The organism is Oceanisphaera psychrotolerans (assembly GCF_001870485.1).
Classification (GTDB): domain Bacteria; phylum Pseudomonadota; class Gammaproteobacteria; order Enterobacterales; family Aeromonadaceae; genus Oceanimonas; species Oceanimonas psychrotolerans.
Map to the genome: position 1 here is coordinate 1 of NZ_MDKE01000070.1, position 57671 is coordinate 57671.

The following is a 57671-nucleotide window of genomic DNA, read 5'->3' on the forward strand; positions in this document are numbered from 1 at the left end:
TACGTCGCCCATTTTCCCCGCCTCAAGCCATGCACACGAAAGGGGAATGGCTTGGCATCACGCCTTCCCTTTTTCGTCCTCGGTCGACTCGCCGCTGCCGGCCTGCCGCATCAGCCAGCCGGCGCTGGCACTGAGCACCAGGATACGCAGCACATGGTGGAAGATGACCCAGGAAGGCTCCAGCCCGGTCACCAGCGCCAGATAGATCATGGCCTCCACCGCGCCCGGGGCATAGGCCAGCCACACCTGAAACACCGGTATCTCCAGCCACCAGGCTACCGCCCCCGCCCAGATCAATGACACCACCGAACTGGACAGGCTGATCAGGATGCCGATCAGCAGCAGATAGCCCATTTCCCGGGCCGGCAATGGCTTGAGCCGGCTGCCGACCAGCCCCCCCAGCAGTATCATGCTGATCGGAATAATGCCCGTTGCCGGTACCGAGGCGCCGCCCTGCCAGGCCGCATAACCGCACGCGGTCAGTACCCCGGACAGAATATAGCTGGCCGGCAGCCGCAGCCGGTCGCCCAGGTATCCCGCCCCGTATGCCATCAGGATCAGCAGTACGCTGACCGGCAGTGACAGCTCCCGTACCACCGGCGTATCGACCGCCGGCACCCATTCCAGCAGCATGGCGGCACTCACCGTGGCCACCAGGGCAATCACCCGTACCGTTTGCGACAGTATCACCCGAATCGGATTTTCCAGCCGGGTGGCCAGTGCCGCCATCACCGACAAGGCTCCAGGCGAGGCCGCCAGCATGGCCTCCTGCTGCGACCAGCCAATGCGGCGCAGCAGATACTGGGTCAGCGGGATCTGGGTAGCCAGACACAGCAAAAGCCCCGTGACGCTGAACAACAGCGAAACGGGGCCGGGGAAATCAAGCTCCAGGCGCAGGCCGACGGCCACGCCCAGAGCCGCCTGAATGGGAGACAGCAGGGCCTTGGGAAGGTGTACCTCCACCCCCAGCGCGGCTGACAGGGCCACCAGCAGCATGGCTCCCAGCAGCCAGTCGGACGGAAAACCGGCCCAGTGGGCCAGTCCTCCTCCCGCCGCACCCAGCGCACAGGTACGGAGCCAGGCCATCATGCCTGCGCCGCCTCCTGCTTCAGCAAGGCTTCACGGCGACGCTTGCGTCGGCCCATCACCCAGGGCAGTACCAGCACCAGGATGCTGAAGCCCCACAGGCTCAGGGTCACACCGTTGTTGAACAGTATGCTCCAGTCACCGGCACTGATTGACAGTGCCCGGCGCAGGTTGTCTTCCAGTACCTCACCCAGCACCAGACCGAGGATCACCGGCGCCAGCGAGAAATCCAGCTTGCGCAGGATAAAGCCGAATACGCCCAGCACTATCATGAAGAACAGATCGAAGCTGGCCCCGTGGATCGAGTAGATGCCCACGAAGGTCAGCATCACGATCACCGGCACCAGGTAGGCCTGACGCACGCTCAGCATGCGCACGAAGATACCGACCAGCGGCAGGTTCATCACCAGCAGGGCGATGTTACCCACGAACATGGAGGCGATCAGACCCCAGGCGATATCCGGCTTCTGGCTGAACAGCAAGGGACCCGGCGTTACATCAAACAGCAACAGGGCGCCGAGCAGAATGGCGGTGGTGCCGGAGCCCGGGATACCCAGGGTCAGCATCGGTACCATGGAACCCACAGCCGCCGAGTTGTTGGCCGCCTCGGGAGCGGCGAGGCCACGCACGTCGCCTTGCCCGAACTCATTGTTTTCACCGGCCATGCGCTTTTCGGTACCATAGGCCACGGCACTCGCCACCGAGGCACCGGTGCCGGGCAGCACGCCGATCACGAAGCCAATCAGGGTGGAACGCAGCACCGTCCAGCGCACCGCCACCAGATCTGCCGCCTTGACGAACGACTTGCTCACCTTGTCTATTTTGGTGTTACCGCTGTAGTGATGCTCCACCAGCAACAGAATTTCGCTGATGGCGAACATGCCGATCACCACCACCAGAAAGTCGACGCCATCAAACAGGCTGGTCAGACCGAAGGTGAAACGCAGTACACCGGTGCCCGAGTCGACACCGACGGTGGCCAGCGCCAGACCGATGACGGCACCAATCACGGTTTTTACCGGACGCGAGCCGACCATGGAGGCCAGACAGCACAGGGCGAACACCATCAACGCCACGAACTCGGCCGGGCCGAAGGTCACCGCCAGCTTGGTCAGCATGGGAGTAAAGATGACCAGCAGGATCAGCGCGCCGATGGAGCCGGCAAAAGACGACACCGCCGACAGCGCCAGCGCCCGGCCACCCTCGCCCCGTTTGGCCATGGGATAACCATCCAGCGTGGTCATGATGGCACCCGCATCTCCGGGCACGTTGAGCAGTATGCTCGAGATACGACCGCCGTATTCGGCGCCGTAATAGACTCCGGCCAGCAATATGATGGCCGACGCCGGCTCCAGACCCATCGAGTAGGCCAGCGGCAACAAGATGGCGATGCCGTTGATCGGCCCTATGCCCGGCAGGGCGCCCATCAGGGTACCGAAAAAACAGCCCGCCAGTACCAGCGCCAGGTTCATCGGCGTCAGGGCGACGGCAAAGCCTTCGGCCAGGCTAGAAAAGACATCCATACTATTAACCTCCAAACACGGCGCCAACCGGCACATTCAGTTCCAGCACCCGACTCAGCAGTACATAACCTACACCACCAAGGACGGAGGAATAAAGCGCGGCCTTACCCCAGCCCAGCCCGAAGAGCCGGGCAAAGACGGTACCGACCAGCACGGTGGATATCATGAAACCCAGTACTTCAAAGCTCCAGGCATACACCAGCAGCCCCAGTACCACCAGCAGGTGACGGCCGAACATGCTGCGGCCGTACTTCTCCTTCAGGCGATCGGGTTTGACCGCCAGCCAGGCCGTGCATCCAAACAGCAGCACCGCCAGGATCAGGGGAATGGCCTTGGGGCCCACGGGTTCATATTGAAAGGGTACCTCGAGTTGCCAGGCGGCAGCCCCCAGGGCCACCGCCGCCAACATCAGTACCAGAGAAAAAACACGATCTGCCATGCGGCCACCTCTTACTTGAGCAGTCCCATCTCGCGGGACAGGTTCTGGAATTTCTCGACCTCGGCCTTGATGTAGGCCTCAAACTCATCACCGGCCATCGACAGCGGGAACAGGCCCTGATTGTTGCGCACCTGGGTAAAGGCATCGGTCTGATACAGATCATTGAACTGCTCTACCCAGTAGTTGTAGGCATCGTCAGACGCCTCCGGCGCCATGTAGAAGCCGCGCATGATGGGCCATTCCATATCGAAGCCCTGTTCCGTTGCAGTGGGGATAGCCGCAAAGTCGCCCTCCAGCCGTTCCGGTGACAACACCGCCAGTACCCGCACTATGCCCGCGTCCAGCTGGCCCTTGATCTCGGACACATCGCCCGGGTACACCTGAATATGGTTACCCAGCACCGCCGCCAGCGCATCGCCACCGCCCTCGTAGGCCACATAACGCATGGTGCGCGGGTCCAGCCCCAGGCTGCGATAGAGGAAAGCCGCCTTCATCCAGTCCTGACTGCCCACGGTGCCGCCAGCACCGAATACCAGGCTGGGGTTGGACTTGATCTCGTCCGCCAGCTCCTGCAGGCTGTTCCAGGGCGCATCGGCCTTGACGATGATGGCGCCATAGTCGGTACCGACGGCACCAATCCAGCGGGCATCATCCACATCCAGATCCTTGCCAAACTTGCTCAGCGCCAGGTTGAGGGAAGAGCCGGAGCTGAACGCCACCACGGCGTTGTCGTCGGTACGACGGTTGCTGTTCATGTGGGTATAGGCCACGGCACCCACGCCGCCGGGCATGAAGGTGACCCGCATCGGCTCTTTCAGCAGGCCGGACTTGTCCAGGCTGGAGGTCAGGATGCGACAAGTCAGATCGAAACCGCCGCCCGGCTTGGCGGGAGCGATACATTCCGGTTTATTGGGAGTAAACTCGGCATGGGCAGAGCCGGCGCCCATTACCAGCAGACCAGCACCCAGAACAGCATGAACCAGAGGGGTTGATTTCATCTTGTTATCTCCTTGAGGACAATTCCATGTTTTTGTGTTCTTTGTGTGAACACGTTGTTAACGTCAAGCATGCTACCCCTCAAAGCTGTCACCAAGCTGTCACCGACCAACAGAGGAATAAATCGTGCGCATTCTTGTGATAGAAGACACCATGGTGCTGGGTGAAGCCATCGCCGACCGGTTGCAGAAGCTGGGTCACGGCACCGACCTTATCGGTAACGGCCGTCAGGCTGCCGACTGGCTGCGCCACCAGCGGGTCGATCTGATCATCCTGGATCTCAACCTGCCCGGCCTCGGCGGCGAAGGGGTGCTGGCCGAGCTGCGCCAGCGCAAGACCGATACTCCGGTGCTGATCCTCACCGCCCGGAATCAGATAAATGATCGCATCAAGCTGCTGGATCTGGGCGCCGACGATTACCTGACCAAGCCCTTCGACTTCGGCGAGCTGGAAGCCCGGGTGCGAGCCCTGTTGCGACGCAAGCAGGGCTATGCCTCCAATATCAGCGAACACGGCAACCTGGTGTTCAACCGCGACGCCAAAACGGTCACCATCGACGGACAGCCCTGCCCGCTGGTCAATCGGGAATTTCGTCTGCTGGAGATTTTTCTGAGCGGTCTGGAGCGGGTGATGAGCAAGGAAGAGCTGACCGAAAAACTGTTCAATGCCGATGAAACCCCGTCCGCCAATGCCATCGAACTTTATGTTGCCCGCCTGCGCAAGAAGCTGGCCGGCAGCTCGCTCCAGATACAGACGCTGCGCGGCCTCGGCTATGTCGCCCGGGTCATGCAGCCGTGAACAAGGCCCCGGGCCATCATCCGGCCCTGCGTCGGCGCCTGCTGCTGCTCAGCGGCACCGTGCTCGTCGGCCTGGCGTTATTGGCGATGGGGCTGATGATCTCCTACAGCCAGAAAACCGCCGATCGCAGCTACGACATCATGCTCAACAGCGCCACCCTGCAGATGGCCAATGCGGTGCGCCACACCGAGCAGGGGGTGGTCGTGGATATTCCGGTTTCCGCCTTCGCCACCCTGGCGCTGGCGCCACAGGACCGCGTCTTCTACCGGATCAGCATCAACGGGACTTTCCTGACCGGCTATCGGTCGTTGCCAGCGCCGCCGCCCCGCTCCCCCTCACAACGGCAACTGACCCTGCAACAGCCGGACTTCTTCGATGCCGAATTTGACGGCGAGCCCGTTCGGATCGCCCGACTGATCCGGCTGAATACCGAACGGCTGCCGCATGATGAAATCCAGATCGAGCTGGCCCAGACCCGGCTGGCCCGCCAGCAACTCGCCGACGAGATTCTGTATCCCGCCCTGGAGCTGATTTTCGGCTTGTTGCTGTGCGCCCTGCTGCTGCTGTGGCTCGGTATCTATTACGCCCTGCGCCCCTTTACCCTGATCGCCCGGGCGCTGGCCCGGCGACGACCCCGGGATCTGACACCCCTGTCACTGCCGGTGCCCAGCGAGACCCTGCCGCTGCTGAATACCATCAATCATTTCATTGCCCGTCAGCAGCAGATGCTGACCCGGCTGGAGGACAACACCTCGGTCGCCGCCCACCAGCTGCGCACGCCCCTCGCCAGCCTGCGCGCCCTGAGCGAGAACGCCCGGGACGAACAGGATGCCGGCAAACAACGTACACTGCTGCACGGTCTGATAGCGCAATGCGATCAACTGGCGCTCACCGTCGATCACCTGTTGAATCAGGCAATGCTGGACCATCGTTTTCACAGCCAGGAGCTGATACCGGTAGAGCTGAATGCCCTGGTCAGAGAGGTCTGCCTGCTGCTGGCGGTGCCGGCCCTGCAACGGCGGGTGGCGCTGTCCTTCGAGGCCGCGGATACGCCCTTGTGGATACAGGGAGACGAGGTTGCCCTGACCCAGATGCTGAACAACCTGATCGATAATGCCGTGGCCCACTCTCCTCCCGACAGCCAGGTGGAAATATTGCTGCGCCAGTCACCCGAGCCGACCATCCTTATCCGGGATCGGGGGCCGGGTATCCCCATGACCGAGAAGGAAAAGGTATTCGAGCGTTTCTACCGGGGCCACAGCGGCCGCTATCGGGGCAGTGGTCTGGGCATGGCCATCGCCCGGGATGTGGCGGAGCACCACGGCGCCCGCATCCTGCTGCAGGACAACGAGCCCGGCGGCTTGCAGGTCGAGATCCACTTTGAGTCCCACCGGAGCCGCTCATGATACTGCCACGTCTGCTCACACCTGTACTGAGCCTGTTGCTTCTGGTCCTGCCTGTGCAGGCGGCGCAGGAATTCCTGCTGCCGGCGCAGGCAAGCTCGCAGCGACAGCTGGTGATTTACAGTGCCACCGATTATCGCCATCTGGAACCGCTGCTGCTGCAGTTCCAGCAGGCGCATCCCCAGCTGAGCATCCGGCTGGTGGATCTGAATACCCGGGAATTGCATGACCGTTTTCTGACCGAAGGCCCCGACTCGCCGGCGGATCTGCTGATTAGCTCGGCCATGGATCTGCAGCTCAAGCTGGTCAACGACGGCCACGCCCGCCCCTATCGTTCGAGCCGTACCCTGGCGCTGCCCAGCCAGGTTCACTGGCGCCATGAACTGTTCGCCTTTACCTTCGAGCCGGTGCTGACGGTCTTCAACCGGACCCTGCTCGGCCCGCACTCCGTGCCCCGCAGCCGGCAGGAACTGCTCACACTGCTGCGCCGGGATCCCGCCCGCTTTGCCGGCCGCATCACCACCTACGATATCACCACCAGCGGCGTCGGCTATCTACTGGCCAGCCAGGACAGTCAGCAGGGGCTGATGTACGGCCGCCTGCTGGAGGCCTTCGGCAGCCTCGCCGTTCGCCTCGACGACACCAGCAACGGTATGCTGGACAGTCTGGCTCAGGGCCGGATGGCCATCGGCTATAACCTGCTCGGCTCCTATGTTTCCTCGGCACTGGCGCGTTACCCGCAGCTGGAGGCACTGGCGCCCGAAGACTATACCCTGATGCTGATGCGGCTGGCACTGATCCCCAACTCGGCGCCGCATCCCACCGCAGCCGGCGACCTGCTCGATTTCATGCTGTCGGCCCGCGGTCAGGCGCTGCTCGCCCAAAGCGGTCTGCATCCGCTGCTGGAGCCAGACTCGGGTGACGTCAGGCTGGCGGTGCAGGCTCAGGGCCCGATCACCCTCATTCCCCTGTCGCCGGCGTTGCTGCCGCTGCAGGATCGGCTCGCCAGCAAGCACTTCATCGAGACCTGGTCCCACTCCATTATGGCGCCGCCCGAGCGTGCCGCCCCACCTTGAACCACCACGGTCGGGGTTCCGTCTGCTTGCACCATCATGCCTCTTTATGCCTTATTATTGTGCAGGCGGCTGCCTCCGCATGAATATGAATAACTGATTAATAACAAAAAAACGCTAATGGCACAGGCCTTGCTTGATAGATGTAACGCATTTAATCACGGGGCCATTATGACAGCTTCAATCCACACTACCTGCCCTTACTGTGGCGTTGGCTGCGGCGTCAAGATCGACAGCAGGGTGCGGTCACCGGAGATACCCTGCACCCGGCCAACCAGGGTGCGCTCTGTGTCAAGGGCATGGCACTGGGAGAGAGTCAGACGTTGCCCAACCGCCTGCTCTATCCCCGGGTAGACGACAGGCAACTGGACTGGCCCGAGGCCATTGCTGCCGTCGCCGCCGGTTTCAGCAGGATTATCGAGCAGCATGGTCCCCAGGCCGTGGCCTTCTATGGTTCGGGTCAGATGCTGACCGAAGACTATTATGTAGCCAACAAGCTGATGAAGGGCTTTATCGGCTCCGCCAACATCGACACCAATTCCCGTCTGTGCATGTCCTCCGCCGTCGCCGCCCATCAAAGAGCCTTTGGCGAAGACGCCGTGCCCGCCTGTTATGAAGATATCGACGAGGCCGAGCTGGTGGTGCTGGTCGGTGCCAACAGTGCATGGACCCACCCGGTACTGTTTCGTCGACTGGAGCAGGCCAGAGCCGCCAATCCCCATCAGCAGTGGATAGTGATAGACCCCCGGGGCACCGCCACCAGCCAGCAGGCGGATCTGCATCTGCAGATAACCCCCGGCTCGGATCTGATGCTGTTCAACGGCCTCGCACGCCGCATCCTGGACAGCACCTGCCTGGACCACTCTTTTATAGCGCAGCGTGTCTCCGGCTTTGCCGAACTGAGTCTGGCGTTGAGTGGTCCCGAATATACGACCGACAAGGTCGCCGACGCCACCGGCCTGAGTGTCGCCGAGCTGGACCGTTTCTATCGGCTCTTCCTCGAACACCCGAAAACCCTGACCCTGTTCTGCATGGGTATCAACCAGTCGGAACGCGGCACCGACAACGCCAATGCCATCATCAACTGCCACCTGCTGACCGGGCGTATCGGCAAGCCGGGAGCGGCGCCCTTTTCCCTCACCGGCCAGCCCAACGCCATGGGCGGCCGGGAAGTCGGCGGCCTGGCCAACCAGCTGGCGGCCCACATGGACTTCGCCCCCGCCAACCGGGACAGGGTGGCCCGCTTCTGGCAAACCGACAACCTGGCCCCGGGTCCGGGCCTGAAGGCCATGGAGATGATAGACGCCCTCGAACGGGGTGAGATCAAGGCGCTGTGGGTCATGGGCTCCAACCCGGCGGTGTCCCTGCCCGACAGCGCCCGTGCCCGCCGCGCCCTGGAAAAGTGCGAATTGCTGGTGGTGTCGGATATCAGCCCGAACACCGATACCGCCCGGCTGGCCAGGGTCCTGCTGCCCGCCGCCGGCTGGGGTGAAAAAGACGGCACCGTTACCAACTCGGCCCGTACCCTCTCCCGTCAGCGTCCGTTCAAGCCGGCGCCCGGCGCCGCGAAGCCCGACTGGTGGGCCATCTGTCAGGTAGCCAGGGCCATGGGCTTTGAACAGGCATTCGATTTCGACTCGCCCGCCGCCATTTTCCGCGAGCACGCGGCCCTGTCCGGCTTCGAGAACGATGGCGAGCGACTGTTCGATATTTCGGCCCTGAGCCGCCTGAGCGACGAGCAATATCAACTGATGACACCACGCAGCTGGCCCCTGACGGGCCAGCTGTCGGGCCCGGCCCGGCTGTTTGTCGATGGCCGCTTCTCTACTCCGGACGGCAAGGCGCACCTGCACCCGGCTCATCCCCGGGAGTCAGCTGCACAGGCCACAACCCAGCTACTACTCAATACCGGCCGACTGCGGGATCAGTGGCATACCATGAGCCGCACCGGCCATGTAGCAAGGTTGATGGCCACAGCCAGTGAACCCCAGGCGCAGATACACCCGGATACCCTGACCCGGGCCGGCCTCGACAAGGCATTGCTGATCCAGCTGCATAACGAGCGTGGCCATACCCTGTTGCGGGTGGTCGCCGATGACAGCATCACCCCCGGCCAGGTATTCGTGCCCATGCACTGGAGTGGTGAGTTCAGCTCGGGCGGAAGGGTCAACGATCTGGTCGGCGCCCGTGGCTGCCCCACCTCGGGTCAGCCGGCCTTCAAGCAGAACCGGGTGCAGGTCGCCGCGGTACGTCATCAATGGCAGGCGAGCTGGATAGGCCTGGATGCTCCCCGTTGGCTGCCGGAATGGTGGAGTCGACGCCCGCTGGAGGCTGGTGAATGCTGGAGCCTGATCGATTCACAGACCTCGATGAACGAGGCCAGGACCGCCCTGACCAGCGAAGGCAGTTGGCTGGACTGGCCCCTGCCCCAGGGCCGGCTGCTGGTCGGACTGGATGCAGGCAAGATCGAGCACCTGTTGCTGCTCGGCCAGTCCCCCTGGCAGATTAACCCCGAACCACTGGCTTCCCTGCTGGGCAGCACCCTGCAACCCAGCCTGTTGCTCGGCCAATTGAGCCAGGCTCTGGCCGGCAACGGGCGACTGGTATGCAGCTGCTGGAGCGTAACCGAAGAGCGTATCCGCGAGGCCATCGCCGATGGCGTCGAGCAGCTTGACGAATTGCAGCAGCAACTGAAATGCGGCACCCGCTGCGGCTCCTGCGTACCCGAATTGAAGCAGTTGATGGCAGCCTGTCAGGAGCAGCCTCAAGGAGAAAAATCATGAATCAGAACATGCATGTCACCCTGGTGGGCGCCGGCCCCGGCGATCCCGAACTGTTGACTATCAAGGCCCTGCGGGCAATGGAACGAGCCGATGTGGTGTCTACGACAGCCTGGTAAGCCCGGAAATACTGGCGCTGATCCCCGGCGGGGTCAAGCGGCTGGAAATGGGCAAGCGTTGCGGCAAGGCCAGTGCACTGCAACAGGATATCTGCGCCGTATTGGTGCGCCTGGCCAGGAGCGGCAAACAGGTGGTGCGACTCAAGGGGGGCGATCCCTTTATCTTTGGCCGCGGTGGCGAAGAAGCCCTCTACCTGCAGCAACATCAGATCCCGTTCAGCGTGGTGCCCGGCATCACCGCCGCCCTGGGCTGTGCCGCCTCCAGCCTGATCCCGCTCACTCACAGAGGGCTGTCCCGGGCCGTGACCCTGGTGACCGGCCACCTGCAAAAAGGCGGCGAATTCAGGGGCTGGTCCGCCCTGGCCCAGGCCGGCCAGACCCTGGTGTTCTACATGGGCCTGGAGCAGGCCGACGTGATCCAGCAGCAGTTACTGGCAGAAGGCTGCCCTTCCCAACTGCCGGTGGCATTGATCGAATCGGGCACGACCCGGGCTCAACAGCTGTGCATCACCGCACTGGGACAACTGTCGGAAACCGCCGCCGGCCTGACGCCATCGGGCCCGGTACTGATGGTGATCGGCGAAGTGGTCGGCCTGCGAGCCGAACTGACCGCCACCCTGAATAGCCTGGACACTCTGGCTGTAGCCTAATCCCCTGTTTTACCGGCCTGAAGACAGGCCTTTCCTTCTGACGCGTCTCCATACTCTGCCATTTGGCTGACTCCCATGTACTGCATGGGAGTTTTTTTTTTTTGCTGGCGGGTACTGGTAAGTAATAGTGCAACCCTGCCTTATCTTGGTGAAACAGGAATATTTCCAGGGCCTTTAACGTTACAAAAAAAACAAAAATCACCAACAATCAATAACATAAAATTTGGCACGCATCTTGATACCCCTTAACAAGAAGTTCGCTCGGAGCGACTCAAAGTTCTCCAGCCGCGACACAGGATTTCAAATGACAGGGAGTATCAAGATGAAATTATGGCAAAAGACAGTCCTGGCCGGGGCGCTGAGCCTCGGCCTGACATCCCAGGCCACAGCCGAGAGCAATATCGGTCCGGCAGAAAAAGACGAGCTGACCCTCGGCTTTATCAAGCTCACCGATATGGCCCCGCTGGCCATCGCCTACGAGAAAGGATTTTTCGAGGATGAAGGCCTGTATGTCACCCTCGAAGCCCAGGCCAACTGGAAAGTACTGCTGGATCGGGTCATTTCCGGAGAACTGGACGGCGCCCATATGCTGGCCGGCCAGCCGATTGGCGCGGCCCTCGGTATCGGTACCCAGGCCGAGCTGGTCACCGCCTTCAGCATGGATTTGAACGGCAATGCCATCACCGTATCCAACACCTTGTGGGACAAGATGAAGCCCCACCTCGAGCTGGACGAGGCCGGCAAGCCGGTACACCCTATTTCCGCCTCGGCACTCAAACCGGCCCTGACGGAATATCAGCAGGCCGGCAAGCCGCTGCAAATGGGCACGGTATTCCCGGTATCCAGCCATAACTACGAACTGAGATACTGGCTCGCCGCCGGCGGCATCCACCCCGGTCTCTACGCCCCGCACAAGGGCGACAACAGCGGCCTGCTGCAGGCCGATGTACTGTTGTCGGTGACCCCGCCACCGCAGATGCCCGCCACCATGGAGGCAGGTACCATTGACGGTTACAGCGTGGGTGAGCCCTGGAACCAGCAGGCCGTGCTCAAGAAAATCGGCGTGCCGGTGATCACCAACCACGACATCTGGCCCTATAACCCGGAGAAGGTCTTTGCGGTCAGCAAGGACTGGAGTGACGCCAACCCCAACACCCATCTCCGCCTGGTCAAGGCGCTGTTGCGCGCCGCCCACTGGCTGGATGCGGACGACAACGGCAACCGCGAGGAAGCGGTCGGCATCCTGTCCCAGTCCTACTACGTGGGTGCCGACAAGAAGGTGATTGCCGCCAGCATGACCGGTTCCTTCGAGTACGAGCCGGGGGATGTGCGTCAGGCACCGGACTTCAACGTCTTCTTCCGTCATAACGCCACCTATCCCTACTACAGCGATGCCATCTGGTTCATGACCCAGATGCGCCGCTGGGGTCAGATCCCCCAGGCCCAGAGCGATGACTGGTATCTGGAGCAAGCCAAGCGGGTCTATCGCCCGGATATCTACACCCAGGCCGCCAAGGCGCTGATCGCCGAAGGCAAGTTGTCTGCCGACGACTTCCCCGGGCTGGACAGCCGCGACGCTTCCGCCCCGTCACCAGCGACTTTATCGATGGCAAGACCTATGACGGTCGCAGCCCCAACGCCTACATCGACCAGTTTGCCATCGGCCTGACCGGCGATAGCCAGCTCTAAGGAGGCATCATGATGAACAGTATCACCCTACCCCGACTGACCGCCTTGTTCTCACTGCGCCAGCTGTCCAGGACCCTGATCCCCCTGCTGGGCATCACCGGATTCCTGCTGATGTGGCACCTGCTGGCGGCGCAGGTCACCACTTCCCTCGGTACCCTGCCCGGCCCGGTGCAAACCGGGCAGCAATTTTCCAATCTGGTGCAGGAGCATCAGGCCGAGCGCGACCGTGAGCGGGCCTTCTACGACCGGCAGATCGCCCGTAACCTGGCCATCAAGGCCGAGAACCCCGACGCCAAGGTACGGGTGCGGAGCTTCACCGGTCGCCCCACCTTCTTCGATCAGATCGTTACCAGCCTGAAAACGGTCGCCGCCGGCTTTGTGCTGGCCATGGCCATCGCCATCCCGGCCGGTATCGCCCTGGGGCTGAACGGAAAGCTGTATCAGGCGATGAACCCGGTGGTGCAGTTGCTCAAGCCGGTATCCCCCCTGGCCTGGCTGCCACTGGTGACCATAGTGGTGAGCGCCCTCTATGTGTCCCCCGAGCCCTTGGTATCCAAGTCATTCCTGATCTCTCTGGTCACCGTCACCCTGTGCAGCCTGTGGCCGATGCTGATCAACACCGCCGTGGGAGTGGCCAACATGGACAAGGACCTGATCAACGTCAGCAAGATGCTGCGCCTGTCGAGCCTGACCCACGTGCGCCAGATTGTGCTGCCCAGCGCCATTCCGATGATCTTTACCGGCATGCGCCTGTCTCTGGGGGTGGCCTGGATGGTCCTGATCGCCGCCGAGATGCTGGCCCAGAACCCGGGCCTCGGCAAATTCGTATGGGATGAATTCCAGAACGGCAGCAGCGACTCCATGGCCCGCATCATGGTCGCGGTCGTGGTGATAGGCCTGATCGGCTACCTGCTCGACCGCCTGATGCTGGCATTGCAGCAACAACTGTCCTGGGACAAGAGCAGCGCCAGCCGCTAAGGAGACTGACATGAGCAAGCATTACCTGGAACTGAGCGGTGTGGACATGCGTTTTCGCACCGAAAAGGGTGAATTCGAAGCCCTGAAGAACATCAACCTCAAGCTGCAGAAAGGTGAATTCGTCTCGCTGATCGGCCACTCCGGCTGTGGCAAGAGCACCGTGCTCAACCTGGTGGCCGGACTCTACGCCCCCAGCACCGGCGGCGTCATCCTGGAAGGCAGGGAAGTGGACGGCCCCGGCCCCGAACGGGCCGTGGTGTTCCAGAATCATGCCCTGCTGCCCTGGCTGACGGTGGAGCAGAACATCGCCCTGGCGGTGGACAATACCTTTACCCGGCAAAGCAAGGCCGAACGCAAAGAGCGGGTGGCGCATTTTCTGGCGCTGGTGCACATGAACCATGCGGCGCACAAGCTGCCCGGCGAGATCTCCGGCGGCATGAAGCAACGGGTCGGTATCGCCCGGGCGCTGGCGGTGGATCCCAAGGTGCTGCTGATGGACGAGCCCTTCGGCGCCCTCGATGCCCTGACCCGGGCCCACCTGCAGGACTCGCTGATGGAAATCCAGGCCGAGCTGGGCAACACGGTGATCATGATCACCCACGATGTGGACGAAGCCGTGCTGCTGTCGGATCGCATCGTGATGATGACCAATGGCCCCTCGGCCACCATCGGCGAGATCCTGGACATCCCTCTGGATCGCCCGCGCAACCGGGTCCAGCTCAGTGACGATGCCCTGTATCACAAACTGCGCCGGCGGGTACTCAGCTTCCTGTACGAAGGCCACAACAAGGTCAGCCAAATCACCAGCAAGTCCAAGGTGGCTTAAGGATTAAAGATGATGAAACAACAACTTATCGTGATCGGCAACGGCATGGTTGGCCACCACCTGATACAGCAGCTGATCGACCAGCAGGGTCTGGAGCAGTACGAGATCACCGTGTTCGGTGCCGAGAAACATGCCGCCTACGACAGGGTGCACCTGTCGGAAGTGTTCGATGGCAAGACCCCGGAACAACTGTCCATGGCCGGCGCCGACTGGTACGCCAACCATGGCGTGACCCTGCGCCTGAACGAGGAAGTCACCGGCATCGACCGGGAGGCCAAAAGCCTGACCACCTCCCTCGGCCATACCCTGAACTACGACCGGCTGGTGCTGGCCACCGGCTCCACTCCCTTTGTACCGCCCATTCCGGGCAACGAGCGGGAAAACTGCTTTGTCTATCGTACCCTGGATGATCTGGCCGACATTCAGGCGGCCTGCAAACAGGCCCGAACCGGGGTGGTGATCGGCGGCGGCCTGCTCGGCCTGGAGGCGGCCAACGCCCTGCGCCTGCTCGGCTTGGAAACCCATGTGGTGGAATTCGCCCCGCGACTGATGCCGGTCCAGCTGGACGAGCAGGGCGGCACCCTGCTGAAGGAAAAAATCGTCCGTCTGGGCGTGCAGGTACATACCGAGAAAACCACCCGCCACATCATCGATGGCGAAAGCGCCCGTCATCGCCTGGAGTTCGCCGACGGGGCCGTGCTGGAAACCGATGTGCTGTTGTTCAGCGCCGGTATCCGCCCCCAGGATGCCCTGGCGCGCAGCACCGGCCTCACGCTGGGCGAACGCGGCGGCATCTGCATCGATGATCAGTGCCAGACCTCGGATCCGGCCATACTGGCCATCGGCGAATGTGCCCTGTGGGAAGGCAAGCTGTTCGGTCTGGTGGCCCCCGGCTACCAGATGGCCCGGGTAGCCGCAGCCCAGTTGCTGGGCACAAAAGCGGCTTTCCAGGGTGCCGACATGAGCACCAAACTCAAGCTGCTGGGAGTCGAAGTCGGCGCCATCGGCGATGCCCACGGCCAGACCCCGGGCAGTCAGGAAGTGCTGCTGCTCGACCGGAGCAAGGATCTGTACAAGAAGCTGGTGCTGAATGAAGCGGGTGATCGCCTGCTCGGCGCCGTACTGGTGGGAGACACCAGCGACTACGACAGCCTACTGCAAACCTACCTCAACGACATGCCGCTGCCGGACCATCCGCTGGCCCTGCTGGTGCCGGAAGGTGCCGAGGGCGGTGCAGCCAAGGCAGCCCTGCCGGCGACGGCCACCATCTGTTCCTGCCACAATGTCACCAAGGGGGCCATCGTCGACGCCGTTCAGGGCGGGGCCTGCGATGTATCTGCGGTCAAGGCCTGCACCAAGGCCGGCACTGGTTGTGGCGGTTGCAGCGGCCTGCTTGGCCAGGTGGTCAACCAGGCGCTGGAAGAACAGGGCATCACCGCCGACAAGAGTATCTGCGAGCACTTTGCCTACAGCCGTCAGGAGCTGTTCCATCTGATCAAGGTCGGCCGGATAAAGAGCTTCGAAGAACTGCGCACCAAACACGGTCAGGGCCTGGGCTGCGATATCTGCAAGCCGGCGGCCGCCTCCATCCTCGCCTCCCTGTGGAACGAGCATGTACTGGAACCCAAACATGCCAGCCTGCAAGACACAAACGACGCCTTTCTCGCCAATATACAGAAAAACGGCACCTATTCGGTGGTGCCCCGGGTGCGGCGGGGGAGATCACCCCGGATCAGCTGCTGACCATCGGCCGGGTGGCCAAGCGCTACGATCTTTACACCAAGATCACCGGCGGTCAGCGCATCGACCTGTTCGGCGCCCGCCTGGAGCAGTTGCCGTTGATCTGGCAGGAGCTGATCGACGCCGGCTTTGAAACCGGCCATGCCTACGGCAAGTCGCTGCGCACGGTGAAATCCTGTGTCGGCTCCAGCTGGTGCCGCTACGGCGTGCAGGACTCGCTGGACATGGCCGTGGCCCTGGAGCACAGATACAAGGGCCTGCGTTCCCCCCACAAGCTCAAGTTTGCCGTGTCCGGCTGTACCCGTGAATGCGCCGAGGCCCAGAGCAAGGACGTGGGCGTGATCGCCACCGAGAAGGGCTGGAACTTGTATTTCGGCGGCAATGGCGGCATGCGCCCCCGCCACGCGGATCTGTTCGCCACCGACCTGGATACCGATACCCTGCTCCGCTACATCGACCGGCTGCTGATGTTCTACGTGGCCACCGCCGATCGCCTGCAGCGCACCTCGGTATGGACCGAAAACCTGGAAGGCGGCCTGGATTACCTGAAGCAGGTCGTGATCGAAGACTCACTCGGCCTGGCGGAAGAGCTGGAAGGACGCATGACCCACGTTATCGGTAGCTATCAGTGCGAATGGAAGACCACCCTCGATGACCCGGAAAAGCTCAAGCGCTTCAGGAGCTTCGTCAACACCGACCAGGCCGACGACAGCATCGTCTTCGAGCGCAGACGCGGTCAGATCCGTCCCACCGAAATGATTGAAATCAAGGAGCTATCATGAGTCTCATGCGTCTTTGCCAACTGGATGAGCTGCCCGAGTACGGTGGTATGGCCGCTCTGGTAGAGGGGCGACAGCTGGCCCTGTTCAACCTGCCGGGCCTGGGCTATTTCGCCCTCGACAACTGGGATCCCCTGGGCCAGGCTCAGGTACTGTCCCGGGGCATACTGGGCGACATCAAGGGCGAGCCCTGTGTCGCTTCCCCGCTCTACAAGCACCACTACTCCCTGCGCAACGGCCGTTGCCTGGAGCAGGAAGATACCGCCGTACAGGTCTGGCCGGTCGTCGCCAAAGACGGACAGCTCTGGCTGGAACAGTAACCGGTGTTGGCTCCCCGGCCGTGCTGAAGGAGCCTGGCACCCCTGGCATTAAATAAAAAGGGCTTCCCTGTGCGGGGAAGCCCTTGTTGTTGCTGTTCAGCCTGTGGCTGCGCATTCATTACCGGGTGCGGATCGCCTCGATAATGGCGCTGGTGGAACAACCGTCCTCGAAGTTGAGTACCTTCACCTCGCCGCCGTTGGCGGTCACTTCCTCGAAGCCGGCAATCTCTTCCGGCTGGTAATCGCCGCCCTTGACCAGCACATCCGGCAGGGTCTCGGCAATCAGCCGGCGCGGGGTATCTTCACCGAAGGGCACCACCCAGTCCACAGCTCCCAGACCGGCCAGCACCGCCATCCGGCGGTCGACCGTGTTCACCGGGCGACCATCCCCCTTGAGGGCGCGCACCGAGGCGTCGGTATTCACCGCCACTATCAGCCGATCACCCAGCTGGCGGGCATGATTCAGGTAGGACACATGGCCGGCATGCAGTATGTCGAAGCAGCCGTTGGTCATCACGATCTTCTCGCCGCGACGACGGGCGGCATCCACCACGTATTTCAACTGCTGCTCACTCACCACCCCCATACCGGACTCGGGGGCGCCGTAGAGCACATTGGCCAGCTCGATGGCGGAAACGGTGGAGGTACCCAGCTTGCCTACCACTATGCTGGCGGCCACGTTGGCCAGGGCGCAGGCTTCGTCCAGCGGCAGTCCGGCGGCCAGACAGGTGGCCAGGGTGGCGATCACGGTATCGCCGGCGCCGGTGACATCGAACACCTCGTGGGCCTGGGCCGGCAGGTGCAACTCGTCCTGATCATCGTGGATCAGGGTCATGCCATGTTCGGACCGCGTGACCAGCAGCGCCTTGAGATCGAATTGTTTCACCAGTTCCCGCCCGCGGGCCACCAGCTCCTCTTCGTCTCTGACCTTGCCTACCACCGCTTCGAATTCACTCATGTTGGGGGTGAGCAGGGTGGCGCCACGATACTTTTCGAAGTCGGAACCCTTCGGGTCCACCAGCACCGGCACACCGGCCTGATTGGCGGCCTGGATCAGCGATTGCACCTGCGTCAGGGCGCCCTTGGCATAATCCGACAGCACCACCACCCCGGCCTGGCTCAGGGCGGCTCGGGTCTTGTCGGTCAGCGGCGCGGCATCTTCCGGTGCGAAGCTTTCTTCAAAGTCCAGCCGCAGCAACTGCTGGTTGCGGCTCATCACCCGCAACTTGGTGATGGTGGGGTGGCTGGTGAGACGCACGAAGTCACACTCCACTCCCACACCCTGCATCTTGTCCTGCAGCGAGGTTGCCGCCTCGTCGGCCCCGGTCAGCCCGAGCAACCGGGCCTTGGCACCCAGTGCGGCCACGTTCAGTGCCACGTTGGCCGCGCCGCCGGGACGCTCTTCGTTGTGCTCAACCTTGACCACAGGCACCGGAGCTTCGGGCGAGATACGTCCGGTGGGGCCAGACCAGTAACGATCCAGCATCACATCTCCTACCACCAACACCCTGGCACTATCGAATTCCGGCAACTTGATCTTCATGGTTCCGACTCTTTTGAACATGGGAAAGGGGAAATATTATCACAGCCACCCATAATCGCACCCGTCGACCGGCCTTTGGTGGCCATTCGCGGCCGAGTTAATTAGAATTCCGTCACATGTTGATAATGACGAACCTTGATAATGGCGATTGCGATGCACGACTCTCGGCTCCCCCCCTTTACCCTGGCGCTGCTGCACCCGCGCTATGCATTGAACTGGCTGGGCCTCGGCTTGCTGTGGCTGCTGGTGACACTGTTACCCTGGCGCGCCAGATGGCACTGGGCCGCGGCCTGGGCAGGCTGTCGATGAAACTGCTGAAATCCCGGGTCAGGGTCGCCCGCCGTAATCTGGAACTGGCGTTGCCGGAACTGGACGCGAGTGCGCGGGAACGCACTCTCGAGGCCAACTTCGAGAGCGTGGGCTGCGCCGTGTTCGAGACCGGCATGGCCTGGTTCTGGCCCCACTGGCGCATGGGTGCCATCACCCGCATGGAAGGCACCGAGCATGTGGACGCGGCCGTGGCCAGGGGCCAGGGCATGCTGCTGCTGTCGGCCCACTTTCTCACTCTGGAGCTCAACGCCCGCCAGTTCGGCCTCTATCGGCCCGGCGTCGGCGTTTACCGTCCCAACACCAACCCGGTGCTGGAATACGCCCAGGTGCAGGGCCGCTGCCGCTCCAACAAGTATCTGGTGGACCGGCTCGACATCAAGGGCATGCTCAAGGCCCTGCGCCAGGGCGATGCGCTCTGGTATGCGCCGGACCACGACTACGGTCGCCATGCCAGCGTGTTCGTGCCCTTCTTCGCGGTCGAAGAAGCCGCGACCATCACCGGCACCGCTACCCTGGCCCGGGTCAAGAAAACCGTTACCCTGCCCTGCTTCACCCTGCGCGAAAAAGACGGTTACCGGTTGTTGATCCAGCCCCCCATGGCCGACTTTCCGGTCGGTGACGACGTGCAGGATGCCATCGCCAGCAACCGGGTGCTGGAAGCCGCCATCCGCCTCGCCCCGGAGCAGTACATGTGGCTGCACCGCCGCTTCAAGACCACGCCGAAAGGCGTGCCGTATCGGTACTGAAAGAAGGAACAGACAGGATGAGGCTTCAAGCTTTCGGCTTCAAGCCCATTTATAGTTCACAATAAATCGCCTGATAAGTGAAATATCAACAGGTGTGTCTCTTCAACATACTTAATCAATGGGATTGGAAGCCTGCTATGCACATATTAAAAAAGATGGCATGCGGTCATTGATTTCAACAGCCTCGATGTCATTTCATTGACGCCTAATATCTACATGATAACTTTATCACCTGAAATTCAGCGTTCGACAAGGCAATATTCCGTACTATCATTCGTTGAATGCCAGCTACCACTAAACCCATGCATCACCTCATGAGTAATGCAAAGGGGATATACATCCCGCCGTATCTGTATCTGACATACATTGTGTGTGCAGCGTGAAAGACCCAATGCGTCCTTGCGCTCTTTTATTTCATCAACCAGCCTGATTTCGGCAAAGATAACATCAACCTTGGGTGATGGAGATGAAGCCATCGTGGAGCACCCAGACACCAGAACCGCAAGCAGAAATATCATTTCTTTTGTGAAAACAGCCAGCATAACAACCTGCCTATTGTTTAATCCAGAATCAGACTTTTAATACAACGATTAAAATAGCTACCTCTAAAAGAGCCAAATCAGTCAGATCCAAAAACAAACAACGAGGACAAGGTTAAATAAATCTTCGCCCATCCCTGACTCCGACTTATAATGCAGCAATGCAGTCACCAAGCAAATCCATGCCTATGTATTAATTTTATGTGCACAGCCTGCAACATCAAGTCGATATATAGCTTATTAATAGAAAGATAAACGCCAAATCCTGGTAATAACTTTCGATTTAATGATGTGAGTTTCGAAATAAAACACTATCAATTGATGAGAAACGACTCTGCCATCAGGGCCGCATTACTTATACAAAGAGTGAACCGGGCAGTAGCACCGTCAGGGATGCCGGACGCCTCAAGCCCTGCCGAAAAAGCATACCGACCAGATGCAAAGCCGGAAGCTGGTCTTAAACTTCCGGCTTACTTCTTACGACAACCCTCTTTCCGCTCCCAGCCACTTATTCCAGCTGGTGATCACCCAGTCCCGCTCCTGAGTGAGTTCGGTGTCCGGTAGCAGGCCCGGCTGGTCCGACAGACTCAGGCGGTGGCCTCTGTCGCGAATGGCGCAATAGGCTGTCCTCAGCCGCCGGGCTTCGTCATCCTCCAGCAACCCGACTTCCACCGCCGACTCCAGAATACGGATATTGTCCGACCAGCGAGTCAGAGCCTTCGGATACTCACGCCCATGAGCCAGCACCAGATACTGGGTCAGAAACTCGATATCCACCAGCCCGCCTGCCGACTGCTTGAGATGAAACTCGCCGGGGCCGGCCTTGATCAGGTGACTGCGCATCTTCTCGCGCATCTTGATCACCTCTTCCGCCAGGGCCACATGATCGCGGGTGAGACTCAGGGCCTCCCGCCGGATCCGCTCGAACTCCTGATGCAGGGCCACATCGCCCACGATCAGCCGGCTGCGCACCAATGCCTGATGCTCCCAGGTCCAGGCTTCGTTCTGCAGATAATGCTGATAGGCATCCAGCGGGCTCACCATCAGCCCCGCGTTGCCGCTGGGCCGCAGCCGCATGTCCAGCTCGTACAGCACCCCGCTGGGGGTGCGGGTGCTGAACAGATGGATGATGCGCTGGGCCAGACGCAGATAGAACTGGCGCACATCCAGCGGCTTGCTGCCATTGGTCTGGCCCTTGAGCCCGGCCTCCTGCACGAACACCAGATCGAGATCCGAGCTGTAGGCCAGCTCGATGCCGCCCAGCTTGCCGTACGCCACCACCCCAAAGCCCCGGCGCGGACTGTCCGCCAGCACCTCGGGTACCCCGTGGCGCTCGCTTATCTGGGTCCAGGCTGATTGACCACCTCCTCGACGATGGCTTCCGCCAGCCAGGTCAGGTGATCGCTCACCTTCATCAACGGCAGGGCGCCGGCGATATCGGCGGCGGCGATACGCAACAGATGGATCTGCTTGAACTGGCGCAGCGCCTCCATCTGCTGCTCCACATCCTCTTCCGGCACCCGCAGCAGGAACTGACGCAATTCGCCCCGGTAGGCATCGAGCGGCATCGGGTTGTACAGCGCCTGGGGTACCAGCAGCTCATCCAGCAGTATCGGATAACGGGCCAGCTGTTCAGACACCAGCGAGCTGGCTTCGCACAGCCGGATCAGCTGGGTCAGGGCGCCGGCATTTTCCACCAGCAATTGCAGATAGGCGGTGCGGGTGACGATTTGCAGCAGCAGCTTCTGTAGCCGGGAAAACAGGATGCCGGGGGTATCCGACTGGCTGACTTTATCCAGCAACACCGGCATCAATTTTTCCAGCGCCTGTCGCCCCTGGGGCCCCATGGCCCGCCGCGGACATTCCTCCTTGAAGGTGTTGAGCGCCCGCGCCAGGCGCGTCGCCTTGTCCTCGGCCATGCCCTGCTCCTGCAGCACCGGGATCAGCTCCTGCTCTTCCCAGTCGGTCTGCCAGAGATCGAACCAGATCTGGGCCACCCCTTCTTCTTCGGCCTCGGTGCTGTCCCCGATCAGTCCCTCGAACTGCCGGTGTACGGCCGCCATGGCCTGGCGCAGCTCCTGATAACACGCCTCCCAGCTTGCATGCCCCATCAGCCAGGCCAGTCGGCAACGATTGAGGTCGTCCTGCGGCAGAGTCTGGGTCTGCTGATCGGCGAAGGCCTGCAGGAAGTTCTCGACCCGGCGCAGCAGACGATAACTCTGGTGCAGCAGCTCGCTTTCTTCCACCGTCAGCGCGCCGGATTCACAGGCCGCCGACAACGCGTGGGGCAGGTGGCGCACCTGCAGCGCCGGCTCACGACCGCCACGGATCAGCTGAAATACCTGGGCGATAAATTCCACCTCGCGGATGCCGCCGGCCCCCAGCTTGATGTTGTCCTGCAACCCCTTGCGCCGCACTTCGGCGGCGATCATCGCCTTCATCTGGCGCAGGGAGTCGATCACCCCGAAGTCGATATAACGACGAAACACGAAGGGCTTGAGCATGGCGCGCAGCTCGGCGGTATATTCGCCCTCGTCGTTGAGTATGCGCGCCTTGACCATGGCGTAACGCTCCCAGGTGCGGCCATGATGCTGGTAATAGTCTTCCATGGCGGCGAAGCTGACCGCCAGCGGCCCCGACTCACCGAAGGGCCGCAGTCGCATATCGACCCGGTACACCTGACCGTCGACGGTCGTCTGGTGCAGGGCATTGACCAGCTTCTGTCCCAGCCGGATAAAAAACTGCTGGTTGGACAGCTCGCGGCGACCGCCCCGGGTCACTCCGTTATGAGGAAAGGTAAAAATCAGATCGATATCGGAGGAAAAATTCAGCTCACGCCCTCCCAACTTGCCCATGCCCAGGATCAGCAGGGGCACGGCGTTACCCTCGGCATCGGTCGGCGTGCCCAGTTCGGCGCACTGCCGCCGGTACCACCAGCGATAGGCGGCCACAATCAGCGCATCGGCCAGCGCCGAAATGTGTTCGAAGCTTTCTTCCACCTCGGCACCCAGCAGCATTTCCCGCCAGGCGATCAGCAACAGTTCGCGCCGGCGAAAGCGGCGCAGGGTGCGCTGCAGGCCCGGCTCGTCGTTCACCTCGGCCAGCAGATTTGCCAGCTCCGGTTGATAACGACCAGAACGACTGGCGTTGTGCAGATCCTGCTCGTCGTCCAGCTCCAGCGCCAGCTCGGGCTGCTGGCACAGGCTGTCGGCGGCAAAATCGCTGCAGGCAAAAAGGGTGCGCAACTGGGAACAACGTTGCTCGCTCAGGCCGGCTATCAGCCCGGCGGCGCGATCTTCAAAACGGGACCAGTGCTTGTCGGCCTGGGTCTTCAGCAGGGAGGGCATATCAACCATGTACATATCCTTGTCGGCAGCGTCTGACTGCAGATTATCATTGTTGTGGTCGTTGCACAGTGCGCCGGTGCAGATTGTCACAGGTCGCAGGTATCGAAGCGCGCGCTTGCACTGAGGGTAATGGCTGATTTAGTCTGTAGCGGACTTATTATGTCAGGACCTGTTGATGGATCTTTCAGTTATCGGCCACCACCTCGAACGGCTCGACGAGCAATCGACCACCGGCTTCCGCTTTCAGTGTTTTCCCATCTCCGGCGATGTCGAGGTGCTCAAGGTCACCGTCGAGGGACGAGAAGAACTGCCGTTGTTTATTTCCGTCTCCGACGATCAGATTCTCTGTATCAGCTATCTGTGGGACGAGCGTCAGGTCGCCCCGGATCGCCGCCAGGCCATGCTCGAGGCCATGCTCGACATGAATATTCCCATGCCACTGTCGGCCTTTGCCCGGCTCGATGACTGGTACGTGGTGTTCGGCGCCCTGTCACTCAACTCCGCGCTGGACGATATCGAGCACGAGCTGGCGGTGTTGAGCGACAACTGCCTGGAGGTGATCGAGGACATGGCGGAGTTTTTATTATGAGGGCCGGCCGATGAGCACTCTGGGCCAGGTACTGCGCAGTCTGCAGAACTCGGAAAATGGCAGCCTGGACCCGGACCGGGTCTGTGTGCAGCTATTGCGCGATTGCCGCCATGCCGAGCAACACCTGCAGGGGCTGGCGCGTCAGTGTCGCCAGCTCGACCTCGATATCGAGCAGTTGCGTCGGCAACAATCCATATTGCAGCAACTGCACGCCGAGCGGGAACAGGCGACACTGGCCGCCCTGTCGCAAGGGCGGCAGGAACAGGCTCGGCAACGAGCCGCCGAGGTAGCCTGCCTGGAAGACCGGCAGTATAGCGGTCAGGCCGAACTGGCCGACCTGCTAAAACGGCAGAGCTACTATCATGGACGCTGGCTGAGCGCCGAGCGTCATTATCACGATCTCTGCCGCCAGCTGGCCATGGCCAAAACCACCGCCTGCGTGCGCAAGACCATGAGCGCCATTCGCCGGCACCCGGCGGTGACCCTGGTCAACGCCAAGCAGGCGCTGGCCGACATACGGGCACGCGAGCAGCAGCAGGCGGCTGACTCGGAGCCCGAAGCCACGCCGCACGCCGCCGAAGCACATAGTGCCGACCAGGTTCTGGCACGACTACAGCAACGGCTGGGGGGGCAATCATGAGCCAACGCAAGCTGCCGCAGAAATGGCAAAGCTCGGTGCGCGCCGCCAAGGCGGTGCAGGTCGCCTTCGATATGGATGAAACCCTGCAGTATCAGATCCGGCGCGAGGCGCTGGATAACGGCCTGAGTCCTTCGGATCAGATCCGCCATATTCTGACCTTGCCCACCGCCGACAAGCCCAAGCGCCCGCGCTTGACGGTGTCACTCAGCCCGGAAGATTATTTCTATCTGGCTGAACGCTACGGCCTGCAGCCCGAACAGCAACTGGAAATCAAACACCGGGTGATGGATGAGCTGCTGGCCTACAGCCAGCAGATGCTGAAGCCCTGAGTGGCCTGCCTCAAGGTCAACCATCGCGATAAGCAATATTCTATCGCTAATGTCGATTCTGGGGCTGATTTACCTTTATCTTCATCCCCGCGAAGTATCGTCACCCCCGCGAAGGCGGGGGGCCAGTGCCGTTGCAGACGCCCCTCAGTCTGACCGTTCTGCGCCACAAGTTCTGGATTCCCGCCTTCGCGGGAATGACAAGAATAATTCGGTGTTCAGCAAGAGCCGTTTCAGCGCCAGTAAGGCTCCAGCAACAATGCCTGGGCCCGGGACTGCTCCAGCGCCTCCAGCAGAAAACGCTGCTTGCGTTCCAGCCATTCATCGAGCTCGGCACTGTCCTGCCCATCCAGCTCGTCGCGCAGGTCCCGCAGGGGCGACAGCATATCCAGGTCTTCGATGCCACGCAGTATGTCGAGCCAGGGCATGCGAAACGCCATCCGCTCCGTTTCCGGGTACAGCTCGCTGAAACAAAGTCCGACCATCAGGTTCCGTCTAAGCTTGCCCTTTTGCTGGATATATTGCTCACCATTCAATTCCGGTTTACCCAGCGCGCTGTGACACAGCGTATGCCAGCTGTCATCCAGCCGTTGCCGGGCAAGGCTGGCCACCGGGGCGGCCAGCCGGGCGGTCTGTTCGGCGGCCAGTCCCGCCCGCCAGTCTTGCCGGTACAGCCAATGGGTCAGACGCAACATCAGCCGTCCGTAACGAGGGCTGTAAAACAGCGCCCGCAACTGATCTTCTCCGGGTAACTGCGCCTGCTCAGTCGTCAAGGTGCTGAGCAGTGTTTTCTGACAGTCCAGCCGACGCAGGTAATGGCCCTTGTCGGCGGTGAGGTGCGCCAGCATCTGGGCCCGGTCCAGCCAGGAGAGCTGCTGCTGCAACCACAGCAGGTCATCGATCCAGCCACTGTTGACCCGGTGCGACACCAGCTCGCCGAACAGCAGCAGGGTCTGGTGGACCAGAGAAACCCCTTCTCTCAGCTGAACCAGCCATTCGAGATCCGGTTCGGCCAGCCAGCCTTCCTCATGCTGCTGCCAGTGGCGCAGCCCCTTGTGCAGCAGGGCGACCATGGTGGGCTCACAGGCATCCTCGGGCTGCAATGCCAGCGGCTCCAGCATCCGCAGCCGGGGCCTGGGGCTCAGCCCCGCCAAGCGGTAACCGCGCTGGGCCTTGGAAACCGCCCCCAGCCGCAGCCCCCCCTCTTTGATCAGGGTTTCGGCCAGATCGAACAGCTGGGAGGCATCGCCCTTGACCAGCTCCAGCTCCAGTTCGTGAATCGGCTCACGCCACTCCCCCGCCTGCACCTCGCCCTCATCCAGCGCCAACTCGATTTCGGTGCCGTCGATGGCCAGCACCCAGCGCCGGCGCAGAAAGTTGGTGCTGAACAGCGGTTGCAGAGAGTGCTGAAGCCGTTCCAGATCCATTCCTTCGGGCCAGATCCGGGCCGGGAACAGCAACAAATCCGGACTATGCACCGTCAGGGGCACATTGTATTCCGGCCGTTGATGCAAGCCGCCCACCTGGCTGCCCGCCAGCTTGACGGTTTGCTCCATTTCGCCGTTCTGACTGCGAATGCGCAGACCGGCATCCATACGGCGCAGCGCCAGATCGACGGTATCGAAATAGGTATTGGCCAGATGTTGCTGGTCTTGCTTGAGGATTTGGTAAGATTGCAACAGCGTTGGCAGGCGGCTGCCGACCTCGGGTGAGACAAGAAACTTGAGCTCGATTTCTGTATCCATAAGGGCGTCCGGAAATACCAACCTTCTGATTTGATGGTGGAAAAGGAAAACAGCCATCAGAGTAGCATGACAGTTTTATGAAAATGCTGTTTTCTTGCCTTTGTAGTTAAGTTACCATTCGCGCCACTTTAATGTATCGAGTGTTTTTTCACCGACACAGGGTTGGCCATGCCAGTAAATACTATTTTAGGACTCTTTGCCAAGTCTCCAATCAAGCCTCTGCAGAAGCATGTGATGAAAGTCCATGAGGCTGCGCAGCAATTGGTGCCTTTTTTCGACTCCATGTGGGAGCAGGACTGGGAACAGGCCGAGCTGATTCAGCGACGCATTTCCCAGCTTGAACGGGAAGCCGATGCGCTGAAGCGGGAAATCCGCCTCAAGCTCCCCCGCGGTCTCTTCATGCCGGTTGAACGTACCGACATGCTGGAACTGCTCACCCAGCAGGACAAGATTGCCAACAAGGCAAAAGACATCTCCGGCCGTATCGTCGGCCGCCGGATGAGTATTCCGCCGCAACTCAAGACGGCCTTCATGGATTACCTCAACCGGTGTATCGAGCTACCGCACAGGCTGCCAAGGCCATCGACGAGCTCGACGAACTGCTGGAAACCGGTTTCAAGGGGCGGGAAATGGATCTGGTCACCGACATGATCCACCAGCTCGATCTGATCGAGGATGATACCGATGTGATGCAGGCCAAGCTGCGCAAGCAGTTGCAGGCCATCGAAGACGGTTATAACCCCATCGACATCATGTTCCTGTACAAGATCCTCGAGTGGGTTGGCGACCTGGCAGATCAGGCCGAACGGGTTGGTTCCCGTTTAGAACTGATGCTGTCCCGTTCCTGAGCGAAATAAACAAGGTATAACAATGGATATCATCGCTAACTACGGCACCACGCTGATTCTGGTGGCGGCGCTCTTCGGCTTTTTTATGGCCTGGGGTATCGGCGCCAACGATGTGGCCAACGCCATGGGGACCTCGGTTGGTACCCGCTCACTGACTATCAAGCAGGCGATCATCATCGCCATGATCTTCGAGTTCGCCGGCGCCTACCTGGCCGGCGGCGAAGTCACCTCCACCATCCGTAGCGGTATCATCGACTCCAGCGCCTTTGAAGGCCACCCGGACCTGCTGGTGTTTGGCATGATTGCCTCACTGCTGGCTGCGGGCACCTGGCTGCTGCTGGCGTCCTACTTTGGCTGGCCGGTCTCCACCACCCATTCCATTATCGGCGCCATCATCGGTTTCGCCTGGTGGCTCTGGGCTCGGAAGCGGTACACTGGGACAAGGTCGCCGGTGTGGTCGGCTCCTGGATTGTCACCCCGGCCCTGTCCGGCGTGCTCGCCTACTTCACCTTCATCAGTGTGCAACGGTTGATCTTCAACGCCGACAACCCGCTGGCCGCCGCCAAGAAATACGTTCCCATCTACATCTTCATGACGGTGATGGTGATCTGCCTGGTGACCCTGAAGAAGGGCCTCAAGCATGTCGGTCTCGAGATGACCGACGTCCAGAGCTGGGGGCTGTCGGTCATCGTTTCGTTGATCAGCGCCGTGCTCTGCGGCTTCTATATCCAGCGTCAGCAATACAACCCTCTGGACGACAAGGACATGCACTTCTCCAACGTGGAGAAGGTGTTCGGTATCCTGATGGTGGTTACCGCCTGTGCCATGGCCTTTGCCCACGGCTCCAACGATGTGGCCAATGCCATTGGCCCGCTGTCTGCCGTGGTCAGCATCGTCGAAAGCTCGGGACAGATTGCGTCCCAGTCCAGTATCGCCTGGTGGATATTGCCCCTGGGCGGTATCGGTATCGTGATCGGCCTGGCTTCGCTTGGCCACAAGGTGATGGCCACCGTCGGTACCGGCATTACTCACCTGACGCCCAGCCGTGGCTTTGCCGCCCAGCTGGCCACCGCTGCGACAGTGGTGATCGCATCAGGCACCGGCCTGCCGATTTCCACCACGCAAACCCTGGTGGGTGCGGTGATGGGGGTGGGTCTGGCCCGGGGGATCGCGGCGCTCAATCTTAACGTATTGCGCAACATAGTGGTTTCCTGGATAGTCACGCTGCCTGCCGGTGCCATTCTGGCCATCGTCTTTTTCTATATCATTCGGTCACTGTTCAGCTAAGCACCGACATCGGGGGGACAAAGCGTCCCCCTGTTCTTGTCCTCCCCTCTCTTGCCGATTACCATGACTCCATCGTTGAGAGTGAAGGAATTCCAGGTGAAATCGAAACTTCTTGTGGCACTGCTGTGCTACCTGCCATGGCTCGGTATGGCCACGGCCGCCCCCCGTTATATTTCAGATAACGTCTATGCCTATCTGCATGCCGGACCCAGCAATAAGTACCGTATTATCGGCTCCATCAATGCGGGCGAACCGGTGGTACAGCTGGATCAGGATAAAACCACCGAGTATGTGCAGGTTCGCGACGGCGAAGGGCGTACCGGTTGGGTAGACGGCCAGTTTATACAGCGCGAAGAAAGCTTTCGTTCCCGGCTGCCGTCGCTGGAAGAGGAGCTGACCAACACCAAACAGCTGCTCGGCTCCGTCGACGAACGCCATGAACAGGACATGCTGGATAAAACCACCCGCCTGCAGCAGCAGGAGCAGGAACTGAGTCAGGTGCACGAACAGCTCAACGAGCTGCGCCGGCAGCATGCAAAGCTGGAACGTGAAAACCAGCGCCTGAGCAGCCTGATGGATGACAAGGAACACAAAATGCGTCTGGACTGGCTGCTGAACGGCGGCCTGGTGGCCGGTGCCGGTGTGCTGTTCGGGATACTACTGCCGATGATCCCGCTGCGTCGCAGGCGCAATCAGGGCCGCTGGATGAACTGAGGTAGAGTGAAGCCACAATAGTGAAGCAACAATAAGGCGCCCTGGGGCGCCTTTATTGTGGCTCGTTAAACGAGCGATGTCGTTAGTTTAATCGACCTGCTGGCTCAGGGCGAAGTGCCGGTTGGGCTTGCGGTAGACGATGCCGTCTTGCTGCAGCCAGTGAAAGATATCTTCCACCTCATCCAGCGGTTTCTCCAGCACCCGGGCCACGGCCCCCTTGGCGCAGCGCAATTCACCGGCCTGTAACCTGGCCACCAGCTCCCGGTAATAATCGGGCCGGGCCGGCACAGGTGACGCCTCAGGCTCTTCAGCCTGACTGGCTGGCTCTGTTGCCGTTACCGCTTTCAGGCTGCGCCGGAAACGCGTTTCTTCACCCAGCAGGGCAATAAAAAAGGCGGCAAAGAAATCCAGCAGGACAGACAGGGCGGCAACCACCCCAAACTGAACCCGGGCCAGCGGCCAGCCCAGACCATCGGCCAAGCTGGTCATCAGGCCCATCAATGAACTCTGACTAGTCACCGCGACCCGGTCGCGGGCCCGGCGCAGCTCATCCTGCCGGGCCCGCAGGCCCTGATTACGGGCCAGCATCTCGGTCATGCCGTTGGCAATCCGCTTCATGTCGATATAAGCCTGCGCCGCCTGCTCGTTGATCTCGATTTCCCGCTCCAGGGCCACTATCTTGTCGTTATAACTCTGCACCTCGGCCGCCTTGGCTTCATCCCCTTTCAGCAGGGTATTGGTGGCCGCGTTGATACCGCCAACACTGCCGGCAATGGAAAGACCGGCCAGCACCGCGTAGAAGCAGAGCGCCTTAAGGGAACCTATCGAGTCGCCACGGCTGACTCGCTCCCCCATTTCATACCAGATATAAAATTTACCTACCTCGAACACCAGCGCCAGCCCGCCAAACATCAGTTTCATCAGCAGGCCCTGCTCCAGTGACAGGAACAGCAACAGGGAAAACACCATGGAGGCGGCAATGGAGGCGCCGGTGATCAGATAGACCACAGACAGGGCAAAGCGGCCCTTGGGAAGACGTTGATAGTGCACTTGGTTTGCTTACCACAGACAGGAACGAGCGGGCATTATAGGGAGGCCTGATCTGCTGACAAGACCACGGTGTGCACCTGCTGGATCTTGCAGCGATATCCGGCCCCCCTCACCCGGCAAGTGAGGAACCACCTCCGAGACACGGCAATAATGGCACCGGCGCCCGCTGGTCAATACTTCGTCTATATTCATAGAATGATCACATCGGCCAGATTGTATACAAAAACAGCCCTTTAAATGGATCTTCATCATTTTAAATAGATGTTCAGACCATAGATAGCGAGTGACCCGGCGTCGGCTCCGGGACAACGTTTCTCAACAGGTCAATTGTATACATCAACCAACATTGAGCGGTCGCCCGCCGGGCTGCCATCGTCCCAAGCAACATCAGGAAGCATCGTCATGTTTACTGCCGCCACCGTCTTTGCCCCCGGCTATGCCCCCAGAGATCTCCAGGCCCTGCGCCAGGACATCACCCATAACTATGTCGTCGACGAAAACACCTACCTGGCCACCCTGCTGGAGCAGGTGCCCGCCAGCAGCCAGACCCTGGCGCAAATCAATGAAAAGGCCCGCAAGCTGGTGACCAAGGTCCGGGAAGAGAGTGACGGCGGTGACGGTATCGATGCCTTCCTGCAGCAGTACAGTCTGGATACCCAGGAAGGCATCATCCTGATGTGTCTGGCCGAAGCTCTGCTGCGTATTCCCGACAGCCATACCGCCGATGAACTGATCAAGGACAAGCTGTCCGGCGCCGACTGGGCCAGGCATTTTCGCCAGAGCGACTCCACCTTCGTCAATGCTTCCACCTGGGGGCTGATGCTGACCGGTAAAATCGTGCGCATGGACAAGAAACTGGACGGTAATCCGGCCAATGTGCTCAACCGGATGATCAACCGCATGGGTGAACCCATGGTGCGCTCGGCCATGTACGCCGCGATGAAGATAATGGGCAAGCAGTTCGTGCTGGGCCGGGATATCAAGGAAGCCCTCAAGGCCAGTCGCAAGTCCCGGGATCTCGGTTATACCCATTCCTACGACATGCTCGGCGAAGCAGCCATGACCGCCGACGATGCCGAGAAATACCGCCGCGATTACGCCAACGCCATCAGTACCGTCGGGGCCGAAAAGCTGAACAACCCCAAGGTGCCCAGACCCTCCATCTCCATCAAGTTGTCGGCCCTGCACCCCCGCTATGAAGAAGCCAACAGGGAGCGGGTACTGACCGAGCTGTACAGCACCGTGCTTGGGCTGTTGGAGCAGGCCCGCAAACTGGATGTGTTCATCACCATCGACGCGGAAGAAATGGACCGGCTGGAATTATCACTCGATCTTTTCGAATCCCTCTACCGCTCGGAGGTTAACCAGGGTGGGGCGGCCTGGGCCTGGTAGTACAGGCTTACTCCAAGCGCGCCCTGCCGGTGCTGTGCTGGCTGACGGCACTGTCCCGCAGCCAGGGAGACGAAATTCCGGTGCGGCTGGTCAAAGGCGCCTATTGGGACAGCGAAATCAAACACTGCCAGCAAGCCGGCATCGACGGTTATCCCGTCTATACCCGCAAGGCCTCGACCGATGTTTCCTACCTGGCCTGTGCCCGCTACCTGCTGAGCGATGCGACCAAAGGCGCCATCTATCCCCAGTTTGCCACCCACAACGCCCATACGGTGGTGTCGATAATGGCCATGTCCGGGGAGCGCAACTTCGAATTTCAACGACTGCACGGTATGGGCGAAGAGTTGTACAACACGGTGCTGAACGAGAAACCGGGACTGGTGTGCCGCATCTATGCGCCGGTTGGAGCCCACAAGGATCTGCTGCCGTATCTGGTGCGCCGCCTGCTGGAAAACGGCGCCAATACCTCCTTCGTGCATAAACTGGTGGATCCCAACACCCCCATCGACACCTTGATCACCCATCCGCTGACCAGCCTAGCGGAATACAAGAGTCTGGCCAACGACAGGATACCGCTGCCGCTGGATATCTTCCCCGACAGAGCCAACTCCCGGGGCCTGAACATGAATATCGAGGGCATTCGTGCGCCTTTCTTCAAGGCGCTGGATGAACTCAGTATCAAATCCTGGCAGGGCGGCCCCATCGTCGGCGGCAAGACTCTGACCACGGGCTCCGCCAATGCGGTACTGAGCCCTCAGGATCTCGGCCAACAGGTCGGTCAGATCTATTTTGCCGACAAGGCCATGGTAGACCTGGCCATCGGCAAGGCACAGGCCGCCTTCAAGGGCTGGCGCGACACCCCGGTGGACGTGCGCGCCCAGGCGCTGGACAAGCTGGCAGACCTGCTGGAAGAACATCATATCCAGCTTATCTCCCTCTGTACCCGGGAAGCCGGCAAGCTGCTGCAGGACGGCATCGACGAGGTACGGGAAGCGGTGGACTTCTGCCGCTACTATGCCATTGAGGCCCGCAAACTGATGGCGCCCCGGAAGCTGCCCGGCTATACCGGCGAGCTGAACCTGCTGCTCGCCCAGGGACGAGGCCCCTTCGTCTGTATCAGCCCCTGGAACTTTCCGCTGGCCATTTTCCTCGGCCAGGTTAGTGCCGCCCTGGCCACCGGCAACACCGTGCTGGCCAAACCCGCCGAGCAGACCAGCCTGATCGCCCATCTGGCGGTTACCCTGGCCCACAAGGCCGGTATTCCCGCCGATGTACTGCAGCTGTTGCCCGGCGATGGTGCCACCGTGGGGGCCACGCTGACCGCAGATCCGCGCATCGGTGGTGTCTGCTTCACCGGTTCAACCGAAACCGCCATGCTGATCAACCAGACCCTGGCCAAGCGAAAGGGCGCCATCATCCCGCTGATCGCCGAAACCGGCGGTCAGAATGCCATGATCGTCGACTCCACCGCCCTGCCCGAGCAGGTCGTGCAGGACGTTGTGCGCGCCGCCTTCCAGAGTGCCGGCCAGCGCTGCTCCGCCCTGCGGGTACTCTATCTGCAGGAAGACATCGCCGAGCGGGTGCTGGACATACTGAAAGGCGCCATGCACGAGCTGAGCGTCGCCGATCCGGCGCTGTGGTCGACCGACGTCGGCCCGGTGATCGACAAGGACGCCCAGGCCGGCCTGGCAGCCCACCTGGCCAGCATGAGCGCCGCCGGCAAGAAGGTTATCGCCCAGACCAGATTGAGCGACGGCTGTGAAAAAGGCTTTTATATTCAGCCCACGGCACTGGAAATCGGCTCCATCGGCGAACTGGAGAAAGAGCAGTTCGGCCCCATACTGCATGTGGTGCGTTTCAAGGCCAAGGAAATAGACAAGGTCATTGCCGAGATCAACGGGACCGGCTACGGCCTGACGCTGGGTATCCACAGCCGTAACGAGTCCTTTGCCGACTATGTGGCCCAAAGCATCGATGCGGGTAACGCCTATATCAACCGGGATCAGATCGGTGCCATGGTCGGTGTACAGCCGTTCGGTGGTCAGGGCCTCTCCGGCACCGGCCCCAAGGCCGGTGGTCCGCACTACCTGACCCGTTTCATCACCGAGAAGACCATCACCAACAACACCACGGCCATCGGCGGTAACGCCACCCTGCTGTCGCTGGGTGAAGGCTGACCGGGAGCGGCAACAGGTAACAAGAAAAGACGCTGCGGCGTCTTTTTTCATCTTCAGTCGTTATAATGACCTTTTTCGAGAGGAGGACTGAATTCGTGGAAGTCTATCTGGTGGGGGGCGCGGTACGCGATGAGCTGCTGGGGCTGGAGGTCAGGGAGCGCGATTACATGGTGGTGGGGGCGACCCCCGAGCAATTGATCACGCTTGGCTACCATCAGGTAGGCAAGGATTTTCCGGTTTTCCTGCACCCGCAAAGCAAAGAAGAATATGCACTGGCCCGTACCGAACGCAAATCGGGGCAAGGCTATACCGGCTTTATCTGCGAATTCGGCCCCGAAGTGACGCTGGAAGAAGACCTGATGCGTCGGGACCTGACCATCAATGCCATCGCCCGGGACGAACAGGGCAAGCTGCATGATCCCTATGGCGGCGTGGCCGATATCGAGCACAGAATATTACGCCACGTCTCCTCAGCCTTCGGTGAAGATCCGTTACGAGTGTTACGGGTCGCCCGCTTTGCCGCCCGCTTTCATGGCCTGGGCTTTACCCTGGCCGATGAGACCCTGCTCCTGCTGCAACAGATGGCCGCCAGCGGTGAGCTCGGTGCCCTGACCCCGGAGCGGGTCTGGAAAGAAACGGAAAAAGCCCTGGCGTGCGAGCACCCCCAGGTATTTTTCGAGGTATTGCGTCGGTGCGGTGCACTCAAGGAGCTGTTTCCGGAAGTGGAGGCGCTGTTCGGCGTGCCCGGTCCGAAACAGTGGCATCCGGAAATCGACACCGGCCTGCACACCATGATGGTACTCAAACGCAGCGCCGAACTGGGGGCTGATATTCCCTGTCGATTTGCCGCGCTCTGCCATGACTTCGGCAAGGCGCTGACCCCGTCGGACCGGTGGCCCAGCCACCATGATCATGGCGAGCTGGGGCTGACTCCTATCGAGGCACTCTGTGCTCGCATCAAGGCGCCTGCTGCGCACAAGGAGCTGGCCATCCTCATGAGCCGCTGGCATATCTGCCTGCATCGGCTGGCCAACCCGGCGCCGGAACAGGCCGAGGCCATACTGGCGTTGTTCCAGCATACCGACGCCTGGCGCAAGCCAGAACGCTTTGCCCAGTTGCTGCTGTGTGCCCAGGCAGACTTGCAGGGCAGAACCGGTTTCGAGCAACGCCCTTACCCGCAGCGGGAACAGCTGTGGCAATGGCTGTGCGAGCTGAGAACCATTACCGCCGCGCCTTTTGTTGCCCGGGGACTCAAAGGGCCGGCCATCGGCGAGGCCATTGCTGCCGCCCGCCTGCAGCAACTCAGGCTGTGGCTGACCGCCTAGAGCTGCCCGGCCATCACCCAGAACAGCACCGCGCCCAGCCCCAGCCGATACCACACGAAAGGCATGACACCAATACGGTTGAGCAGGGCGAGAAACAGATGAATACAGGCCAGGGCGCTGGCAAAAGAGACCACCACGCCCAGGCCGATGGTCGACCAGGGCATCAGGGTCCCGGATTCGATCAAGCCGGTCGCCTGATGGCTGCCGGCCAGAAAAATGATGGGAATGGACATCAGAAACGAGAACCGGGCGGCGGCCTGCCGGGTCATGCCCAGCATCAGCCCGGCGGTCAGGGTAATGCCGCTGCGCGAGGTGCCCGGGATCAGGGCCAGTGCCTGGGCGCACCCCAACAGCAGGGCGCCCCGCCAGCCGGTCTGATATTCATCTTTACGCAGCTGCGCCATTTTGTCCGCGGCCCACAGCAGCAAACCAAACACCACGGTGGCCGACGCAATGACCCAGCCGGAACGCAGATACTCGGCGATCACGCCGCCGAACAGCACCCCTACCACACAGGCAGGCACCGTCGCCAGCACGATGCTCCAGGCCAGCCGCGATTCGGCATTATGTTCTTTTCCACGTAGAGAGCGAGACCAGGCAAGGGCCAGGGTGGCCACTTCCTTGCGGAAGTAATACAGCACCGCCAGCAGGCTGCCCAGATGGACCGCCACGTCGAAGGCCATGCCCTGATCGCGCCAGCCCAGCAACACCGATGGCAAAATAAGATGAGCCGAGCTGGAGATGGGAAGAAATTCGGTAAAACCCTGGATCAGGGCAAGCAGTATGACGTGCGCTTCCATGTTGTTATTGTTCCTTTCACCGGATACATCAAGAGGCTAGCCGGGTCCGATGACACACTGATGACATTTCAGCTCATGCTGCTGTCGTCGGCAAAACGCTCTATTTCCACGCCAACCCCGGCGGCATTGGCCACCGCGCCCGGTTTGGTCAGTCTGACCTTTACCGAGTGGACCGGAAACTCCGCCAGGATCAACTGGGCGATCTGTTCGGCCATGGTTTCGACCAGTTCCACATGATTTTGTTCCGCGTGACGCGTCACTTTTTGGGACAGGGCCGCATAATCGAGCGCCTTGGTAAGATCATCGCCCAATGCCGCCGGCCGGTTGTCATGTCTCATCTCAAGATCGAAGCGGATCTTCTGTTTTATGCTCTTTTCCCACTCATAGGCGCCGATGGTCGTCAGCACTTCCAGGGCTTGTACAAACACTTTATCCATCGTTTATATCTTCTGTTAAGCTGTGATTATCTTCGGCGACCGGGCCGCTCAGGCTTGGTTAACCAGTTGCGCGATTTCAAGCCCGCAATAGTAACGGATCGACCTCGAGGTATAAACCGAGAATGACGGCCCTCACCCTGTTTATGATCATGCTTGCCTACCTGGGGGGCTCCATCTCCAGTGCCGTGCTGATCTCTCGTCTTTACCGCCTGCCGGATCCCCGTAAGTATGGCTCGGGTAACCCCGGTGCCACCAATGTGTTGCGTACCGGTAACCGCAGTGCCGCGGTCTGGGTACTGCTGCTCGATATCCTCAAGGGCACACTACCGGTGTATCTGGGCTGGTTTCTGCATATCAGTCCACTGTATCTGGCCTTGATTGGCATGGCCGCCTGCCTGGGGCACATGTTCCCGCTGTTTTTTCACTTTCGCGGCGGCAAGGCGGTGGCCACCGCCCTCGGCACCCTGCTGCCGCTGGGCATGGACATGACCGGGCTGCTGCTGCTGACCTGGCTGGTCAGTCTGGGACTGTTTGGCTATTCCTCACTGGCCTCACTCATTACCGCGCTGCTGGCACCACTGTATGTCTACTTCATCAAACCGGAATATACCCTGGCGGTGGCCCTGCTTTCCTGCCTGATCATCCTCCGCCATCACCGCAATATCAGCCGGCTCTATCATCATCAGGAAACGCCGATTCTGGACAAGTTCAAGCGCAATCGTGAGGAGTGACACGGCTCCTCCTCACGCTTCACCATCTGTTCAGTTCACCGCTTCCAGCTCGTCCAGCGGCCAGCGCGGCCGGGCTCGTACCGCCAGCGGCTCGGTCTCGCCGGCTTTCAGTCGTTGCAGGCCGGCGAAGGCAATCATGGCCCCGTTGTCGGTACAGTATTCGTTACGCGGATAAAACACCTCACCCTTCAGCCCGGTCATCAGTGTTTCCAGTTGCTGGCGCAACGACACATTGGCACTGACGCCGCCGGCCACCACCAGACGATTGAGCCCGGTCTGCTGCAAGGCGCGCTTGCACTTGATGGCCAGGGTATCCACTACCGCCTGCTGAAAGGCATGGGCGATGTCGGCCCGGGTCTGGTCGTCGTTGCCTTCGGCGGCGATGGTGGTGGCGGTGGCGGTCTTGAGACCGGAAAAGCTGAAATCCAGCCCGGGCCGGTCGGTCATGGGACGCGGAAACTTGAAGCGGTCGGGCTGACCCAGCTCTGCGAGCCTGGCCAGACGGGGGCCGCCAGGATAATCCAGCCCCATCAGCTTGGCGGTTTTATCGAAGGCCTCACCGGCCGCATCGTCAACCGACTCGCCCAGGATCTGGTAGCGACCGATGCCGTCTACCCGTACCAGCAGGGTATGACCGCCGGAGACCAGCAGGGCAACAAAGGGAAAGGCCGGCACCCGCTCTTCCAGCATCGGCGCCAGCAGGTGACCTTCCATGTGATGCACCGCCACCGCCGGTTTGTTCCAGGCAAAGGCGAGGCTGCGCCCGATGGTGGCACCGACCAGCAAGGCACCCATCAGCCCCGGGCCGGCGGTATAGGCCACGCCGTCGATATCGTCCCGGCTGCAACCCGCCTCGGCCAGGGCCGCCTCGATCAGTGGAATGGTCTTGCGGATATGGTCCCGGCTGGCCAGTTCGGGCACCACGCCACCGTAGTCCGCATGCAGAGCCACCTGGCTGTATAACTGGTGAGCCATGATACCGAGTTGGTCGTCATAGATGGCGATGCCGGTTTCATCACAGGAGGTTTCTATTCCTAATACACGCATGTCGGTCTAATCATTCAAGGCTGTCGAAAAAGAGAGGTCTATGTTAACCTCCCCGCGATTTTTTAACCAGCGAAGGGCTGCCGGACTTTACTTTAGGTTCCGGTTCAGAGTAGAATTTCGCACCATTTTTATTAGACATACTGGTCGGTGACAGGCCAGTTAACCGAGGTGAGAGGCACATGCCAGTAATTAAAGTACGTGAAAACGAGCCCTTCGACGTAGCCCTGCGTCGTTTCAAGCGTTCCTGCGAAAAGGCCGGTATCCTGTCTGAAGTGCGTCGTCGCGAGCACTACGAGAAGCCGACTACCGAACGCAAGCGCGCCAAGGCTGCTGCTGTTAAGCGTCATGCCAAGAAACTGGCTCGTGAAAACGCACGTCGTACCCGTCTGTACTAAGTTGTATCTGATCTCATGTCTTTAAAAGACCAGCTGTCAGAGCAGCAAAAGAATGCCATGCGTGCCAAAGACAAGGCGCGCCTCGGCACCTTGCGTATGCTGCTGGCAGAGATCAAGCAAAAAGAGATAGACAGCCGCGAAATTCTGGATGATAACGCCATCATCGCCATCGTCACCAAAATGGTGAAACAGCGTAAAGACGCCGCCAGCCAGTTTGAGCAGGCAGGGCGTCAGGAACTGGCCGATGGTGAACTCCAGGAAATCGTGGTGCTGCAGGAATTCCTGCCGCAACCTCTGACAGCGGACGAACTGAACGCTTTGCTGACGCAAGCCATCGCCGACACCGGCGCAAGCGGCATGCAGGATATGGGCAAAGTGATGGCGGTGCTCAAACCGCAGATCCAGGGACGTGCAGATATGGGTAAGGTCAGCGCCAGCATCAAAGCCAGACTGGCTTAATCGCTCACGCTGTTCCCTGCCGACGGGCCGTGCCTCATCATGAAGCACGGCTTTGTTTTTTTCGCTTTCCGGTGAATGATGACAGGCAGAATCCCCCAATCTTTTATTGACGATCTGTTGGCCAGAACCGACATCGTCGATCTTATCGATCAGCGGGTAAAGCTGAAAAAAGCCGGCAAGAACTATCAGGCCTGCTGCCCCTTTCACAACGAAAAGTCCCCCTCCTTTACCGTCAGTCCCGATAAACAGTTCTATCATTGCTTCGGCTGCGGCGCCCACGGCACCGTACTGGGCTTTTTGATGGAATATGACGGACTGGAATTTCTCGATGCCATCGACGAACTCGCCGGCATGCACGGGGTCACTGTGCCGCGGGAAAACGGCGGCTCATCCCTATCCCCTGCCCAGCAGGCGGCGGCAAAGGCGGTACGTCAGGATCTCTACGGTCAGCTCAACGACATCAGCCGCTTCTATCAAGGGCAGCTACGGCAGTCCAGGGATGCCATCAACTACCTCAAGGGCCGGGGCCTGAGCGGCGAGGTCGTCAAACACTTCGGCATCGGCTACGTGCCGGATCAGTGGGACAGCGTCAAACGCCAGTTTGCCCGTACTTCCGAGGCCGAACAGCAGTTGATCGAAGGCGGCATGCTGCTGCAAAGCGACAATGGCCGGGTCTACGACCGTTTTCGTGACCGTATCATGTTCCCCATTCACGACAGACGCGGCCGGGTGATCGGTTTTGGCGGCCGGGTGCTGGGTGACGGCACCCCCAAGTATCTGAACTCACCGGAAACCCCGGTGTTTCACAAGGGGCGAGAGCTGTACGGGCTCTATGAAGTTCGCCAGACCCACCGCAATCCGGAGCGTATCCTGGTGGTCGAAGGCTACATGGATGTGGTGGCCCTGGCCCAGTTCGGCATCGACTATGCGGTAGCCAGCCTAGGCACCTCCACCACCTCCGAACACCTGCAGTTGCTGTTCCGCACCACCCGGGAGGTGATCTGCTGCTACGACGGTGACAGGGCCGGCCGTGAGGCCGCCTGGCGTGCGCTGGAAAATGCGCTGCCACTGCTGCAGGATGGCCGCAGTCTGAAGTTCGTGTTTCTGCCCGATGGCGAAGATCCCGACACCCTGGTGCGCAAACTGGGGGCAACCGCCTTCGAGCAGCAGCTGAGCCGGGCTCAGGATTTCGGCGATTTTCTGTTTGAACGTCTGGCGCAGGACAGCATGAGCGGTAATGCCGGCCAGCACGAGCTGGCCAACAAGGCTGCGGAAGCCATTGTTAAAGTGCCGGAGGGCTTTACCCGCGAAGATCTGATCACCCGCCTGTCTCATCAGCTGAACTGGGGTGAAAACGAACGCCGGGTCCGGGAACTGTTCAGCCGCCTGCAACAGGGCAATGGCCCGCAACCGGCCCCCAGACGGGAAAGCCAAAAAAAGATAAAGCTGACCCCCCTTCGCCGGGCCATCGCCCTTGTGCTACAATATCCGGCTGCCGCGGCGAAACTGCCCGTCATGCCCGAACTGGCAGAGCTGCCGTTACCCGGCATGGAACTGCTGCAGGAGCTGTTAGCCCTTGTGCAGCGCCAGCCCGATATGACGACCGCCCAATTACTCGAACACTGGCGCGGCCACGGCTCCGAATCGGCACTGGCAAGGCTGGCAATGGCCGAAAGCCTGTTTGCAGGAGACAACATCGAGCAGGAGCTGCAGGATATTTTCGTGGTATTGATCAACGATTATCTGGCCAGCCGCATCGAAACCCTGCAGCAGAAAAGCCGCCAGCATGGGCTGACCCCGGCAGAAAAACAGGAATTACTGCTGCTGCTCAGCGAAAGCAAAGGCAGCAACGGCTGAACATTGAAAAGTGGGCACGATGCCCCAATATCGTAAGACAGGCCCGGATACGGGTAATGATGAACCATTGAACGCTGCAACACCCCCACGTTATATGAAGACGAGGCGTGTTGGCATGCACAGCCAGCATAGCGATGCTGGTCAAATTTTGTTATAATCGGCTACTTGCGCGCCATAAAAGAGTGCCTGATGCCTACACCCTCTTGCAACATCTAACCGGACGAGTTCTATGGAGCAAACCCCGCAGTCACAGCTTAAGCTTCTCGTTGCCAAAGGTAAAGAACAGGGTTACCTGACCTATGCCGAGGTAAATGATCATCTTCCTCAAGAGATCGTCGACTCCGATCAAATCGAAGATATCATCCAGATGATCAACGACATGGGCATTCAGGTGGTCGAAAGTGCCCCCGATGCCGATGACCTGATGATGTCGGAAACCACCGCCGACGAAGATGCCGCCGAAGCCGCCGCCCAGGCGCTGGCTTCTGTTGAATCCGAAATTGGACGCACCACCGACCCGGTACGCATGTACATGCGTGAAATGGGTACCGTTGAACTGCTGACCCGTGAAGGCGAAATCGACATCGCCAAGCGGATCGAAGACGGTATCAACCAGGTGCAGAGCTCGGTGGCCGAATACCCCGAGACCATTACTTCCCTGCTCGATCAGTTCGACCGTTTTGAAGCCGGCGACATCAAGCTGAGCGATATCATCTCCGGCTTTCTCGATCTTGACGAAGCCGACGCCGTCGCCCCCACCGCTACTCACATCGGCTCCGAGCTGAGTGAAGAAGAGCTGGACGACGAAGACGACGATGATGACAAAGAAGATGATGACGACGAGTCCGAAGCCGACACCGGCCCGGATCCGGAACTAGCGCGTGAAAAATTCGGCGACCTGCGCGAACAGTACGAAATAACCCGCGCCACCATTGCCGCAAAAGGGCGTAATTCTGCCGATGCCGACGAGCAGATTACTGCTCTGGCCGATGTATTCCGTCAGTTCCGCCTGGTACCCAAGCAGTTCGATCGCCTGGTCAACAACATGCGCAACATGATGGAACGCGTCCGTATCCAGGAACGCCTGATCCTGAAGCTGTGTGTTGAACAGTGCAAAATGCCGAAGAAGACCTTCGTGCAGGCCTTCGCTCACCACGAAAGCGAGCAGGAATGGTTTAACAAGCAGCTGGCCACCGGCAAGACCTGGGCCGTGAAGATGGAAGAAGTGGCCGAGGACGTGCGTCGTTCCATCGGCAAGCTCAAGCTGGTAGAAGAAGAAACCGGCCTGACCATCTCGCAGATCAAGGACATCAACCGCCGCATGAGCATCGGCGAGGCCAAGGCTCGTCGTGCCAAGAAGGAAATGGTTGAAGCCAACCTGCGTCTGGTTATCTCCATCGCCAAGAAGTACACCAACCGTGGTCTGCAGTTCCTGGATCTGATCCAGGAAGGCAACATCGGTCTGATGAAGGCGGTCGACAAGTTCGAATATCGTCGCGGCTACAAGTTCTCGACCTACGCTACCTGGTGGATCCGTCAGGCCATTACCCGCTCCATCGCGGATCAGGCCCGTACCATCCGTATTCCGGTACACATGATCGAGACCATCAACAAGCTCAATCGCATTTCCCGCCAGATGCTGCAGGAAATGGGTCGTGAGCCGACGCCGGAAGAACTGGCCCATCGCATGGCGATGCCAGAAGACAAGATCCGCAAGGTGCTGAAAATAGCCAAAGAGCCGATCTCGATGGAAACGCCCATCGGTGACGATGAAGACTCCCATCTGGGTGACTTTATCGAGGACACTACCCTGTCCCTGCCGGCCGACTCCGCCACCAGCGAAAGCTTGCGCAATGCGACCAAGGACGTGCTCTCCGGTCTGACCGCGCGGGAAGCCAAGGTATTGCGTATGCGCTTCGGTATCGACATGAACACCGACCATACGCTGGAAGAAGTGGGCAAACAGTTCGACGTTACCCGCGAGCGTATCCGCCAGATCGAAGCCAAGGCATTGCGCAAACTGCGCCATCCCAGCCGCTCCGAAGTGCTGCGCAGCTTCCTCGACGAATAACGGCCAGTGAACCGGCAATAAAGACAATCAAAGGGCGCTTCGGCGCCCTTTCTCTTGCGCCGCTCACAATATCAACCGTTTAAAAATCAAGCGGATATAGAGCCCCCCGACTGGACAGTCAAGAGCGCTTTCCCTATAATCAGCTCCACTTCCGGCCCCTTAGCTCAGTTGGTTAGAGCACACGACTCATAATCGTTAGGTCCCCAGTTCAAGTCTGGGAGGGGCCACCAAATACCAAGGGTTAGCAGGTTAACAGCCGCTAACCCTTTTTTGTGTCTGATGGTTTTACCTGTAATAACGATGGCACTACCTGTAGTTAGCAGCCAGGAGACTGCCCGGCGCCGGCATCAGGTTAAACTCTATCGGGTTGGAGATGAGCGGACTCAGCGACTGGAGCCCGCTTTTCTGAACGAAGTAGTGAATCATGTCGACCCGGACCACTATCATATACCGCTGATGGTGTCGCCCTACGGCTACTCTACCTACAGGGGCAGCTGATACCTTGCCGGTATTACGCCTCCTGCAATGCCTGCCGCACATTTTCGGCCGTCACACTGCTCACCCGCACATTCGACTCTTCGGTCACACCGGCAATATGAGGCGTCAATACCAGATTTGGCACGCCATGAAAGGGGTTATCGGCGGTCATGGGTTCGGTTTCAAACACATCCAGCATGGCACCGGCCAAACGCTGTTCTTTCAAGGCTTCGGCCAGGGCGCTGTCATCGACAACACCACCACGGGCGGTATTGATCAGTACCGCACCCGGTTTCATAACGGAAAGCGAGTCGGCATTGATCAGGTGCCGGGTACTCTCGACCAGGGGCACATGCAGGCTGAGCCCATCTACCTGTCTCAACAGCTGGTCCAGGGACAGAGGGGTAACCTCTTCCTGCTCCCATACCGCATCATTGTCCTGGATATAAGGATCGAAGGCCGACACTCGCATCCCCAGCGCCCTGGCTTTGCGGGCCACCAAACGGGATATACCACCAAACCCCACCAGTCCAAGGTGACGTTGATTGATCTCCCGGCCAGCCAACTGGGTACGTGGCCAGTCTCCGGCGAGCATGGCCGCATTGGAGTGATAAGCGCCGCGCAACAGCATCAGCAGGCCGGTAATCACATATTCGGCTACCGACTCGCTATTGGCGCCGGTGGCGGGGAACACGTGAATATCCGCCTCTTTACAGGCTGGCATATCGATATTGTCCAGGCCCACACCCAGTCGGCCGACAACCCGCAGGCTGGGTGATGCCGCCAGCAGATCCCCCCTCACCTGGGTACGATTACGTACGATCAGGGCGCGTGCCGACGCCGACAGGGACATTAACTCTTGCGGACGATCCACCAGGGTCGGATCATAATGCACCGAGAAATCGTTTCTCAATGCATCGACCGCGGCTTCGTCCATAAATTCCGAAATAACAATATCAACCATCTTCTAATCCTAAGTTTTATCTTGGTCAGTTCCAATTTGATGCAGCGATCCGGTTTGTTCAGGGGAACTGGCACCACTCTCCTTCTGACAAAGGCACATTCAACCAAAGCACCAGACCGAAACAGCCCGGTGCTCCCATGGGTTGAAACGGGTATTAAACAATCACACCGCTTTCTTGTAGTAGACGTCCTTATCCAGTTCGCCTTCGCTGTGGGCGATCAGCACGGATACCGCCGCATCACCGGTCACATTGACCGTGGTACGCGCCATGTCCAGGATCCGGTCGATACCGGCCACCAGGCAATGCCTTCGAGCGGCAGGCCGACCGAACTCAGCACCAGCGACAGCACAATCAGGCCGCCACCGGGTACGGATGCAGTTCCGATGGACGCCAGGATGGCGGTCAGCAGTATCATGCCGTATTCGGCCATCCCCAGATCGATGCCGTAGGCCTGAGCGATAAATACCGCGGTCAGGGCCTGATAGAGGGCGGTACCGTCCAGATTGATGGTGGTGCCCACCGGCAGCACGAAGCTGGACACGTCTTTGGAAACGCCCAGGTTTTCACGGGCACAGGCCATGGTCACGGGCAGGGTACCGGCGGCGGTGGTGGTGCTGAAGGCAACCAGCTGGGCCTCGAAAATTCCCTTGAAAAACTGGATGGGGTTCAGGCGCGTCAACAAGGCCAAACCGCCACCCAGGGTAACGACCGCATGGATGATGCAGCCCAGGTAAACACCAATGATCACCTTGCCCAGGGGCAATAACACGTCCAGACCGTATTGACCGGTGGTGGTGGCAATCAAGGCGAAAACACCATAGGGGGCGAAGGCAATCACCAGATCGGTGAGCTTGTACATCACATCGGCAAAGGAGTCGAACACCTTCCTCACCGGATCCGCTTTTTCACCGACCAGGTTGATGGCAATACCGAGGAAAATCGCAAACAGGATGATCTGCAACACATTGCCGGTGGCGAAGGAGTTAAAGGGGTTGGTCGGGATAATACCCAGCAGGGTATCGATGATACTGGGTGCGGACGCCACCTCAATACCTGCGGCACCACCCAGATCCATGCCAACACCAGGCTCCAGCCAGATAGCCAGGGCCAGACCAATGGGGATGGCAATGGCGGTGGTCACGATATAGGTCACAAAGGTCTTGATGCCGATCCGTCCCATGCGGGTCACATCCTTGATGGCGGTAACCCCACACACCAGAGAGATAAAAATCAGCGGGACCACCAGCATCTTGATGGCGGCGATAAAGGCCTTGCCGATAGGATGCAGAACGGCGGCATCCTCACCCAACAGGAAGCCGGTGGCCGCCCCCAGAACCAGTCCGATTAACACCTTCTGCCAGACCTGTAGCCGTTTCCACCAGCTGGCATTGCTTATGTTGGCCTTGGCCGTTGCTGTATTCATGATTGAACTCCTTCTCAGTTATCTTTCAAGACGAACATGCTGACTGTATTTGCCCATGCCCTTGGTCTCAGGTTTCTGAAAGAAAATAACTTTCACCACCTCGAGACTTAAGCATTTTGTGTGCCAACTTTAAAAACAACCGAAAAACAGAAACAGACAACGATAAGTCATTGTTTTAATAGCAATTACCATGGGTGAGATCAGACTATTACGGGGGAAAGATTGCAGGGGGATACGTCCTCCCGGACGTATCCCCCTGCAGATTCCTTACTGCATCATTTCAGTGCATTGGCCGCACCATTTCTGCACCCCGCACCATACCTGTGCATTAATGCGCTCCTGGCGTACGGCAAAGACAGCGCTTCGCCATATTTCACGGCTGGCCATATGGCCGACTTGCAACCCGGTGCAGGGCTGCCGCTGTCGTGCTTAGCCTTTTACGGTGTGCACTATGTGCTCGGCCAGTAGCTGAGAGGCATCATAGACTGGCAAATCAATGGTCAGCTTGTCGGATATAACCGAGAGTTCGGTACAGGCCAGGATAATGCACTCGGCGCCGCTTGCCTTCAGCCCGGCGGCGGCCTCGTTGTATCTGGCCAGAATATCGGCATCATGCGTCTTTGCCTTCACCCGCCGGATCAGGTCCATCACATTGGCTTGATGCTCCGGAGACGGAAACAGGGTTTCCACATCCTCGGCATCAAACTTGTCATGATACAGACGGATCTTTTCGACTGCCGTGGACGCCAGCATGCCAACCTTGCGAATGTTCGGCTGACAACGCTTCACCTGCTGTACCGTTACATCGAGGATGTTCACCACCGGGATGGACACCGCGGACACCACATCCGGGTAATACATGTGCGCGGTATTGCACGGGATCACCAGAAAATCCACGCCGGCCCGCTCCAGGCCCCGGGCCATCTCGGCCATGAAGGGACCCGGGCTTTCTCCCGTCCCCTCGATCAAGGCCTTGATGCGGGAAGGCACCTTGGGATTGTTGTCGACCAGCATGTGGATATGGTCAACATCATCCTTCGCCGGGGTGGCGGAAATCACCCGGTGCATCAAATCCACCGTGGCTTCCGGCCCCATGCCCCCTATCACACCAACCGATTTTTCACTCATCTCATACCCACCTGTCGTCAATTGTCACGCTACCCGGTTCATGTTCGTGGACGCTAGTACCCAAACAGTTCAGGCAGCCAGAGCACCAGCTCGGGGAAGAAGGCCAGCAGCACCACCACGAAGATTTCCACCAGCACAAAGGGAATCGCCTTGGCCGAAATTTCCTCGATGGATACCTTGGCAATGCTGGAGCCGATAAACATGTTTTCCCCCAGTGGCGGGGTGGAAAAGCCGATTTCGCAGCAACACACCAGCACGATACCGAAGTGGATGGGATCCACGCCCAGGCTGACCATCACCGGCAACAGTACCGGCGTCACTATCATGATGGTGGCCAGGGTTTCCAGGAACATGCCGACGAAAATCAGGAAAGCGATGACGATGATCCAGATCAGCGCCAGGCTGTCGGTCAGATTCAGCAGCGACTGGGCAATCATGCCCGGAATGTCGTTCTCTACCAGGATCCGGCCAAAGGCGGTGGCGGTGAACATGATGATCAACACGCGACCGGTCAGCCAGGTGGTGGAGTTCAGCGACTCCTTGAAGCCATCCAGAGAGAGCTCTTTATGAATAAAGATGCCGACAAAGAGGGTATAGAATACCGATACTACCGCGGCTTCGGTGGGGGTAAAGAGCCCCGAGTAGATGCCACCGAGGATCACTACCGGTGCCAGTATCGCCCAGATACCGTCCCTGCAGGCCTTGCGCAGGGCGCCCGGCGGATGAATATTGCCGGAAACATAACCTTTTTTCTTGCTGATCACATAGTTGGCAATCATCAGGCCACCGGCCAGCATGATCCCCGGCAGTATGCCGGCCATGAACAGCTTGGTAATGGACTCACTCGCGGTCACCCCATAGATCACCATGGGAATGCTGGGTGGTATCACCACGCCCAGGCCACCGGATGATGCCGTCAGCGCCGCCGAATAGCTGCGTCCGTAACCACGATCGACCATGGCAGGGATCATCAGCATACCCACCGCCGCGGTGGTGGCCGGGCCGGAGCCGGAAATGGCGCCGAAGAACATGCTCGCCAGAATGGCGGAAAAACCCAGGCCGCCGGCCATGGGCCCGGCCATTACCTCGGCAATGTGTACCAGTCGGCGAGAAATACCCGCGCTCTGCATCAGGGCGCCGGACAGAATAAAAGCGGGCAGCGCCATGATGGGGAAGGAATCCACCGCGTTCCATGCGGTCTGCACCAGAGAAACAAAATCATCGCCGGCCGCCAGATAGACGGTCAGCGCCGAGGCCCCGAGGGCCACCACGATGGGAGCACCGATGACCAGCAAAAAGAAAAACATACCAAACAAAATAAAGGGAGCTGTCATTATCTGATCCTCTTACCCCAAAAAATCCATAGTTCAAACCAAGGGTCGGCCGTCATGGTACTCACTCTTTAGAAGCCGGTGTGCTCATCACGTTTTCTTCCAGATTGGGCTCATCCACATCATCAAATTTCACGCCGCAGACCAGTTTCAGGTAGTTCACCTGGATAATACGCAGGCTGGTTAGGGTGAACGAGATCGGGAAAATCATGTACAGGTAAGCCATCGACCAATCGAGTGCCGGAGAGAAATAGGTAAACTCCATCATGGAGTCGATGACCTCGATACTCTTGAGGGTCATCAGGGTATTGAAGGCTATCCAGAAAATATCACCCAGCAGCTCAACCGCATTCCTCATCTTGTACGGCATCATTCTCAGGTGAAAGGTCACCCTATTGTGAGCCGACAACCTTGCCGCGTAAGAGGCGCCAAGAAAAACAAACCAGACAAAGGCAAACCGGGACAGCTCCTCGCTCCAGGGAATGCCGTAGCTGAAGAACACCCTAAAAATGACCTGCGCAAACAGCAGGACCACAAACAAACACAGCAACAGCTGGCAGACATAGTTTTCCAGCTTGTCCATCTGCTTTAACAGTTTAAACATGGTAACGCTCCGACAAAGAGAGCGGAGTACAGACCCCGCTCCCTTATTCAACTTTCAACCTACATCGTCAAAACCGGTTAACAGCATTCAACATCAGGGTTACTTCAACTGCTCCAGCACGGCTTCGAAGTTTTCCTTACCACCGATGGAGTCGTAGAACTGGGGCCAGACCTTTTCCTTGGCCAGCTCAATCCATTTATCTTCATCCTCCAGGGTAAAGACTTCCATGCCGTTATCGATCATGTTCTGCTTGGCCTTGTCGGCTTCGGAAATCTGGAACATCAACACATGCTGCTGGGCTTCCAGACCGGCGCGGGTCAGGATATTACGCTCTTCATCGCTCAGCTTGTCGAAGGTACGCTTGCCGATCAGCAGGGGCTGCAGCGAGTACTGATGATGGATTTCGGTCACGTAATCCTGAATTTCATAGAACTTCATCGTGTTGTTGACGATATAGGGGTTGTCCTGACCGTCTACCACCTGCTGCTGCAGGGCGGTAAAGGTTTCGGTCCAGGCCATGGCGATGGGGTTGGCACCCCAGGCTTCCCAGGAGGCCAGCATAATCGGGCTCTGCGGCACCCGGATCTTCAGTCCCTTCACGTCTTCCAGGCTCCTGACCGGACGCTTGGAGTTGGTCAGATGGCGGAAGTTGGAGTAGGTCCAGCCCAGGATATTGACGCCGACCTGCTTCTGCGCCAGTTGATTCCAGTGGTCGCCCAGCTGGCCGGTGGTGATCGTCACCGCATCGGATGCGTTCTTGATCACGTAGGGCATGGTCAGCATCCCCAGCTCCTTGGAGAACGGCGTGACATTGGCGATCCCGACCTGGGCCATGTCCAGAGAGCCCAGACGTGCATTCTGCACCATCTCGGTTTCCGAACCCATGGCACCGTTGGGATACAGAGTCACCTCGAGATCACCGCCGGAATAATACTCCACCAATTCCTTGAAACGACTGGAAAAGACACCGCCATCCGAATCCAGCGGATCGCCCATGCCCAGTCGTAACGTCTTGGCATCCACCAGCGCCGGCAGGGCGGCGGAGGCGCAGGCAAGAGAAATAGTCAGGCATTTTGCCAATTTCTTCATAGAGAACATATTCATTACCTCAATGTATTTTATGTGTGTTTACATCCATGAAACTGGAATCTGTTCAGCTGTGCAGGGAATTATTCGTTCCCCGATGAGCCGCAAACCTCTTCAAACACTTGCGCGATAATCCGGGTGATCTGCCGGCAGTCTTCCTCGACAAAAGTCAGCGGCAGGCGCATGTCGCACATGGTCGCCAGCACGCGCCGGGTCTCGGGCAAGTCGGGCATCTGCCCCATGTATTGCCAGCTGTCGAAACGGCTGGTGTAGCCCTTGGGATCCGCATCACCAAACCACTTGAGCGGCACCCCCTGCTCTTCGCAGCGGGCAATGAAGCGGGCGATGGTGGCCGCATCATAATCCGGCAGGGAAAACTGGATGGAGCTGCCGACGAAATATTCCGCTGCGGGGCGAACCGGCAAACGGATTCCCTTTATCTGGCTCAATCCCTCGGCGGCCGCGTTATAGAGCTGGTTCCAGCGCCGGCATTGCTCATCCAGGTTCTTGACCTGGGGACGCAGTATCGCCGCTCGCAGATTGTCCATGCGACCACTGTAGTTGGGGGTCTCGAAACGGATACGGGCAAAGGCTTCCTTGGGCGGCGCCGCCAAGTGACGCTCAAACAGCATATAGGAGCCGGAGTAGATGATGGCCTTGGCCATGACATCGTCGTCATCGGTGGTCAGGAAGCCACCTTCACCGGAATTGATATGCTTGTAGGTCTGGGCACTGAAGCAGGCAACCCGACCAAAGGTGCCACTCTTGCGACCATTCCAGCTGGCCCCCATGGTGTGGGCGCAGTCTTCGATAACGATAACCTGATGCTGATCGCAGATGCTCATCAACCGGTCCATGTCGACCAAGTGGCCGCGCATATGGGACAGCAGCAGATAATGCACATCGTCGGCCGCCGCCTTCAACTCGAGATCGGCGAGATCGATGGTGAAGTCGTCGGTGGTTTCCACCAGCACCGGAACGGCACCGGCATTGTTGATGGCACCGGGCACCGGCGCCAGGGTAAAGGCATTGCACAACACCTTGTCACCCGGCTGAACGCCGACGGTGCGCATGGCGATATGCAGCGCATAACCACCCGAGGCACAAGCCAGGCAATAGCGGCTACCCAGGTACTCGGCAAACTCCTGCTCCAGCAGCTCGGTTTCCGTCGGTTCCCCGGCCAGAGAGTTGTACCGGTGCAGACGGCCACTGCGCATGACCGCGATGGCCTGCTCGATACCCTCTTCAGGGATGGGCTCCTGCTGGGTGAAAGACTTGTTGAATTTGATCATGACATCTCTCCGGGCAGGTGCCGGGCACCTGCCTGTCTCACTCAGCAATAACGCTTCTGGTTATAAACGTTGAAGTCCCACTCGGTCTCGGGGAAGTACTTGCGCAGGCGCCAGTCACAGGCCCGGGCATGACCTTCCATGCCTTCGGTACGGGAGATCCGGGAGCCGGCCGCGCTGAACACCAGGTTGGCTTCTTCGCTCAGTTCCTGATAGGTCAGCACCTTCATGAACTTCTGCACGTTCAGCCCGCCGCTGTAACGGGCGGCCTTCTTGGTCGGCAGTATATGGTTGGTGCCGGAGCACTTGTCACCGTGGGACACGGTGCTGCCTTCGCCCAGGAACAGGGAGCCGTAGTTGTTCAGGTTGGCTTTCCACCATTCCAGATCGTCGGCCAGTATCTGCAGGTGCTCACAGGCCCACTCGTCGCTGATCCTGGCCACTTCTTCTCGGCTGTCGCCCAGGATCACCACGCCGTGATCACGCCAGGCCGCCTCGCAGACATCGGCATTGGGCATGTCGGCGATCACCTTGGGCATGATTTCCAGTACCTTCTCACCCAGCTCACGGCTGTCGGTAAACAGCCAGACCGGGGAGTTGGGGCCGTGCTCGGCCTGGGACACCAGATCGACGGCAATGGTCATGGGGTCGGCATTCTTGTCGGCGATAATGGCCGATTCGGTCGGACCGGCGAACACATCGATACCCACCTCACCGAACAGCATACGCTTGGCTTCGGCCACATAGGCATTGCCCGGCCCCACCAGAATATCGGCCGGCTTGCCGGTAAACAGGCCGTAGGCCATGGTGGCGATGGCATGCACGCCACCCATTTCCAGTATCACATCGGCACCCGCCACATGCATGGCATAAGCCACGGCCGGGTTGATGCTGTCACCACGAGGCGGTGAACAGGCCACGATAAAGGGCACGCCGGCGGCCTTGGCGGTCGCCACGCTCATCAGCGCGGAGGCGGCATGGGCATAGCGTCCACCGGGCACGTAGCAACCGGCACACTCGACCGGCAGTACCTGCTGGCCCAGGCGCACGCCTTCTTCGGTTTCAATCTCGAAGGACTGCAGGCTGTCGCGCTGCGCTTCGGCAAAGCGTTTGATCTGGCGATGGGCAAAATCGATATCGTCTTTCACCCGCTGGGGCACCTGCTCAATCAGCGCCTGCTTTTTCTCGTCGGACAGAATGAAGTCGCCCTGCCAGTTATCAAACTGCTTGGCAAATTCACGCACCACCGGCTCACCCTGCTGCTTGATCCGGGTCAGCATGTCCTTGACCACTGCCTGAATGCGCTCATCTTCCTGCGCTACATCGGCTTCTGCCGCCGCTCTTTTAAGATATTCCATGGTATGACACCTGTTAAAAAGAAAGCTCTAGTCATTCGCAAGGCATGCCGCCCTGCTCTTGCCGACCCGGCCCCTCCGGAAGGAGGAACCGGGCACGTCATTAACAATATTTAGGGAGATTGAAGACATCGCGATAACCGAACAGCGCCTGGGCACCACCGGTATGCAGGAACACGATGTTTTCCCCTTTCTTGAAATGACCCTTGCGGATGAGATCGATCAGACCCGCCGCGCCTTTGCCGGAGTAGACCGGATCCAGCAGAATGCCTTCATGACGGGCAAACAGCTCGATGGCTTCCAGGGTGCTTTCGGCAGGAATGCCGTAGCCTTCGCCCACGTAATCACAGTTGGCGACCACGTCTTCGCGCTTGATGGCGCCGGGGATGCCCAGTTTTTCGGCGGTACGCTCGGCCAGACGGAATACGTTGGCTTCCTGCTGCTCGCGAGGTACCCGCACGCCAATGCCCAGCACCGGGATCTGGCTGTTGCTGCCGTACAGACCCGTCACCAGACCAGCCTGAGTACCCGCCGAGCCGGTGGCGTGAACCAGGTGATCGATGCGCAGGCTGCGATCATTGGCCTGGCCCAACAGCTCCAGCGCACAGTTGACATAACCCAGGGCGCCAATTTCATTGGAACCGCCACCGGGAATGATATAGGGCTTCTTGCCTTCGGCTTTCAGCTCGGCGGCGAGTGATTCCATTGCCGCGTTCATGTCGGTGCCGCCCGGATACTTGCGCAGTTGGCCGCCGAACAGCTGGTCCAGCATGACGTTACCGTTGTAGACGTAATCGACATCCTCGGAGCCGGTGCGATCTTCCAGCAGAATGTGGCAGGGCATCCCCAGCTTGGTGGCAATGGCCACGGTCTGACGAGCGTGGTTGGACTGGGTAGCCCCCTGGGTAATGATGGTGTCGGCACCTTGTTCCAGGGCATCGGCCATCAGGAATTCAAGCTTGCGGGTCTTGTTGCCACCGCCAGCCAGACCGGTACAGTCATCACGCTTGATCCACAGGGTGGGGCCGCCCAACAGCTTGGTCAGCTGAGGCATCGGCTCAAGGGGGGTATCAAGATGGGCGAAATGAAGACGCGGGTAACGGGCCAAAAGCATGGGTAACACTCCTCTGTTATTTTGTCAGTTTGAAAAACCTTGTCAGTTTTAAAAACATCGTCGGTACAATCCGGTAACAGCCCCATACTGAAATAGGATCCCGAGCCCGACCAATGCTATCTTGGCTTAGCAAACGATTACTTTTCGGTATACCCGGTATGAAAATTATACAAAGGATTGATTTTAATGGAGTTGAAGTGGTTGAAGGACTTTGTGGCTTTGAGCGAGCACGGCAGTTTTTCCAAGGCAGCCGAAGCGCGCTTCGTCACCCAGCCGGCCTTTAGCCGGCGCATCCGTTCACTGGAAAACTGGCTGGGTATCACCCTGGTCGACCGGGAAAAACATCCGACCACCCTGACCGTAACCGGCCTGGCATTCGTGGAAGAAGCCAAACGGATGATTCACGACACTTATCGGGTACGCGAGCGATTGCAGGGGCAGGAGTCACGTCAGAGTCTGGTGTTTTTTTCCCAGCATTCACCGGCGGTGTCCTTCTTTCCCCACTGGATCCAGACCCTGGAGCCGCTGGTCGGCACCACCCTGGTCAAGCTGAATGCCGGTAACCTGCACGATGTGATGGAGTCCTTCATGGCGGGTATGGGGGATTTTTTGCTCAGTTTCTCATCCGGCGAAAACATCACCCAGCTATCACGTAACGATACCATCTGTATTCAGGTGGGTACCGACAAGCTGGTGCCGGTGTCGGCAGTGAATACCAATGGCACCCCGCTCTATTCGATCGACAATCATACTCCTTTCAAACTGCTGGCCTACCCCGATGATTCCTATCTGGGCGGCATCATCGGGGAGCAGTGTCTTTCCAAGATACCGCCCGACATTGAATATACGATTGTGTGCGAGAACGCCCTGGCCGAAGGCCTGAAAGCCATGGCGGTACAGGGCTACGGCGTCGCCTGGCTGCCGTCCAGCCTGATCCAGAGGGAACTGCAGCACGGACAGCTGGTGATACTGGACGAGCCACTCCATGCCGTGGAGCTGAAGATACTGCTTTACCGGTTCCGGCATACGGTCAAGCCCGAGGTCGAGCTCTTCTGGAAGTACCTGATCGAACTCTACAATCACGGTTATTCGTAACGGGCCGGGCCGCCGAGACCGGGAGCGACGGGGCGTCTCCCGGTGACCTCAACCCCTGACGGTCATCTCAGCCAAGGGTCACTTCGTAGCCGGTAAACTTGCGCAGGTTAATGACCCCGGTGTCGAACATCAGGTATTGGCCCTTGATGCCGAGCAAGGTGCCCGAGACCACCGGGTTCTTGTCGAAGTTGTGGCTGGCGATTTTGGTCGGGTATTCCAGCACCGGATAACTCAGCTCCACCACCGCCTCGTCCAGCACAGTCACCGCGTCTTCACCGTATTTCAGCAGCAAATCGCCGATCTTGTCCTGTATTTCCGGCAGCAGCCGGGCGGCGTCGGCTTTCAGATCCCTGTCGGCGTCGCCGCCCTTGAGCATGGCACGCCAGTTGGTCTTGTCCGCCACCATTTCGGCCAGCGCCACTTCCACCAGACCGGAAAGCTGACGGGTGGCCACACGCAGAATCGGCAGCGCCTGGGTGGCGCCCTGATCAATCCAGCGGGTCGGCACCTGAGTGTGGCGGGTAATGCCCACCTTGAGGCCCGAGGTATTCGCCAGGTAGACGATGTGCGGCACCATGCAGTGACTGTCGCCCCACTCGGGCTCGCGGCAGGTGCCCTCGAAATAATGGCAGGTCTCCGGCTTCATCACGCACATGTCGCAACGGGCCAGTTTCTTCATGCAGGGAAAGCAGTGCCCCTGAGAATAACTCTTGCTGGTTTTTCGGCCGCAGGCATCGCAGTAGATGTTGCCGGTGTGTGTCAGGGTCAGCGTCTGCCCCAGTAGCGGGTTGAGATCGATGCGATGCTCGCCCAACGCCAGCTGGTAGGTGACAGGAGCCGCCAGGGTGGCGGGCATTTTAATCAGGGTGCCGGTGATATTGCTCATGCTTCTTTGTTGTCGGTGATGGATTGCCCGGCTACTTTAACAGCCGCCGCCGGCCGGCGCACCCGTCGGGCCGGTCTTTGGCAACCGTGGCCGGCTGCCGCCATACTCAACGGGCAACCCGCTTCAAGGAGATGGTCATCATGCCTGAGCAGCATTACCCCCGCCTCACCCATATTGCCCTGCATGTACGGGATATCGATGCCTGCATCCGCTTTTACTGTGGCTTCTGCGGCATGGTCGAAACCCACCGACGGGAAAAGCCGCCGCAAACCATCGTCTGGCTCGCCGAGCCCGGCCGGGAGCGGGAATTCATCTTCGTGCTGATGAACGGCGGCGAGGATCTGCAGCTGTCTGCCCACGACTATCGTCATTTCGGCTTCGCCCTGCCCAGCCGGGCGGCGGTGGACGAGCTCGCTCGTCGGGCCAGGGCCGCCGGTTGCCTGATCTGGCCGCCCCGGGACGAACCCTGGCCGGTGGGTTATTACTGCGGGGTGAAGGATCCCAACGGCAATTACGTGGAATTCAGTTATGGCCAACCGCTGGGGCTGCCCGAGGACTAGTCAGCGCCTCGCCGAACACTCAGCGCTCTTTCCTGCTCAGGGTCGCCTTTGGCTCCGCCGCCTGCTCGGCGACAAAGTCGACCGCCCCCTCATGGGTGATCTGCCGCACCAGTATCGGCTCGCCGGCCTCGTTGAACCGGACATAGCCGATGCCGGAGCGATTCAGCAGCCGCTCGCCCCTCGACGCCGATACCGGCGGATGAGGCGTGATCTCCAGCCGCCGCCGCCGGGTCAGCCAGTTCAGTGGCGAGCGGGGGGCATACAGCCAGCGGTTGAGCCGGTCCAGCACGTCCAGCAGCCGGGCCGGAAATTCGTTCTTGATACCGCTGCTGGTGATCTGCCAGATATGGGGCTCCCCGCCGCGATACCGCAACTTGATGTCGTACATGAAGGAGTAATGCACGTCTCCCGACAGGATCACGTAGTTGGCCGGGGTCCGGGCATGGCGGAAGATGTTGAGGATCACGTTGGCGGTGCCCTTATGGGCCATCCAGTTTTCCGCATCCACCAGCAGCGGCTTGCCAAACCAGGTGAAGATCTTCTGGATCACCTCGATAAGCTTGACCCCGAATACCGGTGTTGGCGACACGATCACCACCGCCTCGTGATGCAGCAGCTCGCCCTGCAGCTCGGTCAGGGCCTCCCAGTCCATCAGCCCCGAGGGCCGGCCAAAGTTGGACTCGGCCCGCCAGCGCCGGGTGCGGGTATCCAGCACCAGCAACTTGGGACTGGTCGGCAGGCTGTAGTGCCAGCTCTCGAATTTC

General features: G+C 59.8%; 46 protein-coding genes, 1 tRNA gene and 7 pseudogenes (1 of these 54 running past the window's edge). 31 read left to right on the top strand and 23 right to left on the bottom strand.

Annotated features, from left to right (window positions below; genetic code table 11):
* Window positions 1–57: 57 nt before the first annotated feature.
* Genes BFR47_RS16835 through BFR47_RS16850 form a run of 4 tightly spaced genes read right to left on the bottom strand, consistent with a single transcriptional unit; the run spans window position 58 to window position 4046 of the window.
* Window positions 58–1089 (bottom strand): AbrB family transcriptional regulator, encoded by a 1032-nt coding sequence (locus tag BFR47_RS16835; RefSeq protein ID WP_071474147.1) that lies wholly within the window; start codon window positions 1087–1089, stop codon window positions 58–60.
* Window positions 1086–2609 carry a tripartite tricarboxylate transporter permease gene (locus BFR47_RS16840; RefSeq protein WP_071474148.1) on the bottom strand — a complete coding sequence of 508 codons (1524 nt, stop codon included), beginning with the start codon at window positions 2607–2609 and terminating at the stop codon, window positions 1086–1088. The genes BFR47_RS16835 and BFR47_RS16840 overlap by 4 nt, the downstream gene beginning before the upstream one ends.
* Before the next feature lie 4 nt (window positions 2610–2613).
* Window positions 2614–3048 (bottom strand): tripartite tricarboxylate transporter TctB family protein, encoded by a 435-nt coding sequence (locus tag BFR47_RS16845; protein ID WP_071474149.1) that lies wholly within the window; start codon window positions 3046–3048, stop codon window positions 2614–2616.
* Between the two features lie 11 nt (window positions 3049–3059).
* A complete protein-coding gene (locus tag BFR47_RS16850; protein ID WP_071474150.1) occupies window positions 3060–4046 on the bottom strand; it encodes a Bug family tripartite tricarboxylate transporter substrate binding protein in 987 nt (328 codons plus the stop codon).
* 124 nt (window positions 4047–4170) lie between these two features.
* On the opposite strand from BFR47_RS16850, the gene BFR47_RS16855 reads away from it, so the two are divergent.
* The 12 genes and pseudogenes from BFR47_RS16855 to nirD all read left to right on the top strand — a co-directional run bounded on the left by BFR47_RS16855 (window position 4171) and on the right by nirD (window position 17199).
* On the top strand, window positions 4171–4842 hold the full coding sequence (locus BFR47_RS16855; protein ID WP_071474151.1) for a response regulator transcription factor: 672 nt from the start codon (window positions 4171–4173) through the stop codon (window positions 4840–4842).
* Window positions 4839–6248 (top strand): sensor histidine kinase, encoded by a 1410-nt coding sequence (locus BFR47_RS16860; protein ID WP_071474152.1) that lies wholly within the window; start codon window positions 4839–4841, stop codon window positions 6246–6248. The genes BFR47_RS16855 and BFR47_RS16860 overlap by 4 nt, the downstream gene beginning before the upstream one ends.
* Entirely contained in the window at window positions 6245–7321 is a 1077-nt protein-coding gene (locus BFR47_RS16865) for an ABC transporter substrate-binding protein (protein ID WP_071474153.1), read from the top strand. Before BFR47_RS16860 ends, BFR47_RS16865 begins: the two co-directional genes overlap by 4 nt.
* 168 nt (window positions 7322–7489) lie before the next feature.
* Window positions 7490–7672, top strand: a complete 183-nt coding sequence (locus BFR47_RS18885; RefSeq protein ID WP_245748979.1) for a hypothetical protein — start codon at window positions 7490–7492, stop codon at window positions 7670–7672.
* Entirely contained in the window at window positions 7618–10101 is a 2484-nt protein-coding gene (locus BFR47_RS16870; RefSeq protein WP_245748980.1) for a nitrate reductase, read from the top strand. The genes BFR47_RS18885 and BFR47_RS16870 overlap by 55 nt, the downstream gene beginning before the upstream one ends.
* On the top strand, window positions 10098–10217 hold the full coding sequence (locus tag BFR47_RS19505) for an SAM-dependent methyltransferase (protein ID WP_281245989.1): 120 nt from the start codon (window positions 10098–10100) through the stop codon (window positions 10215–10217). Before BFR47_RS16870 ends, BFR47_RS19505 begins: the two co-directional genes overlap by 4 nt.
* A 41-nt stretch (window positions 10218–10258) precedes the next feature.
* Window positions 10259–10867 (top strand): uroporphyrinogen-III C-methyltransferase, encoded by a 609-nt coding sequence (gene cobA, locus BFR47_RS16875; RefSeq protein WP_281245990.1) that lies wholly within the window; start codon window positions 10259–10261, stop codon window positions 10865–10867.
* A gap of 322 nt (window positions 10868–11189) precedes the next feature.
* A complete protein-coding gene (locus BFR47_RS16880; protein ID WP_245748981.1) occupies window positions 11190–12536 on the top strand; it encodes a CmpA/NrtA family ABC transporter substrate-binding protein in 1347 nt (448 codons plus the stop codon).
* Window positions 12537–12565: 29 nt separating this feature from the next.
* Window positions 12566–13534 carry an ABC transporter permease gene (locus BFR47_RS16885; RefSeq protein ID WP_245748982.1) on the top strand — a complete coding sequence of 323 codons (969 nt, stop codon included), beginning with the start codon at window positions 12566–12568 and terminating at the stop codon, window positions 13532–13534.
* Between the two features lie 10 nt (window positions 13535–13544).
* Window positions 13545–14360, top strand: coding sequence for an ABC transporter ATP-binding protein (locus BFR47_RS16890; RefSeq protein WP_071474154.1), 816 nt, complete (start codon window positions 13545–13547; stop codon window positions 14358–14360).
* A gap of 9 nt (window positions 14361–14369) precedes the next feature.
* Window positions 14370–16882: pseudogene (gene nirB / locus BFR47_RS16895) on the top strand (nitrite reductase large subunit NirB).
* Window positions 16879–17199, top strand: a complete 321-nt coding sequence (nirD, locus tag BFR47_RS16900) for a nitrite reductase small subunit NirD (protein ID WP_071474155.1) — start codon at window positions 16879–16881, stop codon at window positions 17197–17199. The pseudogene nirB and the gene nirD overlap by 4 nt, the downstream one beginning before the upstream one ends.
* Before the next feature lie 118 nt (window positions 17200–17317).
* Here the strand turns inward: nirD and hldE are convergent, their stop codons facing one another.
* Window positions 17318–18742: a bifunctional D-glycero-beta-D-manno-heptose-7-phosphate kinase/D-glycero-beta-D-manno-heptose 1-phosphate adenylyltransferase HldE gene (hldE, locus tag BFR47_RS16905; protein WP_071474156.1), complete on the bottom strand. Its 1425-nt coding sequence runs from the start codon at window positions 18740–18742 to the stop codon at window positions 17318–17320.
* A 153-nt stretch (window positions 18743–18895) separates the two neighbouring features.
* On the opposite strand from hldE, the pseudogene lpxL reads away from it, so the two are divergent.
* Window positions 18896–19818 (top strand): annotated as a pseudogene (gene lpxL / locus BFR47_RS16910) (LpxL/LpxP family Kdo(2)-lipid IV(A) lauroyl/palmitoleoyl acyltransferase).
* 1016 nt (window positions 19819–20834) lie between these two features.
* Here the strand turns inward: lpxL and glnE are convergent.
* Window positions 20835–23719, bottom strand: a pseudogene (gene glnE, locus BFR47_RS16915) (bifunctional [glutamate--ammonia ligase]-adenylyl-L-tyrosine phosphorylase/[glutamate--ammonia-ligase] adenylyltransferase).
* Window positions 23720–23879: 160 nt separating this feature from the next.
* On the opposite strand from glnE, the gene BFR47_RS16920 reads away from it, so the two are divergent.
* Genes BFR47_RS16920 through BFR47_RS16930 form a run of 3 tightly spaced genes read left to right on the top strand, consistent with a single transcriptional unit; the run spans window position 23880 to window position 25262 of the window.
* A complete protein-coding gene (locus BFR47_RS16920; protein WP_071474157.1) occupies window positions 23880–24293 on the top strand; it encodes a YjfI family protein in 414 nt (137 codons plus the stop codon).
* A gap of 10 nt (window positions 24294–24303) precedes the next feature.
* Window positions 24304–24933: a hypothetical protein gene (locus tag BFR47_RS16925; RefSeq protein WP_071474158.1), complete on the top strand. Its 630-nt coding sequence runs from the start codon at window positions 24304–24306 to the stop codon at window positions 24931–24933.
* Complete coding sequence (locus BFR47_RS16930; RefSeq protein ID WP_071474159.1) at window positions 24930–25262, top strand: hypothetical protein; 333 nt, start codon at window positions 24930–24932, stop codon at window positions 25260–25262. The genes BFR47_RS16925 and BFR47_RS16930 overlap by 4 nt, the downstream gene beginning before the upstream one ends.
* 230 nt (window positions 25263–25492) lie before the next feature.
* Here BFR47_RS16930 and BFR47_RS16935 read toward each other — a convergent pair whose 3' ends face one another.
* Window positions 25493–27004 carry a CYTH and CHAD domain-containing protein gene (locus tag BFR47_RS16935; RefSeq protein ID WP_071474160.1) on the bottom strand — a complete coding sequence of 504 codons (1512 nt, stop codon included), beginning with the start codon at window positions 27002–27004 and terminating at the stop codon, window positions 25493–25495.
* Between the two features lie 234 nt (window positions 27005–27238).
* Between BFR47_RS16935 and BFR47_RS16940 the strand changes: the two are divergent.
* The 3 genes and pseudogenes from BFR47_RS16940 to BFR47_RS16950 all read left to right on the top strand — a co-directional run bounded on the left by BFR47_RS16940 (window position 27239) and on the right by BFR47_RS16950 (window position 29853).
* Window positions 27239–27852: pseudogene (locus BFR47_RS16940) on the top strand (TIGR00153 family protein).
* Window positions 27853–27874: 22 nt separating this feature from the next.
* Window positions 27875–29139 (top strand): annotated as a pseudogene (locus tag BFR47_RS16945) (inorganic phosphate transporter).
* A 96-nt stretch (window positions 29140–29235) separates the two neighbouring features.
* Entirely contained in the window at window positions 29236–29853 is a 618-nt protein-coding gene (locus BFR47_RS16950; RefSeq protein ID WP_071474161.1) for a TIGR04211 family SH3 domain-containing protein, read from the top strand.
* Between the two features lie 87 nt (window positions 29854–29940).
* Here the strand turns inward: BFR47_RS16950 and BFR47_RS16955 are convergent, their stop codons facing one another.
* Window positions 29941–30903, bottom strand: a complete 963-nt coding sequence (locus tag BFR47_RS16955) for a hypothetical protein (protein WP_071474162.1) — start codon at window positions 30901–30903, stop codon at window positions 29941–29943.
* Window positions 30904–31305: 402 nt separating this feature from the next.
* Between BFR47_RS16955 and BFR47_RS19490 the strand changes: the two genes are divergently transcribed.
* From BFR47_RS19490 to BFR47_RS16965, 3 genes are all read left to right on the top strand, one after another.
* On the top strand, window positions 31306–32295 hold the full coding sequence (locus BFR47_RS19490) for a proline dehydrogenase family protein (protein WP_425434028.1): 990 nt from the start codon (window positions 31306–31308) through the stop codon (window positions 32293–32295).
* Between the two features lie 29 nt (window positions 32296–32324).
* Entirely contained in the window at window positions 32325–34472 is a 2148-nt protein-coding gene (putA, locus tag BFR47_RS16960; protein ID WP_425434029.1) for a bifunctional proline dehydrogenase/L-glutamate gamma-semialdehyde dehydrogenase PutA, read from the top strand.
* Window positions 34473–34567: 95 nt separating this feature from the next.
* Window positions 34568–35797 carry a multifunctional CCA addition/repair protein gene (locus BFR47_RS16965; RefSeq protein ID WP_071474163.1) on the top strand — a complete coding sequence of 410 codons (1230 nt, stop codon included), beginning with the start codon at window positions 34568–34570 and terminating at the stop codon, window positions 35795–35797.
* Here BFR47_RS16965 and BFR47_RS16970 read toward each other — a convergent pair.
* Together BFR47_RS16970 and folB are read right to left on the bottom strand one after the other, a co-directional pair.
* Window positions 35794–36597 carry an undecaprenyl-diphosphate phosphatase gene (locus tag BFR47_RS16970; RefSeq protein WP_071474164.1) on the bottom strand — a complete coding sequence of 268 codons (804 nt, stop codon included), beginning with the start codon at window positions 36595–36597 and terminating at the stop codon, window positions 35794–35796. The genes BFR47_RS16965 and BFR47_RS16970 overlap by 4 nt on opposite strands.
* 68 nt (window positions 36598–36665) lie before the next feature.
* On the bottom strand, window positions 36666–37034 hold the full coding sequence (gene folB / locus BFR47_RS16975) for a dihydroneopterin aldolase (protein WP_071474165.1): 369 nt from the start codon (window positions 37032–37034) through the stop codon (window positions 36666–36668).
* 122 nt (window positions 37035–37156) lie between these two features.
* On the opposite strand from folB, the gene plsY reads away from it, so the two are divergent.
* Window positions 37157–37765: a glycerol-3-phosphate 1-O-acyltransferase PlsY gene (gene plsY, locus BFR47_RS16980; protein WP_071474166.1), complete on the top strand. Its 609-nt coding sequence runs from the start codon at window positions 37157–37159 to the stop codon at window positions 37763–37765.
* A gap of 30 nt (window positions 37766–37795) precedes the next feature.
* Here the strand turns inward: plsY and tsaD are convergent, their stop codons facing one another.
* Window positions 37796–38812: a tRNA (adenosine(37)-N6)-threonylcarbamoyltransferase complex transferase subunit TsaD gene (tsaD, locus tag BFR47_RS16985; protein WP_071474167.1), complete on the bottom strand. Its 1017-nt coding sequence runs from the start codon at window positions 38810–38812 to the stop codon at window positions 37796–37798.
* A 179-nt stretch (window positions 38813–38991) separates the two neighbouring features.
* Here tsaD and rpsU point away from each other — a divergent pair, with 179 nt between their 5' ends.
* The 6 genes and pseudogenes from rpsU to BFR47_RS19495 all read left to right on the top strand — a co-directional run bounded on the left by rpsU (window position 38992) and on the right by BFR47_RS19495 (window position 44092).
* Complete coding sequence (gene rpsU / locus BFR47_RS16990; RefSeq protein ID WP_014293599.1) at window positions 38992–39207, top strand: 30S ribosomal protein S21; 216 nt, start codon at window positions 38992–38994, stop codon at window positions 39205–39207.
* A 15-nt stretch (window positions 39208–39222) separates the two neighbouring features.
* A complete protein-coding gene (locus BFR47_RS16995) occupies window positions 39223–39666 on the top strand; it encodes a GatB/YqeY domain-containing protein (RefSeq protein ID WP_071474168.1) in 444 nt (147 codons plus the stop codon).
* 78 nt (window positions 39667–39744) lie between these two features.
* Window positions 39745–41523 (top strand): DNA primase, encoded by a 1779-nt coding sequence (gene dnaG / locus BFR47_RS17000; RefSeq protein ID WP_071474224.1) that lies wholly within the window; start codon window positions 39745–39747, stop codon window positions 41521–41523.
* A gap of 223 nt (window positions 41524–41746) precedes the next feature.
* Window positions 41747–43594, top strand: a pseudogene (gene rpoD, locus BFR47_RS17005) (RNA polymerase sigma factor RpoD); the annotation flags it as partial.
* A gap of 153 nt (window positions 43595–43747) precedes the next feature.
* Window positions 43748–43824 (top strand) — tRNA-Ile (locus BFR47_RS17010).
* Between the two features lie 70 nt (window positions 43825–43894).
* Window positions 43895–44092, top strand: a complete 198-nt coding sequence (locus BFR47_RS19495; RefSeq protein WP_245748986.1) for a hydroxyisourate hydrolase — start codon at window positions 43895–43897, stop codon at window positions 44090–44092.
* Window positions 44093–44105: 13 nt separating this feature from the next.
* On the opposite strand, the gene BFR47_RS17015 is transcribed toward BFR47_RS19495, so the two are convergent.
* The 10 genes and pseudogenes from BFR47_RS17015 to cuyA form a co-directional block, all read right to left on the bottom strand.
* Window positions 44106–45035 (bottom strand): hydroxyacid dehydrogenase, encoded by a 930-nt coding sequence (locus BFR47_RS17015; protein ID WP_071474170.1) that lies wholly within the window; start codon window positions 45033–45035, stop codon window positions 44106–44108.
* 162 nt (window positions 45036–45197) lie between these two features.
* Entirely contained in the window at window positions 45198–45305 is a 108-nt protein-coding gene (locus BFR47_RS18895) for a dicarboxylate/amino acid:cation symporter (RefSeq protein WP_245748987.1), read from the bottom strand.
* A pseudogene (locus BFR47_RS17020) lies at window positions 45306–46459 on the bottom strand (dicarboxylate/amino acid:cation symporter); the annotation flags it as partial. It lies immediately after the preceding gene.
* A gap of 429 nt (window positions 46460–46888) precedes the next feature.
* On the bottom strand, window positions 46889–47587 hold the full coding sequence (gene cuyB / locus BFR47_RS17025; protein ID WP_071474171.1) for a cysteate racemase: 699 nt from the start codon (window positions 47585–47587) through the stop codon (window positions 46889–46891).
* 53 nt (window positions 47588–47640) lie between these two features.
* Complete coding sequence (locus tag BFR47_RS17030; RefSeq protein WP_071474172.1) at window positions 47641–48921, bottom strand: TRAP transporter large permease; 1281 nt, start codon at window positions 48919–48921, stop codon at window positions 47641–47643.
* 61 nt (window positions 48922–48982) lie between these two features.
* Complete coding sequence (locus tag BFR47_RS17035; RefSeq protein WP_071474173.1) at window positions 48983–49522, bottom strand: TRAP transporter small permease; 540 nt, start codon at window positions 49520–49522, stop codon at window positions 48983–48985.
* Window positions 49523–49621: 99 nt separating this feature from the next.
* Window positions 49622–50611 carry a TRAP transporter substrate-binding protein gene (locus BFR47_RS17040; protein ID WP_071474174.1) on the bottom strand — a complete coding sequence of 330 codons (990 nt, stop codon included), beginning with the start codon at window positions 50609–50611 and terminating at the stop codon, window positions 49622–49624.
* Window positions 50612–50691: 80 nt separating this feature from the next.
* A complete protein-coding gene (locus BFR47_RS17045; protein WP_071474175.1) occupies window positions 50692–51900 on the bottom strand; it encodes a DegT/DnrJ/EryC1/StrS family aminotransferase in 1209 nt (402 codons plus the stop codon).
* A 41-nt stretch (window positions 51901–51941) separates the two neighbouring features.
* On the bottom strand, window positions 51942–53255 hold the full coding sequence (hisD, locus tag BFR47_RS17050; protein WP_071474176.1) for a histidinol dehydrogenase: 1314 nt from the start codon (window positions 53253–53255) through the stop codon (window positions 51942–51944).
* Between the two features lie 100 nt (window positions 53256–53355).
* Window positions 53356–54366, bottom strand: coding sequence for a D-cysteate sulfo-lyase (gene cuyA / locus BFR47_RS17055; protein ID WP_071474177.1), 1011 nt, complete (start codon window positions 54364–54366; stop codon window positions 53356–53358).
* Window positions 54367–54552: 186 nt separating this feature from the next.
* Between cuyA and BFR47_RS17060 the strand changes: the two genes are divergently transcribed.
* Complete coding sequence (locus BFR47_RS17060; protein ID WP_071474178.1) at window positions 54553–55461, top strand: LysR family transcriptional regulator; 909 nt, start codon at window positions 54553–54555, stop codon at window positions 55459–55461.
* 67 nt (window positions 55462–55528) lie between these two features.
* Here the strand turns inward: BFR47_RS17060 and BFR47_RS17065 are convergent, their stop codons facing one another.
* Window positions 55529–56347, bottom strand: a complete 819-nt coding sequence (locus tag BFR47_RS17065) for a DUF2797 domain-containing protein (protein WP_071474179.1) — start codon at window positions 56345–56347, stop codon at window positions 55529–55531.
* 140 nt (window positions 56348–56487) lie between these two features.
* Between BFR47_RS17065 and BFR47_RS17070 the strand changes: the two genes are divergently transcribed.
* Window positions 56488–56907: a VOC family protein gene (locus BFR47_RS17070; protein WP_071474225.1), complete on the top strand. Its 420-nt coding sequence runs from the start codon at window positions 56488–56490 to the stop codon at window positions 56905–56907.
* 19 nt (window positions 56908–56926) lie between these two features.
* Here the strand turns inward: BFR47_RS17070 and BFR47_RS17075 are convergent, their stop codons facing one another.
* Window positions 56927–57671, bottom strand: partial view of an alkaline phosphatase D family protein gene (locus BFR47_RS17075; RefSeq protein WP_245748989.1) — the final stretch only. 1193 nt of this gene lie beyond the right edge of the window; 745 of the gene's 1938 nt are visible here — the last part of the coding sequence; its start codon lies off the right edge, out of view; the stop codon is at window positions 56927–56929.

What these genes read in the sequence shown, in the direction of transcription:
- BFR47_RS16835 (WP_071474147.1), bottom strand. Translation starts at nt 1,089, where the DNA reads ATGATGGCCTGGCTCCGTACCTGTGCGCTGGGTGCGGCGGGAGGAGGA.
- BFR47_RS16840 (WP_071474148.1), bottom strand. Translation starts at nt 2,609, where the DNA reads ATGGATGTCTTTTCTAGCCTGGCCGAAGGCTTTGCCGTCGCCCTGACG.
- BFR47_RS16845 (WP_071474149.1), bottom strand. Translation starts at nt 3,048, where the DNA reads ATGGCAGATCGTGTTTTTTCTCTGGTACTGATGTTGGCGGCGGTGGCC.
- BFR47_RS16850 (WP_071474150.1), bottom strand. Translation starts at nt 4,046, where the DNA reads ATGAAATCAACCCCTCTGGTTCATGCTGTTCTGGGTGCTGGTCTGCTG.
- BFR47_RS16865 (WP_071474153.1), top strand. Translation starts at nt 6,245, where the DNA reads ATGATACTGCCACGTCTGCTCACACCTGTACTGAGCCTGTTGCTTCTG.
- BFR47_RS18885 (WP_245748979.1), top strand. Translation starts at nt 7,490, where the DNA reads ATGACAGCTTCAATCCACACTACCTGCCCTTACTGTGGCGTTGGCTGC.
- BFR47_RS16870 (WP_245748980.1), top strand. Translation starts at nt 7,618, where the DNA reads ATGGCACTGGGAGAGAGTCAGACGTTGCCCAACCGCCTGCTCTATCCC.
- BFR47_RS19505 (WP_281245989.1), top strand. Translation starts at nt 10,098, where the DNA reads ATGAATCAGAACATGCATGTCACCCTGGTGGGCGCCGGCCCCGGCGAT.
- BFR47_RS16880 (WP_245748981.1), top strand. Translation starts at nt 11,190, where the DNA reads ATGAAATTATGGCAAAAGACAGTCCTGGCCGGGGCGCTGAGCCTCGGC.
- BFR47_RS16885 (WP_245748982.1), top strand. Translation starts at nt 12,566, where the DNA reads ATGATGAACAGTATCACCCTACCCCGACTGACCGCCTTGTTCTCACTG.
- BFR47_RS16890 (WP_071474154.1), top strand. Translation starts at nt 13,545, where the DNA reads ATGAGCAAGCATTACCTGGAACTGAGCGGTGTGGACATGCGTTTTCGC.
- nirD (WP_071474155.1), top strand. Translation starts at nt 16,879, where the DNA reads ATGAGTCTCATGCGTCTTTGCCAACTGGATGAGCTGCCCGAGTACGGT.
- hldE (WP_071474156.1), bottom strand. Translation starts at nt 18,742, where the DNA reads ATGAAGATCAAGTTGCCGGAATTCGATAGTGCCAGGGTGTTGGTGGTA.
- BFR47_RS16920 (WP_071474157.1), top strand. Translation starts at nt 23,880, where the DNA reads ATGGATCTTTCAGTTATCGGCCACCACCTCGAACGGCTCGACGAGCAA.
- BFR47_RS16925 (WP_071474158.1), top strand. Translation starts at nt 24,304, where the DNA reads ATGAGCACTCTGGGCCAGGTACTGCGCAGTCTGCAGAACTCGGAAAAT.
- BFR47_RS16930 (WP_071474159.1), top strand. Translation starts at nt 24,930, where the DNA reads ATGAGCCAACGCAAGCTGCCGCAGAAATGGCAAAGCTCGGTGCGCGCC.
- BFR47_RS16935 (WP_071474160.1), bottom strand. Translation starts at nt 27,004, where the DNA reads ATGGATACAGAAATCGAGCTCAAGTTTCTTGTCTCACCCGAGGTCGGC.
- BFR47_RS19490 (WP_425434028.1), top strand. Translation starts at nt 31,306, where the DNA reads ATGTTTACTGCCGCCACCGTCTTTGCCCCCGGCTATGCCCCCAGAGAT.
- BFR47_RS16970 (WP_071474164.1), bottom strand. Translation starts at nt 36,597, where the DNA reads ATGGAAGCGCACGTCATACTGCTTGCCCTGATCCAGGGTTTTACCGAA.
- folB (WP_071474165.1), bottom strand. Translation starts at nt 37,034, where the DNA reads ATGGATAAAGTGTTTGTACAAGCCCTGGAAGTGCTGACGACCATCGGC.
- plsY (WP_071474166.1), top strand. Translation starts at nt 37,157, where the DNA reads ATGACGGCCCTCACCCTGTTTATGATCATGCTTGCCTACCTGGGGGGC.
- tsaD (WP_071474167.1), bottom strand. Translation starts at nt 38,812, where the DNA reads ATGCGTGTATTAGGAATAGAAACCTCCTGTGATGAAACCGGCATCGCC.
- rpsU (WP_014293599.1), top strand. Translation starts at nt 38,992, where the DNA reads ATGCCAGTAATTAAAGTACGTGAAAACGAGCCCTTCGACGTAGCCCTG.
- BFR47_RS16995 (WP_071474168.1), top strand. Translation starts at nt 39,223, where the DNA reads ATGTCTTTAAAAGACCAGCTGTCAGAGCAGCAAAAGAATGCCATGCGT.
- dnaG (WP_071474224.1), top strand. Translation starts at nt 39,745, where the DNA reads ATGACAGGCAGAATCCCCCAATCTTTTATTGACGATCTGTTGGCCAGA.
- BFR47_RS19495 (WP_245748986.1), top strand. Translation starts at nt 43,895, where the DNA reads ATGGCACTACCTGTAGTTAGCAGCCAGGAGACTGCCCGGCGCCGGCAT.
- BFR47_RS17015 (WP_071474170.1), bottom strand. Translation starts at nt 45,035, where the DNA reads ATGGTTGATATTGTTATTTCGGAATTTATGGACGAAGCCGCGGTCGAT.
- BFR47_RS18895 (WP_245748987.1), bottom strand. Translation starts at nt 45,305, where the DNA reads ATGGCGCGTACCACGGTCAATGTGACCGGTGATGCGGCGGTATCCGTG.
- cuyB (WP_071474171.1), bottom strand. Translation starts at nt 47,587, where the DNA reads ATGAGTGAAAAATCGGTTGGTGTGATAGGGGGCATGGGGCCGGAAGCC.
- BFR47_RS17030 (WP_071474172.1), bottom strand. Translation starts at nt 48,921, where the DNA reads ATGACAGCTCCCTTTATTTTGTTTGGTATGTTTTTCTTTTTGCTGGTC.
- BFR47_RS17035 (WP_071474173.1), bottom strand. Translation starts at nt 49,522, where the DNA reads ATGTTTAAACTGTTAAAGCAGATGGACAAGCTGGAAAACTATGTCTGC.
- BFR47_RS17040 (WP_071474174.1), bottom strand. Translation starts at nt 50,611, where the DNA reads ATGAAGAAATTGGCAAAATGCCTGACTATTTCTCTTGCCTGCGCCTCC.
- BFR47_RS17045 (WP_071474175.1), bottom strand. Translation starts at nt 51,900, where the DNA reads ATGATCAAATTCAACAAGTCTTTCACCCAGCAGGAGCCCATCCCTGAA.
- hisD (WP_071474176.1), bottom strand. Translation starts at nt 53,255, where the DNA reads ATGGAATATCTTAAAAGAGCGGCGGCAGAAGCCGATGTAGCGCAGGAA.
- cuyA (WP_071474177.1), bottom strand. Translation starts at nt 54,366, where the DNA reads ATGCTTTTGGCCCGTTACCCGCGTCTTCATTTCGCCCATCTTGATACC.
- BFR47_RS17060 (WP_071474178.1), top strand. Translation starts at nt 54,553, where the DNA reads ATGGAGTTGAAGTGGTTGAAGGACTTTGTGGCTTTGAGCGAGCACGGC.
- BFR47_RS17065 (WP_071474179.1), bottom strand. Translation starts at nt 56,347, where the DNA reads ATGAGCAATATCACCGGCACCCTGATTAAAATGCCCGCCACCCTGGCG.
- BFR47_RS17070 (WP_071474225.1), top strand. Translation starts at nt 56,488, where the DNA reads ATGCCTGAGCAGCATTACCCCCGCCTCACCCATATTGCCCTGCATGTA.